Annotated in this window: 59 protein-coding genes and 4 tRNA genes (1 of these 63 only partly in view); 52 read left to right on the plus strand and 11 right to left on the minus strand. The window is 55.5% G+C overall.

What is annotated here, in order from left to right; genetic code table 11:
* The first annotated feature begins 236 nt into the window (after positions 1-236).
* From birA to bfr, 49 genes are all read left to right on the plus strand, one after another.
* Entirely contained in the window at positions 237-1184 is a 948-nt protein-coding gene (gene birA / locus GHN92_RS11365) for a bifunctional biotin--[acetyl-CoA-carboxylase] ligase/biotin operon repressor BirA (RefSeq protein ID WP_095019088.1), read from the plus strand.
* Positions 1174-1917: a pantothenate kinase gene (locus GHN92_RS11370; RefSeq protein ID WP_095019087.1), complete on the plus strand. Its 744-nt coding sequence runs from the start codon at positions 1174-1176 to the stop codon at positions 1915-1917. The genes birA and GHN92_RS11370 overlap by 11 nt, the downstream gene beginning before the upstream one ends.
* A gap of 7 nt (positions 1918-1924) precedes the next feature.
* Positions 1925-2401, plus strand: a complete 477-nt coding sequence (locus tag GHN92_RS11375) for a hypothetical protein (RefSeq protein ID WP_153380183.1) — start codon at positions 1925-1927, stop codon at positions 2399-2401.
* A gap of 110 nt (positions 2402-2511) precedes the next feature.
* A tRNA-Tyr gene (locus tag GHN92_RS11380) sits at positions 2512-2596 on the plus strand.
* 25 nt (positions 2597-2621) lie between these two features.
* A tRNA-Gly gene (locus tag GHN92_RS11385) sits at positions 2622-2695 on the plus strand.
* A gap of 26 nt (positions 2696-2721) precedes the next feature.
* Positions 2722-2797, plus strand: a tRNA-Thr gene (locus GHN92_RS11390).
* Between the two features lie 245 nt (positions 2798-3042).
* Positions 3043-3118 (plus strand) — tRNA-Trp (locus GHN92_RS11395).
* A 45-nt stretch (positions 3119-3163) separates the two neighbouring features.
* Positions 3164-3532 (plus strand): preprotein translocase subunit SecE, encoded by a 369-nt coding sequence (gene secE, locus GHN92_RS11400; protein WP_016779165.1) that lies wholly within the window; start codon positions 3164-3166, stop codon positions 3530-3532.
* A 9-nt stretch (positions 3533-3541) separates the two neighbouring features.
* Positions 3542-4075 (plus strand): transcription termination/antitermination protein NusG, encoded by a 534-nt coding sequence (gene nusG, locus GHN92_RS11405; protein ID WP_026014126.1) that lies wholly within the window; start codon positions 3542-3544, stop codon positions 4073-4075.
* A 116-nt stretch (positions 4076-4191) separates the two neighbouring features.
* Positions 4192-4623, plus strand: coding sequence for a 50S ribosomal protein L11 (gene rplK, locus GHN92_RS11410; RefSeq protein ID WP_008008888.1), 432 nt, complete (start codon positions 4192-4194; stop codon positions 4621-4623).
* Complete coding sequence (rplA, locus tag GHN92_RS11415) at positions 4623-5318, plus strand: 50S ribosomal protein L1 (RefSeq protein WP_016779167.1); 696 nt, start codon at positions 4623-4625, stop codon at positions 5316-5318. The genes rplK and rplA overlap by 1 nt, the downstream gene beginning before the upstream one ends.
* A 197-nt stretch (positions 5319-5515) precedes the next feature.
* A complete protein-coding gene (gene rplJ, locus GHN92_RS11420; protein ID WP_016779168.1) occupies positions 5516-6016 on the plus strand; it encodes a 50S ribosomal protein L10 in 501 nt (166 codons plus the stop codon).
* 80 nt (positions 6017-6096) lie between these two features.
* The gene (rplL, locus tag GHN92_RS11425) at positions 6097-6462 is read left to right on the plus strand and encodes a 50S ribosomal protein L7/L12 (RefSeq protein WP_016779169.1); all 366 of its coding nucleotides are present in this window, start codon (positions 6097-6099) and stop codon (positions 6460-6462) included.
* 219 nt (positions 6463-6681) lie between these two features.
* Complete coding sequence (gene rpoB, locus GHN92_RS11430) at positions 6682-10755, plus strand: DNA-directed RNA polymerase subunit beta (protein WP_016779170.1); 4074 nt, start codon at positions 6682-6684, stop codon at positions 10753-10755.
* Positions 10756-10819: 64 nt separating this feature from the next.
* Positions 10820-15019 (plus strand): DNA-directed RNA polymerase subunit beta', encoded by a 4200-nt coding sequence (gene rpoC / locus GHN92_RS11435; RefSeq protein ID WP_094999501.1) that lies wholly within the window; start codon positions 10820-10822, stop codon positions 15017-15019.
* Positions 15020-15235: 216 nt separating this feature from the next.
* A complete protein-coding gene (gene rpsL, locus GHN92_RS11440; RefSeq protein WP_002555494.1) occupies positions 15236-15607 on the plus strand; it encodes a 30S ribosomal protein S12 in 372 nt (123 codons plus the stop codon).
* Positions 15608-15730: 123 nt separating this feature from the next.
* On the plus strand, positions 15731-16201 hold the full coding sequence (rpsG, locus tag GHN92_RS11445; RefSeq protein ID WP_016779172.1) for a 30S ribosomal protein S7: 471 nt from the start codon (positions 15731-15733) through the stop codon (positions 16199-16201).
* 30 nt (positions 16202-16231) lie between these two features.
* Positions 16232-18337 carry an elongation factor G gene (gene fusA, locus GHN92_RS11450; RefSeq protein ID WP_094999500.1) on the plus strand — a complete coding sequence of 702 codons (2106 nt, stop codon included), beginning with the start codon at positions 16232-16234 and terminating at the stop codon, positions 18335-18337.
* Positions 18338-18372: 35 nt separating this feature from the next.
* Positions 18373-19566 carry an elongation factor Tu gene (tuf, locus tag GHN92_RS11455; protein ID WP_016779174.1) on the plus strand — a complete coding sequence of 398 codons (1194 nt, stop codon included), beginning with the start codon at positions 18373-18375 and terminating at the stop codon, positions 19564-19566.
* Positions 19567-19710: 144 nt separating this feature from the next.
* Positions 19711-20022, plus strand: a complete 312-nt coding sequence (rpsJ, locus tag GHN92_RS11460; protein WP_003186070.1) for a 30S ribosomal protein S10 — start codon at positions 19711-19713, stop codon at positions 20020-20022.
* A gap of 81 nt (positions 20023-20103) precedes the next feature.
* Complete coding sequence (gene rplC / locus GHN92_RS11465; RefSeq protein ID WP_016779175.1) at positions 20104-20739, plus strand: 50S ribosomal protein L3; 636 nt, start codon at positions 20104-20106, stop codon at positions 20737-20739.
* Positions 20740-20751: 12 nt separating this feature from the next.
* Positions 20752-21354 carry a 50S ribosomal protein L4 gene (rplD, locus tag GHN92_RS11470; RefSeq protein WP_016779176.1) on the plus strand — a complete coding sequence of 201 codons (603 nt, stop codon included), beginning with the start codon at positions 20752-20754 and terminating at the stop codon, positions 21352-21354.
* Positions 21351-21650: a 50S ribosomal protein L23 gene (rplW, locus tag GHN92_RS11475; RefSeq protein ID WP_003444375.1), complete on the plus strand. Its 300-nt coding sequence runs from the start codon at positions 21351-21353 to the stop codon at positions 21648-21650. Before rplD ends, rplW begins: the two co-directional genes overlap by 4 nt.
* Before the next feature lie 14 nt (positions 21651-21664).
* The gene (gene rplB, locus GHN92_RS11480) at positions 21665-22489 is read left to right on the plus strand and encodes a 50S ribosomal protein L2 (protein ID WP_016779177.1); all 825 of its coding nucleotides are present in this window, start codon (positions 21665-21667) and stop codon (positions 22487-22489) included.
* Between the two features lie 16 nt (positions 22490-22505).
* Positions 22506-22781 carry a 30S ribosomal protein S19 gene (gene rpsS, locus GHN92_RS11485; RefSeq protein WP_003232420.1) on the plus strand — a complete coding sequence of 92 codons (276 nt, stop codon included), beginning with the start codon at positions 22506-22508 and terminating at the stop codon, positions 22779-22781.
* A 13-nt stretch (positions 22782-22794) separates the two neighbouring features.
* Positions 22795-23127 (plus strand): 50S ribosomal protein L22, encoded by a 333-nt coding sequence (gene rplV, locus GHN92_RS11490; protein ID WP_003444373.1) that lies wholly within the window; start codon positions 22795-22797, stop codon positions 23125-23127.
* Positions 23128-23140: 13 nt separating this feature from the next.
* Positions 23141-23827 carry a 30S ribosomal protein S3 gene (gene rpsC, locus GHN92_RS11495; RefSeq protein WP_003176422.1) on the plus strand — a complete coding sequence of 229 codons (687 nt, stop codon included), beginning with the start codon at positions 23141-23143 and terminating at the stop codon, positions 23825-23827.
* A 12-nt stretch (positions 23828-23839) separates the two neighbouring features.
* Positions 23840-24253 carry a 50S ribosomal protein L16 gene (gene rplP / locus GHN92_RS11500; protein ID WP_016779178.1) on the plus strand — a complete coding sequence of 138 codons (414 nt, stop codon included), beginning with the start codon at positions 23840-23842 and terminating at the stop codon, positions 24251-24253.
* The gene (gene rpmC / locus GHN92_RS11505) at positions 24253-24444 is read left to right on the plus strand and encodes a 50S ribosomal protein L29 (RefSeq protein ID WP_003444371.1); all 192 of its coding nucleotides are present in this window, start codon (positions 24253-24255) and stop codon (positions 24442-24444) included. Before rplP ends, rpmC begins: the two co-directional genes overlap by 1 nt.
* A gap of 2 nt (positions 24445-24446) precedes the next feature.
* Positions 24447-24713 (plus strand): 30S ribosomal protein S17, encoded by a 267-nt coding sequence (gene rpsQ, locus GHN92_RS11510; protein ID WP_003194644.1) that lies wholly within the window; start codon positions 24447-24449, stop codon positions 24711-24713.
* A gap of 23 nt (positions 24714-24736) precedes the next feature.
* A complete protein-coding gene (gene rplN / locus GHN92_RS11515; protein ID WP_002555479.1) occupies positions 24737-25105 on the plus strand; it encodes a 50S ribosomal protein L14 in 369 nt (122 codons plus the stop codon).
* Between the two features lie 11 nt (positions 25106-25116).
* Positions 25117-25431: a 50S ribosomal protein L24 gene (gene rplX / locus GHN92_RS11520; protein WP_016779179.1), complete on the plus strand. Its 315-nt coding sequence runs from the start codon at positions 25117-25119 to the stop codon at positions 25429-25431.
* 22 nt (positions 25432-25453) lie between these two features.
* Entirely contained in the window at positions 25454-25993 is a 540-nt protein-coding gene (rplE, locus tag GHN92_RS11525; RefSeq protein ID WP_003444368.1) for a 50S ribosomal protein L5, read from the plus strand.
* Between the two features lie 13 nt (positions 25994-26006).
* Complete coding sequence (gene rpsN / locus GHN92_RS11530) at positions 26007-26312, plus strand: 30S ribosomal protein S14 (RefSeq protein WP_003444367.1); 306 nt, start codon at positions 26007-26009, stop codon at positions 26310-26312.
* A 211-nt stretch (positions 26313-26523) separates the two neighbouring features.
* The gene (gene rpsH, locus GHN92_RS11535; RefSeq protein ID WP_003444366.1) at positions 26524-26916 is read left to right on the plus strand and encodes a 30S ribosomal protein S8; all 393 of its coding nucleotides are present in this window, start codon (positions 26524-26526) and stop codon (positions 26914-26916) included.
* Between the two features lie 12 nt (positions 26917-26928).
* Positions 26929-27462: a 50S ribosomal protein L6 gene (rplF, locus tag GHN92_RS11540; protein WP_016779180.1), complete on the plus strand. Its 534-nt coding sequence runs from the start codon at positions 26929-26931 to the stop codon at positions 27460-27462.
* A gap of 10 nt (positions 27463-27472) precedes the next feature.
* The gene (rplR, locus tag GHN92_RS11545) at positions 27473-27823 is read left to right on the plus strand and encodes a 50S ribosomal protein L18 (RefSeq protein WP_016779181.1); all 351 of its coding nucleotides are present in this window, start codon (positions 27473-27475) and stop codon (positions 27821-27823) included.
* Between the two features lie 3 nt (positions 27824-27826).
* The gene (gene rpsE / locus GHN92_RS11550) at positions 27827-28327 is read left to right on the plus strand and encodes a 30S ribosomal protein S5 (RefSeq protein ID WP_003186035.1); all 501 of its coding nucleotides are present in this window, start codon (positions 27827-27829) and stop codon (positions 28325-28327) included.
* A gap of 2 nt (positions 28328-28329) precedes the next feature.
* Positions 28330-28506, plus strand: a complete 177-nt coding sequence (rpmD, locus tag GHN92_RS11555) for a 50S ribosomal protein L30 (protein WP_003186033.1) — start codon at positions 28330-28332, stop codon at positions 28504-28506.
* A gap of 3 nt (positions 28507-28509) precedes the next feature.
* A complete protein-coding gene (gene rplO / locus GHN92_RS11560; RefSeq protein WP_016779182.1) occupies positions 28510-28947 on the plus strand; it encodes a 50S ribosomal protein L15 in 438 nt (145 codons plus the stop codon).
* The gene (secY, locus tag GHN92_RS11565; protein WP_003444361.1) at positions 28948-30276 is read left to right on the plus strand and encodes a preprotein translocase subunit SecY; all 1329 of its coding nucleotides are present in this window, start codon (positions 28948-28950) and stop codon (positions 30274-30276) included.
* A 32-nt stretch (positions 30277-30308) separates the two neighbouring features.
* The gene (gene rpmJ, locus GHN92_RS11570; RefSeq protein ID WP_002555468.1) at positions 30309-30425 is read left to right on the plus strand and encodes a 50S ribosomal protein L36; all 117 of its coding nucleotides are present in this window, start codon (positions 30309-30311) and stop codon (positions 30423-30425) included.
* Positions 30426-30554: 129 nt separating this feature from the next.
* A complete protein-coding gene (gene rpsM / locus GHN92_RS11575) occupies positions 30555-30911 on the plus strand; it encodes a 30S ribosomal protein S13 (protein ID WP_016779184.1) in 357 nt (118 codons plus the stop codon).
* Between the two features lie 30 nt (positions 30912-30941).
* The gene (rpsK, locus tag GHN92_RS11580; protein ID WP_007924177.1) at positions 30942-31331 is read left to right on the plus strand and encodes a 30S ribosomal protein S11; all 390 of its coding nucleotides are present in this window, start codon (positions 30942-30944) and stop codon (positions 31329-31331) included.
* Between the two features lie 17 nt (positions 31332-31348).
* Positions 31349-31969, plus strand: a complete 621-nt coding sequence (gene rpsD / locus GHN92_RS11585) for a 30S ribosomal protein S4 (protein WP_003444359.1) — start codon at positions 31349-31351, stop codon at positions 31967-31969.
* A 22-nt stretch (positions 31970-31991) separates the two neighbouring features.
* Complete coding sequence (gene rpoA / locus GHN92_RS11590) at positions 31992-32993, plus strand: DNA-directed RNA polymerase subunit alpha (protein WP_003176403.1); 1002 nt, start codon at positions 31992-31994, stop codon at positions 32991-32993.
* A gap of 42 nt (positions 32994-33035) precedes the next feature.
* Positions 33036-33422 (plus strand): 50S ribosomal protein L17, encoded by a 387-nt coding sequence (gene rplQ / locus GHN92_RS11595; protein ID WP_016779185.1) that lies wholly within the window; start codon positions 33036-33038, stop codon positions 33420-33422.
* Between the two features lie 173 nt (positions 33423-33595).
* On the plus strand, positions 33596-35044 hold the full coding sequence (locus GHN92_RS11600; RefSeq protein ID WP_153380185.1) for a catalase: 1449 nt from the start codon (positions 33596-33598) through the stop codon (positions 35042-35044).
* Between the two features lie 155 nt (positions 35045-35199).
* Positions 35200-35664, plus strand: a complete 465-nt coding sequence (bfr, locus tag GHN92_RS11605) for a bacterioferritin (protein WP_016779187.1) — start codon at positions 35200-35202, stop codon at positions 35662-35664.
* A 181-nt stretch (positions 35665-35845) separates the two neighbouring features.
* Here bfr and uvrA read toward each other — a convergent pair whose 3' ends face one another.
* Positions 35846-38680: an excinuclease ABC subunit UvrA gene (gene uvrA / locus GHN92_RS11610; protein ID WP_094999498.1), complete on the minus strand. Its 2835-nt coding sequence runs from the start codon at positions 38678-38680 to the stop codon at positions 35846-35848.
* 198 nt (positions 38681-38878) lie between these two features.
* Here uvrA and GHN92_RS11615 point away from each other — a divergent pair, with 198 nt between their 5' ends.
* Together GHN92_RS11615 and GHN92_RS11620 are read left to right on the plus strand one after the other, a co-directional pair.
* Complete coding sequence (locus tag GHN92_RS11615; protein WP_095019084.1) at positions 38879-40270, plus strand: MFS transporter; 1392 nt, start codon at positions 38879-38881, stop codon at positions 40268-40270.
* Positions 40271-40279: 9 nt separating this feature from the next.
* Complete coding sequence (locus GHN92_RS11620) at positions 40280-40804, plus strand: single-stranded DNA-binding protein (protein ID WP_016779190.1); 525 nt, start codon at positions 40280-40282, stop codon at positions 40802-40804.
* Between the two features lie 132 nt (positions 40805-40936).
* Here GHN92_RS11620 and GHN92_RS11625 read toward each other — a convergent pair whose 3' ends face one another.
* Complete coding sequence (locus GHN92_RS11625; RefSeq protein ID WP_153380236.1) at positions 40937-43375, minus strand: membrane-bound PQQ-dependent dehydrogenase, glucose/quinate/shikimate family; 2439 nt, start codon at positions 43373-43375, stop codon at positions 40937-40939.
* 684 nt (positions 43376-44059) lie between these two features.
* Here GHN92_RS11625 and GHN92_RS11630 point away from each other — a divergent pair.
* Positions 44060-45352, plus strand: a complete 1293-nt coding sequence (locus GHN92_RS11630) for a carbohydrate porin (RefSeq protein WP_094999496.1) — start codon at positions 44060-44062, stop codon at positions 45350-45352.
* 65 nt (positions 45353-45417) lie between these two features.
* Here the strand turns inward: GHN92_RS11630 and GHN92_RS11635 are convergent, their stop codons facing one another.
* The 9 genes from GHN92_RS11635 to GHN92_RS11680 all read right to left on the minus strand — a co-directional run.
* Positions 45418-46995 carry an aldehyde dehydrogenase (NADP(+)) gene (locus GHN92_RS11635; RefSeq protein ID WP_153380238.1) on the minus strand — a complete coding sequence of 526 codons (1578 nt, stop codon included), beginning with the start codon at positions 46993-46995 and terminating at the stop codon, positions 45418-45420.
* A 70-nt stretch (positions 46996-47065) separates the two neighbouring features.
* A complete protein-coding gene (locus GHN92_RS11640; RefSeq protein ID WP_153380187.1) occupies positions 47066-48505 on the minus strand; it encodes an FAD-binding oxidoreductase in 1440 nt (479 codons plus the stop codon).
* Complete coding sequence (locus GHN92_RS11645; protein WP_153380190.1) at positions 48502-49044, minus strand: permease; 543 nt, start codon at positions 49042-49044, stop codon at positions 48502-48504. The genes GHN92_RS11640 and GHN92_RS11645 overlap by 4 nt, the downstream gene beginning before the upstream one ends.
* Positions 49045-49091: 47 nt before the next feature.
* The gene (locus GHN92_RS11650; RefSeq protein ID WP_153380192.1) at positions 49092-50183 is read right to left on the minus strand and encodes an ABC transporter permease; all 1092 of its coding nucleotides are present in this window, start codon (positions 50181-50183) and stop codon (positions 49092-49094) included.
* Entirely contained in the window at positions 50176-51180 is a 1005-nt protein-coding gene (locus GHN92_RS11655) for an ATP-binding cassette domain-containing protein (protein ID WP_153380194.1), read from the minus strand. Before GHN92_RS11655 ends, GHN92_RS11650 begins: the two co-directional genes overlap by 8 nt.
* A gap of 2 nt (positions 51181-51182) precedes the next feature.
* Positions 51183-52244, minus strand: a complete 1062-nt coding sequence (locus tag GHN92_RS11660; protein ID WP_153380196.1) for a TauD/TfdA family dioxygenase — start codon at positions 52242-52244, stop codon at positions 51183-51185.
* Between the two features lie 25 nt (positions 52245-52269).
* A complete protein-coding gene (locus GHN92_RS11665) occupies positions 52270-52932 on the minus strand; it encodes a class I SAM-dependent methyltransferase (RefSeq protein WP_094999489.1) in 663 nt (220 codons plus the stop codon).
* Between the two features lie 78 nt (positions 52933-53010).
* Entirely contained in the window at positions 53011-56013 is a 3003-nt protein-coding gene (locus GHN92_RS24025; protein ID WP_218580733.1) for a citrate/2-methylcitrate synthase, read from the minus strand.
* Positions 56014-56049: 36 nt separating this feature from the next.
* Positions 56050-56586: the 3' portion of a hypothetical protein gene (locus GHN92_RS11680; RefSeq protein ID WP_153380198.1), read on the minus strand. It continues 459 nt past the right edge of the window; only the last 537 of its 996 coding nucleotides appear in the window; its start codon lies off the right edge, out of view — the gene reads right to left on this strand; its stop codon occupies positions 56050-56052.

The raw sequence follows: 56586 nt of genomic DNA on the forward strand, positions 1-56586 counted from the left end.
ATGGTAGTGTGGGGTTTCCCCATGTGAGAGTAGGTCATCGTCAAGATTAAATTCCAAACCCCCTGTCTGCTCACGCATACAGGGGGTTTGTTTTTGTGGGCAGAAAAGCGGTCGCAAGCTTCAAGCTGTGTGCTCTCGGCTTGCCCCAAGCTGTTAGCTTGCTGTGTGCGCGGGGTTTCTATGCAATGGCGCCGCTCATGGCTATCATGCGTGCCTCATTGTGAGGCGATACATGCATGCTGACGTTGTTGAAACTCCTCAAAGATGGTCGATTCCACTCAGGGCAAGCGCTTGGTGCTGCACTTGGCGTTAGCCGCAGTGCAGTCTGGAAGCAGCTCCAGCTTTTGGAATCAAACCTGAACCTGTCGATTCATAAAGTTCGTGGTCGTGGCTATCAGTTAGCTGCACCGCTTGAACTCCTTGAGCAGGACCAGTTGACTGCCAGCCCATGGCCTGTCTCGATTCATGATTCATTAGACTCCACTAATGCCGAGGCCTTGCGCGCGATCGACAGTGGCACTGCGGCGCCGTTTGTTGTTACGGCTGAGCGGCAAACTGCTGGTCGTGGACGAAGAGGCCGCAAATGGGTCAGTCCTTTCGCAGAAAATATCTACTACAGCCTTGTTCTTCGCATGGATGGCGGGATGCGCCAGCTTGAAGGGCTTAGCCTTGTGGTTGGTCTGGCAGTACTGAGTGCGCTTCGCGGGGTGGGAATATCTGACGCCGGCCTCAAATGGCCAAATGATGTGCTCGTAGGCAACAAGAAAATTGCCGGCATTTTGCTTGAGTTGGTCGGCGATCCGGCTGATGTGTGTCATGTGGTTCTGGGGATCGGCATTAACGTCAATATGCGGGTGGCCAGCGAGGTAGATCAGGCCTGGACCTCGGTATTTCTCGAGTCAGGTCATTCGGTAAACCGCAATGCGCTGATTTCGAAACTCAACGATAGCCTGCTGGTGTATCTGAATCGCCATGCTACCGAGGGCTTTTCGGCATTGCAGGCGCAGTGGGAGCAAAACCACTTGTGGCAGGGTCGTGAAGTCTCTCTGATAGCTGGAGTGCACCAGGTGGATGGCACTGTCATGGGTATTGATCAGCAGGGCGCGCTGCGCATGAGTGTCAATGGCGAAGAGAAAGTGTACAGCGGCGGTGAGCTTAGCTTGAGGTTGCGCCATGATTCTTGAGATGGACTGTGGCAACAGTTTTATAAAGTGGCGTGCCCTTGACGCGGGGGTGGCGGTGGGTGGGGGCGTAGTTGACTCTGATGCTGCGCTGCTGGCCGCGGTGTTGGCCGTTCCGGGGTTGAACATCACCCACTGCCGGTTGGTCAGTGTGCGCAGTGATGATGAGACATCGAGCCTGGTGGCCTCCATCGTGACGACCTTTGGTGTGGCTGCACAGTGCGCGCAGCCTGCAAGGAGTGCCGCAGGTGTGAGTAACGGTTATGAGGAGTTTGCCCGTTTGGGGCTCGATCGCTGGCTTGCCGTGGTTGGTGCTTTTGAGTTGGCGAAGAGCGCGTGCCTGGTACTGGATTTCGGCACGGCGGTAACGGCGGACTTCGTGGCTGCTGACGGTCAGCACCTGGGCGGGTTTATTTGTCCTGGGATGCCCTTGATGCGCGATCAGTTGCGTACTCATACACGCCGTATCCGGTATGACGACCTCTCTGCGGAGCAGGCCTTGCTCCAGCGTACGCCCGGGCGTACGACGGTTGAGGCTGTTGAGCGTGGGTGTTTGTTGATGCTGCGGGGCTTTGTGATGACCCAGCTGGAATTGGCGCGCGAGTACTGGGGAGAAGACTTTGAAGTTTTTCTTACCGGCGGTGACGCAAGCCTGGTAAAGGATATGGTTCCAGAAGCGCGCTTGGTGCAAGACCTGGTATTTGTCGGTTTGGCGGTAGTTTGTCCCCTTCCTTGAGGTTTCTATGCGTTGGCTGTTTCTGCTGCTGGTTGTACTGAATGTCTTTTATTACATATGGCACCAGCAAGAGGCTCCGTTGAGGGCCAAAGAAGTTGTTTCCTTGTCTTTGTACAAGGGCAGTCATCAGGGCATACGTCTGCTTGGCGAGGTGCCGCCGGCAGGTCGGGGAGGTGCAGTCGCCATTGACCAGGCGCTGAGTGCCGAATGCATGTTTTTAGGCAATTTACCTGCGCAAGAACAGCTGCACGGCCTGCAGCGCAGGTTGTCTGAGATGGGGATAGCATCTACGCAAGTCGAAGGTGAGCAGGCTGAAATGCCTGGCTATGCCCTCAAGATCAGCCCGCAAGGCACTGCTGCGGCCAGTGAAATGGTTTTGCAGAACCTTGTTAATGAATTCAATGGGTTAAAATACAAAAAAATGCGCTGTGAGGGCTTGCAGGTACCCGATAGTTTGCATAGAATGGCGCCCGCTCCACAGTGAACGCCGAACAGGCTACTAGGTGTGAAGCGAGTCAAGTTGCTAACTTCCTGATTTAATTGAAGAAAGTGGTTGACATAAGGTTGGAATGATGTAGAATTCTAACCAGCTCAGGAGGGGTTCCCGAGCGGCCAAAGGGATCAGACTGTAAATCTGACGTCTACGACTTCGAAGGTTCGAATCCTTCCCCCTCCACCATATTTAAGCTAGAGCAGCAAGATTTGCGGGTGTAGTTTAGTGGTAGAACCTTAGCCTTCCAAGCTAATGATGCGGGTTCGATTCCCGCCACCCGCTCCAGTCTAGCTGTTTTCGCGACATGTTTTGCTCTTGTAGCTCAGTTGGTAGAGCACACCCTTGGTAAGGGTGAGGTCAGCGGTTCAAATCCGCTCAAGAGCTCCATATAACAAGGCAGATATGAAAATATCTGCCTTTGTTTTAACAGGTGCATAGCCTGTCTGGGGTGTTTGCTGGTGGCGCTGTTTTTAGGTGTCGCTGCCCTGGTTGGTTGTTACGGTTGTGAGTAGCTCGCATTCTGCTATTCGCTGGCAATTCTCTGCTTGGACAGGGTTGATTGCAAAAGTAATTGCGCTTGTTGTTGAAAAGTCTCTCTCGTGTCGGCATAATCCGCGGCTCGATAATGTTTTAGGTCAGTAGCTCAATTGGCAGAGCGACGGTCTCCAAAACCGTAGGTTGGGGGTTCGATTCCCTCCTGACCTGCCAGATTCGCTCATTGCGTCTGGCTTTCTTTTCACAGGATCCTCTTTGATGACTCCCAAGGCTGAAGTTCAAGGCTCTCGCTTCGATCTCCTCAAGTGGCTTGTAGTGGTAGCTCTTGTGGTGGTTGGCGTTGTTGGGAATCAGTATTATTCTGGTTCGCCGATCCTGTATCGCGTCATTGCACTTCTTGTGATTGCTGCTGTTGCTGCCTATGTGGGCTTGCAGACGGCAAAAGGCAAGTCGTTCGCTGTCCTGGTAAAGGAAGCTCGTACTGAGATTCGTAAAGTCGTATGGCCAACTCGCCAAGAAACTACGCAGACCACGTTGATCGTGGTGGCTGTTGTTCTTGTTATGGCGTTGCTGTTGTGGGGTTTGGATTCCCTGCTCGGCTGGCTCGTTTCCTTGATTGTTGGCTAAGGGTGTCCCGTGGCTAAGCGTTGGTACGTAGTGCATGCTTATTCGGGTTACGAAAAGCATGTTATGCGCTCTCTGATAGAGCGTATTAAGCTGGCAGGCATGGAAGATGGCTTCGGCGAAATTCTGGTTCCCACTGAAGAAGTGGTTGAAATGCGTAATGGCCAGAAGCGCAAAAGCGAACGCAAGTTCTTCCCTGGTTATGTGCTGGTTCAGATGGACATGAGCGAAGGGACTTGGCACTTGGTCAAGGACACTCCGCGTGTCATGGGCTTCATTGGTGGTACTGCTGATAAACCGGCACCTATCACTGATAAAGAAGCAGAAGCAATTCTGCGTCGCGTAGCTGATGGCAGCGACAAGCCCAAGCCGAAAACACTGTTCGAGCCGGGCGAAGTTGTCCGTGTTACCGACGGTCCGTTTGCCGATTTCAATGGCACGGTCGAAGAAGTTAACTACGAAAAGAGCCGCATTCAAGTGGCGGTGCTCATTTTCGGTCGCTCTACTCCGGTAGAGCTAGAGTTTAGCCAGGTCGAAAAGGTCTAGTTAAACACGAATCCCAACCCCATGGCCTAGGCTGTGGGGTTTTGTCGTCACTGGGATAAACGCGCAAGTAACCGGGGAGCCTCTTTAGGCGATTGAACCCGTAATTGGAGTGCCTCATGGCTAAGAAGATTACCGCTTACATCAAGCTGCAAGTGAAGGCCGCTCAGGCTAACCCAAGCCCACCTGTTGGTCCGGCTCTGGGTCAGCACGGCGTGAACATCATGGAATTCTGCAAGGCTTTCAACGCCCGTACTCAGGGTATTGAGCCAGGCCTGCCGACTCCAGTGATCATCACTGTATACAGCGACCGTAGCTTCACGTTCGAAACCAAGTCGACCCCTGCTTCGGTTCTGCTGAAGAAGGCTGCCGGTCTGACTAGCGGTTCCGCTCGTCCAAACACCGTTAAGGTTGGCACTGTAACTCGTGCTCAGCTGGAAGAAATCGCGAAAACCAAAAACGCGGATCTGACTGCAGCTGATATGGAAGCAGCCGTGCGTACTATCGCCGGTTCTGCTCGTAGCATGGGCCTTAACGTGGAGGGTGTGTAATGGCTAAGCTGACCAAGCGTCAAAAGGCAATCGCCGGTAAAATCGAAGCTGGCAAGTCTTACAATTTTGTAGACGCTGCTGCTTTGCTGGCTGAGCTGTCGACTGTAAAATTCAGCGAGTCTTTCGACATCGCCGTTAACCTGGGCGTAGACCCACGTAAATCTGACCAGGTTGTTCGTAGCGCTACTGTGCTGCCACACGGCACTGGCAAGACTGTACGTGTTGCTGTGTTCACTCAGGGTCCAGCTGCTGAAGCTGCTCTGGCTGCCGGCGCTGATCGCGTTGGTATGGACGACCTGGCTGCCGAAATGAAAGGCGGCGACCTGAACTACGACGTAGTTATTGCATCCCCGGACGCAATGCGTGTTGTTGGTCAGTTGGGTCAGATCCTGGGCCCACGTGGTCTGATGCCTAACCCTAAGGTTGGTACTGTAACTCCAGACGTAGCCACCGCTGTTAAGAACGCGAAGGCTGGTCAGGTTCGTTATCGCACCGACAAAAACGGTATCATTCACACTTCCGTTGGCAAGATCGGCTTCGACGCCGTTCAGCTGAAGGAAAACGTTGAAGCCCTGATCGCTGATCTGAAGCGTATCAAACCAGCTTCCTCGAAAGGTATTTATGTTAAGCGCGTAACCCTGAGCACCACTATGGGCCCGGGCCTGGTCATCGACCAGGGTTCCCTGGACGCGTAAGACAAAATTGGCGCAGTCAAATGCGCCAATTGAAAGATTGGGGTCCCTGCCTGGCGGGGGCTATCCAAGACCGTAGGCGGCGAAAGCCTTAAACCTCAAGCCTACGCAGATGGTGCTCCCGGTTCCTTACCGAATCAGACACCAAAACGACATCAGGCCTCGGCCAGATGAAACGGTAACAAGCAGGAGTTAAACCCGTGGCAATTAAACTCGAAGACAAGAAGGCCATCGTCGCTGAAGTCAACGAGGCTGCCAAAGTTGCCCTGTCCGCTGTTGTGGCTGATGCCCGCGGTGTGACAGTAGGCGCTATGACCGGACTCCGTAAAGAGGCTCGTGAAGCTGGCGTTTACGTACGTGTTGTACGTAACACCCTGCTCAAGCGCGCTGTTGCTGACACTGAATACAGTGTTCTCAACGACGTGTTCACTGGCCCGACCTTGATTGCATTCTCGCAAGAACATCCGGGCGCTGCTGCTCGTATCTTCAAAGAGTTCGCAAAAGGTCAGGATAAGTTCGAGATCAAGGCAGCTGCGTTCGAGGGCAAGTTCCTCGCAGCTAATCAGATCGACGTACTGGCAAGTCTGCCGACCCGTGACGAAGCAATTTCTCAGCTGATGAGCGTGATTCAAGGCGCTACCAGCAAATTGGCTCGTACTCTGGCGGCCCTTCGCGACCAGAAAGAAGCTGCTGCAGCCTAAGGCTGAGCGACTCCTTTCAGCGTTTATTGTTTATTTCGATGGCCGCGTAGGCTGTCACCCCAATACAGGAATTTATAGTCATGTCTCTGACTAACGACCAAATCATCGAAGCAATCGGCGAAAAATCCGTTCTGGAAATCGTTGAACTGATCAAAGCAATGGAAGAGAAGTTCGGCGTTTCCGCTGCTGCTGCTTCTGCTGGTCCTGCTGCTGCCGCTGCTGTTGTTGAAGAGCAAACTGAATTCAACGTTATGCTGCTGGAAGCTGGCGAGAAGAAAGTTAACGTGATCAAGGCTGTTCGTGAGCTGACTGGTCTGGGCTTGAAAGAAGCCAAGGCAGTAGTTGACGGCGCTCCAGCTATGGTACTGGAAGCTGTTGCTAAAGAAGCAGCTGACAAAGCCAAGGCTACCTTGGAAGAAGCAGGCGCTAAAGTCGAGCTGAAGTAAGCATCGACCTTGCGTTTCCAGCCCAGGCGTTAAGCTGAGGCTGATGGCTGGTGGCTCTTGCCACCGGCCTTTTTCCGTTATTGGCAGCCGACTAGGTTGGTGCCTTTAACGTGCTGTAACCACCCTGTGCGGTGGAGCAAACCAAGGGGTTTGCACGATTTTCTGGCTGCTCCCGTCGGGAGAGGCCAAACAAGCAGGTGACCAAGCTGGGGAACGCTGATGGCTTACTCATATACTGAGAAAAAACGTATCCGCAAGGACTTTAGCAAGTTGCCGGACGTCATGGATGTGCCGTATCTCTTGGCAATCCAGCTGGATTCGTATCGTGAATTCTTGCAGGCGGGAGCGACTAAAGATCAGTTCCGCGACGTGGGCCTGCATGCGGCCTTCAAATCCGTTTTCCCGATCATCAGCTACTCCGGCAATGCTGCGCTGGAGTACGTCGGTTATCGCTTGGGCGAACCGGCATTTGATGTCAAAGAATGCGTGTTGCGTGGCGTAACGTACGCCGTACCTTTGCGGGTAAAAGTTCGTTTGATCATTTTCGACAAAGAATCGTCGAACAAAGCGATCAAGGACATCAAAGAGCAAGAAGTCTACATGGGTGAAATCCCCCTGATGACTGAAAACGGTACCTTCGTAATCAACGGTACCGAGCGTGTAATTGTTTCCCAGCTGCACCGTTCCCCGGGCGTGTTCTTTGACCACGACCGCGGCAAGACGCACAGCTCCGGTAAGCTGCTTTATTCCGCGCGTATCATTCCTTACCGTGGTTCGTGGCTCGACTTCGAGTTCGACCCGAAAGACTGCGTGTTCGTGCGTATTGACCGTCGTCGCAAGCTGCCTGCATCGGTATTGCTGCGCGCGCTGGGTTATACCACTGAGCAAGTGCTGGACGCGTTCTACACCACCAACGTGTTCCACGTTCAGGGTGAGAGCATCAGCCTGGAGCTGGTTCCACAGCGTCTGCGCGGTGAAATCGCGGCCATCGATATTACCGATGACAAAGGCAAGGTGATTGTTGAGCAGGGTCGTCGTATCACTGCCCGTCATATCAACCAGCTGGAAAAAGCCGGTGTCAAAGAGCTCGTTATGCCTCTGGACTATGTCCTGGGTCGCACAACGGCCAAGGCTATCGTGCATCCGGCTACTGGCGAAATCATTGCTGAGTGCAACACCGAGCTGACCACTGAAATCCTGGCAAAAGTTGCCAAGGGCCAGGTTGTTCGCATCGAAACGTTGTACACCAACGATATCGACTGCGGTCCGTTTGTCTCCGACACGCTGAAGATCGACTCCACCAGCAACCAACTGGAAGCGCTGGTCGAAATCTATCGCATGATGCGTCCAGGCGAGCCGCCAACCAAAGACGCTGCCGAGACTCTGTTCAACAACCTGTTCTTCAGCCCTGAGCGCTATGACCTGTCTGCGGTCGGCCGGATGAAGTTCAACCGTCGTATCGGTCGTACCGAGATCGAAGGTTCGGGCGTGTTGTGCAAAGAAGACATCGTTGCCGTGCTGAAGACCCTGGTCGACATCCGTAACGGTAAAGGCATCGTCGATGACATCGACCACCTGGGTAACCGTCGTGTTCGCTGTGTAGGCGAAATGGCCGAGAACCAGTTCCGCGTTGGCCTGGTACGTGTTGAGCGTGCGGTCAAAGAGCGTCTGTCGATGGCTGAAAGCGAAGGCCTGATGCCGCAAGACCTGATCAACGCCAAGCCTGTGGCTGCGGCGGTGAAAGAGTTCTTCGGTTCCAGCCAGCTGTCCCAGTTCATGGACCAGAACAACCCTCTGTCCGAGATCACCCACAAGCGCCGTGTTTCTGCACTGGGCCCGGGCGGTCTGACGCGTGAGCGTGCGGGCTTTGAAGTTCGTGACGTACACCCGACTCACTACGGCCGTGTTTGCCCTATTGAGACGCCGGAAGGTCCGAACATCGGTTTGATCAACTCCCTGGCTGCCTATGCGCGCACCAACCAGTACGGCTTCCTCGAGAGCCCGTACCGTGTAGTGAAAGACGCACTGGTAACTGACGAGATCGTTTTCCTGTCCGCCATCGAAGAAGCTGATCACGTGATCGCTCAGGCCTCGGCCACGATGAACGACAAGAAAGTGCTGATCGACGAGCTGGTTGCTGTTCGTCACTTGAACGAATTCACCGTCAAGGCGCCGGAAGACGTCACCTTGATGGACGTTTCGCCGAAGCAGGTTGTTTCGGTTGCAGCGTCGCTGATCCCGTTCCTGGAACACGATGACGCCAACCGTGCGTTGATGGGTTCCAACATGCAGCGTCAAGCTGTACCAACCCTGCGCGCTGACAAGCCGCTGGTAGGTACCGGCATGGAGCGTAACGTAGCGCGTGACTCCGGCGTTTGCGTCGTGGCTCGTCGTGGCGGCGTGATCGACTCTGTTGATGCCAGCCGTATCGTGGTTCGTGTTGCTGATGATGAAGTTGAAACTGGCGAAGCCGGTGTCGACATCTACAACCTGACCAAATACACCCGTTCCAACCAGAACACTTGCATCAACCAGCGTCCGCTGGTGCGCAAGGGTGACCGTGTACAGCGTAGCGACATCATGGCTGACGGCCCGTCCACCGATATGGGTGAACTGGCGCTGGGTCAAAACATGCGCATCGCGTTCATGGCCTGGAACGGTTACAACTTCGAAGACTCCATCTGCTTGTCGGAACGAGTTGTTCAAGAAGACCGCTTTACCACGATCCACATTCAGGAACTGACCTGTGTGGCACGTGACACCAAGCTTGGGCCTGAAGAGATCACTGCAGACATCCCTAACGTGGGTGAAGCTGCACTGAACAAACTGGACGAAGCCGGTATCGTTTACGTAGGTGCTGAAGTTGGCGCCGGCGACATTCTGGTAGGTAAGGTCACTCCGAAAGGCGAGACCCAGCTGACTCCGGAAGAGAAGCTGTTGCGTGCCATCTTCGGTGAAAAAGCCAGCGACGTTAAAGACACTTCCCTGCGCGTACCTACCGGTACCAAAGGTACTGTTATCGACGTGCAGGTCTTCACCCGTGACGGCGTTGAGCGTGATGCTCGTGCACTGTCGATCGAGAAGACCCAGCTGGACGAGATCCGCAAGGATCTGAACGAAGAGTTCCGTATCGTTGAAGGCGCTACCTTCGAACGTCTGCGCTCTGCTCTGGTTGGCCGCATTGCCGAAGGTGGTGCCGGTCTGAAGAAAGGTCAGGAAATCACCAATGAAATCCTGGACGGTCTTGAGCATGGTCAGTGGTTCAAACTGCGCATGGCTGAAGATGCTCTGAACGAGCAGCTTGAAAAGGCTCAGGCTTACATCATCGATCGCCGTCGTCTGCTGGACGACAAGTTCGAAGACAAGAAGCGCAAACTGCAGCAGGGCGATGACCTGGCTCCAGGCGTGCTGAAAATCGTCAAGGTTTACCTGGCAATCCGCCGTCGCATCCAGCCGGGTGACAAGATGGCCGGTCGTCACGGTAACAAGGGTGTGGTCTCCGTGATCATGCCGGTTGAAGACATGCCGTACGATGCCAATGGCACCCCGGTTGATGTGGTCCTCAACCCGTTGGGCGTACCTTCGCGTATGAACGTTGGTCAGATTCTCGAAACTCACCTGGGCCTCGCGGCCAAAGGTCTGGGCGAGAAGATCAACCTCATGATTGAAGAACAACGCAAGGTCGCTGACCTGCGTAAGTTCCTGCATGAGATCTACAACGAAATTGGCGGTCGTCAAGAAAGCCTGGATGACTTCTCCGATCAGGAAATCCTGGATCTGGCGAAGAACCTTCGCGGCGGTGTGCCAATGGCTACCCCGGTGTTCGACGGTGCCAAGGAAAGCGAAATCAAGGCAATGCTTCGTTTGGCAGACCTGCCAGACAGCGGCCAGATGGTGCTGACTGATGGTCGTACCGGCAACAAGTTCGAGCGTCCGGTTACCGTTGGCTACATGTACATGCTGAAGCTGAACCACTTGGTAGACGACAAGATGCACGCTCGTTCTACCGGTTCTTACAGCCTGGTTACCCAGCAGCCGCTGGGTGGTAAGGCACAGTTCGGTGGTCAGCGTTTCGGGGAGATGGAGGTCTGGGCGCTGGAAGCCTACGGCGCGGCATACACTCTGCAAGAAATGCTCACAGTGAAGTCGGACGATGTGAACGGCCGTACCAAGATGTACAAAAACATCGTGGACGGCGATCACCGTATGGAGCCGGGCATGCCCGAGTCCTTCAACGTGTTGATCAAAGAAATTCGTTCCCTCGGCATCGATATCGATCTGGAAACCGAATAACACGTGACGCGAATCGAGAGCGGGGCTGTATGGCCCGCTCTCTGCTCCGCCAGGAGGAAAGGCCTTGAAAGACCTACTGAATTTGCTGAAAAACCAGGGTCAAGTCGAAGAGTTCGACGCCATCCGTATTGGATTGGCATCGCCTGAGATGATCCGTTCGTGGTCGTTCGGTGAAGTTAAAAAGCCGGAAACCATCAACTACCGTACGTTCAAGCCTGAGCGTGACGGCCTGTTCTGCGCCAAGATCTTTGGCCCGGTAAAGGATTACGAGTGCCTGTGCGGTAAGTACAAGCGCTTGAAGCACCGCGGTGTGATCTGTGAGAAGTGTGGCGTTGAAGTCGCACTGGCCAAGGTCCGTCGCGAGCGCATGGCTCACATCGAACTGGCTTCGCCAGTGGCTCACATCTGGTTCCTGAAATCGCTGCCGTCCCGTATCGGCTTGCTGATGGACATGACCCTGCGTGATATCGAACGCGTTCTCTACTTCGAGAGCTATGTCGTTATCGATCCGGGCATGACCACTCTGGAAAAAGGTCAGCTGCTGAACGATGAGCAGTACTTCGAAGCGCTGGAAGAGTTCGGCGACGACTTTGATGCCCGCATGGGTGCTGAAGCTGTCCGTGAACTGCTGCACGCTATCGACCTGGAGCACGAGATTGGCCGTCTGCGTGAAGAAATTCCGCAAACCAACTCTGAAACCAAAATCAAGAAGCTGTCCAAGCGCCTGAAGTTGATGGAAGCCTTCCTGGGCTCCGGCAACCTTCCGGAGTGGATGGTTCTGACCGTTCTGCCGGTTCTGCCGCCAGATCTGCGTCCTCTGGTACCGTTGGATGGCGGTCGTTTCGCGACTTCCGACCTCAACGACCTGTACCGTCGAGTGATCAACCGTAACAACCGCTTGAAGCGTCTGCTTGATCTGTCCGCTCCGGACATCATCGTGCGCAACGAAAAGCGTATGTTGCAAGAAGCGGTCGACGCACTGCTCGACAACGGCCGTCGTGGTCGCGCTATCACCGGTTCGAACAAGCGTCCTCTGAAATCCCTGGCTGACATGATCAAGGGTAAGCAAGGTCGTTTCCGTCAGAACTTGCTCGGTAAGCGTGTTGACTACTCGGGTCGTTCGGTAATTACCGTAGGTCCGACCCTGCGTCTGCACCAGTGCGGTCTGCCGAAGAAAATGGCTCTCGAGCTGTTCAAGCCGTTCATTTTCGGCAAGCTGGAAATGCGTGGTCTTGCTACCACCATCAAAGCCGCCAAGAAGATGGTTGAGCGCGAGTTGCCGGAAGTGTGGGACGTTCTCGCTGAAGTTATCCGCGAACACCCGGTTCTTCTCAACCGTGCACCGACCCTTCACCGTCTGGGTATCCAGGCGTTTGAACCGGTACTGATCGAAGGTAAAGCTATCCAGCTGCACCCTCTGGTCTGTGCTGCGTACAACGCCGACTTCGACGGCGACCAAATGGCCGTGCACGTACCGCTGACACTGGAAGCCCAGTTGGAAGCGCGCGCGTTGATGATGTCGACCAACAACATTCTGTCGCCAGCCAACGGTGAGCCAATCATCGTTCCGTCGCAGGACGTTGTATTGGGTCTGTACTACATGACGCGTGAAGCGATCAACGCCAAAGGCGAAGGTCGTGTATTCGCTGACTTGCAGGAAGTTGACCGTGTATTCCGTGCCGGCGAAGCCGCACTGCACGCCAAGGTCAAGGTTCGTATCAACGAAACCGTCAACGACCGTGATGGCGGCAGCGTGACCAACACCCGTATCGTCGACACCACTGTCGGCCGTGCGCTGTTGTTCCAGGTTGTGCCAAAAGGTTTGTCGTACGACGTCGTCAACCTGCCGATGAAGAAAAAAGCGATCTCCAAGCTGATCAACCAGTGCTACCGCGTGGTTGGTTTGAAAGAGACCGTGATCTTCGCTGACCAGTTGATGTACACCGGTTTTGCTTACTCGACCATCTCCGGCGTTTCCATCGGTGTTAACGACTTCGTTATCCCGGATGAAAAAGCTCGCATCATCGCTGCTGCAACCGATGAAGTGAAAGAGATCGAAAGTCAGTACGCCTCCGGCCTGGTAACCCAGGGCGAGAAGTACAACAAGGTAATCGACCTTTGGTCGAAAGCTAACGATGAAGTTTCCAAGGCGATGATGTCCAACCTCTCGAAAGAGAAGGTAATCGACCGCCACGGCAACGAAGTCGAGCAAGAATCGTTCAACTCGATGTACATGATGGCCGACTCCGGCGCACGGGGTTCTGCTGCGCAGATCCGTCAGCTGGCCGGTATGCGTGGTCTGATGGCCAAGCCGGACGGTTCCATCATCGAAACGCCGATTACTGCGAACTTCCGTGAAGGTTTGAGCGTACTTCAGTACTTCATCTCGACTCACGGTGCTCGTAAGGGTCTGGCGGATACCGCCTTGAAAACAGCTAACTCCGGTTACCTGACACGTCGTCTGGTAGACGTTGCACAAGATCTGGTTGTGACTGAAGTTGACTGCGGTACCGAACACGGTCTGCTGATGACTCCGCACATCGAAGGCGGCGACGTTGTTGAGCCATTGGGTGAGCGCGTACTGGGTCGAGTAATCGCCCGTGACGTATTCAAGCCGGGCACCGAGGAAGTTATCGTTCCTGCAGGCACCCTGGTTGACGAGAAGTGGGTTGAATTCATCGAGCTGAACAGCATCGACGAAGTGATCGTGCGCTCGCCAATCAGCTGCGAAACCCGTTTCGGTATCTGCGCCAAGTGCTACGGCCGTGATCTGGCTCGTGGTCACCAGGTGAACATCGGTGAAGCTGTCGGCGTTATCGCTGCCCAGTCGATCGGTGAGCCGGGTACACAGCTGACCATGCGTACGTTCCACATCGGTGGTGCGGCAAGCCGGACCTCCGCTGCTGACAGCGTTCAGGTGAAGAATGGCGGTACTGTCCGTCTGCACAACCTGAAGCACGTTGAGCGTGTAGATGGCTGCCTGGTTGCAGTATCCCGTTCCGGTGAGCTGGCCATTGCTGATGACTTCGGTCGTGAGCGTGAGCGTTACAAGCTGCCGTACGGCGCCGTGATTTCGGTTAAAGAAGGTGACAAGGTTGACGCTGGCTCTATCGTAGCCAAGTGGGATCCTCACACTCACCCAATCGTTACCGAAATGAAAGGTACCGTGACCTACGTGGGCATGGAAGAAGGCATCACGATCAAGCGTCAGACTGACGAATTGACCGGTATGACCAACATTGAAGTACTTGATGCCAAAGACCGTCCAGCTGCCGGCAAGGACATTCGTCCAGCCGTCAAGATGGTGGGTGTTGATGGCAAGGATCTGCTGTTGCCAGGTACCGACGTACCGGCTCAGTACTTCCTGCCAGCTAACGCCTTGGTCGGTGTAGCGGATGGTGCGGAAATCGCGATCGGTGACGTTATCGCTCGTATTCCGCAAGAAACTTCGAAAACTCGAGACATCACCGGTGGTCTGCCACGGGTTGCTGACTTGTTCGAAGCCCGTCGTCCGAAAGAAGCCTCGATTCTGGCTGAAGTCAGCGGCACCATCGCGTTCGGTAAAGAAACCAAAGGCAAGCGCCGTCTGGTTATTACCCCGAACGACGGTACTGATCCGTACGAAGAGCTGATTCCAAAGTGGCGCCACCTGAACGTCTTCGAAGGCGAACAAGTGAACCGCGGCGAAGTTATCTCCGACGGTCCAAGCGATCCACACGACATCCTGCGTCTGCTGGGTGTGAGTGCGCTGGCCAAGTACATCGTTAACGAGATCCAGGACGTTTACCGTCTGCAAGGCGTAAAAATCAACGATAAGCACATCGAGACCATTCTGCGTCAGATGCTGCGTAAAGTTGAGATTGCCGAGTCTGGCGATTCCACCTTCATCAAGGGCGACCAGATGGAGTTGACGCAGGTATTGACCGAGAACGAGCGTCTGGGCAACGAAGACAAGTTCGTGTCCAAGTTCACTCGCGTCCTGCTGGGTATCACCAAGGCGTCGTTGTCGACTGAATCGTTCATCTCGGCGGCCTCTTTCCAGGAGACCACTCGAGTACTGACCGAAGCGGCGGTAACCGGCAAGCGCGATTACCTGCGCGGCCTGAAAGAAAACGTTGTCGTGGGTCGTCTGATCCCGGCAGGTACCGGTTTGGCATACCACAGCGAGCGTAAGCGCCGCCGTGAGGCTGACAAGCCGTTGCGCGTAAGCGCCAGTGAAGTGGAAGCTGCACTGACCGAAGCGCTGAACTCGAGCGGTAACTGAGTTCTGCGGTAAATGATGGGCGGGCCCCGGCAGTTCCGTTCATCGAATCGAGACAATTTGTCTGGGTTTGATGAGTGGAAGTGTCGGGGCCTTGCCTTGACTGGGGGCAAGATCCTCTTTAGACTCTTGTACCCCTAAATTTGGCGGGAATTCGTTCCTGCCATTTTGCTTTTCTTGCAAGACAATAGCGTCGCAAGACAACAGTGGAGCTAGTAGATGGCAACTATCAACCAGCTGGTACGTCAGCCGCGTAAGCGTATCGTCGAGAAATCCGACGTACCTGCGCTGCAAAACTGCCCGCAACGTCGTGGCGTATGCACCCGTGTGTATACAACTACGCCGAAAAAACCTAACTCGGCACTGCGTAAAGTATGCCGTGTGCGCCTGACCAACGGTTTCGAGGTTTCCTCGTACATCGGTGGTGAAGGTCACAACCTGCAAGAACACAGCGTGGTACTGATTCGTGGCGGTCGTGTAAAAGACTTGCCAGGTGTTCGTTACCACACCGTTCGCGGCTCTTTGGATACTTCCGGCGTTAAAGGTCGTAACCAAGGTCGTTCGAAGTACGGTACCAAGAAGCCGAAGTAGTCTTCGGTTTCCGGTAAATAATGCAGATTTCTTTTTTTCTGAGTCGATAAGAGTAAGGTCGGACCTGCATCCCTGGGGTGTAATGGTTCCGAGCTAACCTGAAGACCGTTTGAGGGCTTATCCATGCCAAGAAGACGCGTAGCAGCCAAGCGCGAAGTGCTTGACGATCCAAAATACGGAAGCCAAATTCTGGCCAAGTTCATGAACCACGTGATGGAAAGCGGCAAAAAAGCCGTTGCCGAGCGTATCGTTTATGGCGCGCTGGAAAAGGTTAAAGAACGCAAGAACAGCGATCCCCTGGAACTCTTCGAGAAAGCTCTCGACGCCATCGCTCCGCTGGTCGAAGTGAAGTCGCGCCGTGTAGGCGGTGCTACTTACCAGGTTCCGGTCGAAGTTCGCCCGTCCCGTCGTAACGCCCTGGCAATGCGCTGGTTGGTAGACTTCGCCCGCAAGCGCGGCGAGAAGTCTATGGCTCTGCGTTTGGCTGGCGAACTGTTGGACGCTGCCGAAGGTAAAGGTGCTGCTGTTAAGAAGCGTGAAGACGTGCACCGTATGGCCGAAGCTAACAAAGCTTTCTCGCACTACCGCTTCTAATTTCAGCTTCACTAATTTTGCGAGGGCTTTATGGCTCGTACTACTCCGATTAGTCGCTACCGTAACATCGGTATCGTCGCTCACGTGGATGCTGGTAAAACCACCACCACCGAGCGCGTACTGTTTTACACTGGCAAAAGTCACAAAATGGGCGAGGTGCATGATGGCGCCGCGACCACAGACTGGATGGTTCAGGAGCAGGAGCGTGGTATTACCATTACTTCTGCTGCCATTACCGCCTTCTGGAAAGGTTCTGCCAAGCAGTACAAGGACGAGCACCGCTTCAACGTAATCGATACCCCGGGCCACGTTGACTTCACTATTGAAGTTGAGCGTTCCCTGCGTGTACTCGACGGCGCTGTCGTTGTGTTCTGTGGTACCTCGGGCGTTGAGCCTCAGTCGGAAACCGTATGGCGTCAAGCCAACAAATACGGCGTTCCACGTCTTGTTTACGTAAACAAGATGGACCGTGCTGGTGCCAACTTCCTGCGCGTTATCGAGCAGATCAAGAAGCGTCTGGGCCACACTCCAGTTCCAATCCAGTTGGCTATCGGTTCCGAAGACAACTTCCAGGGTCAGATCGATCTGATCAACATGGAAGCTGTGTACTGGAACGATGCTGACAAAGGTATGGTTCCTGTTCGCAAAGAAATTCCAGCTGAGCTGAAAGATCTTGCTGACGAGTGGCGCGACAACATGGTTCAGGCTGCGGCCGAAGCCAATGAAGAGCTGATGAACAAGTACCTCGAAGGTGAAGAATTCACCATCGCGGAAATCAAGGCGGCTCTGCGTCAGCGTACTATCGCTGGTGAGATCGTCCTGGCTGTTTGCGGTTCTTCCTTCAAGAACAAGGGTGTTCCCCTGGTTCTCGACGCCGTTATCGACTTCCTGCCTGCTCCGACTGATATTCCTGCCATCAAGGGTACTGACCCGGATGACGAGACTATCGAGCTGGAGCGTCATGCAGACGACAACGAGCCGTTCTCGGCTCTGGCGTTCAAGATCGCTACCGACCCATTCGTGGGTACCTTGACCTTCGTCCGTGTTTACTCGGGCGTGTTGAACTCCGGCGACGGCGTAATCAACTCGGTTAAGGGCAAGAAAGAGCGCGTGGGTCGTATGGTGCAAATGCACGCAAACGCCCGTGAAGAAATCAAGGAAGTACGCGCTGGTGACATCGCGGCCTTGATCGGCATGAAGGACGTCACCACTGGTGAGACTTTGTGCAACGCTGACAAGCCAATCATTCTGGTTCGTATGGACTTCCCGGAGCCGGTTATTTCGGTTGCCGTAGAGCCTAAGACCAAGGATGACCAGGAAAAAATGGGTGTTGCACTGGGCAAGCTTGCTCAGGAAGATCCATCTTTCCGCGTTAAAACTGATGAAGAGACTGGTCAAACGATCATCTCTGGCATGGGCGAGCTGCACCTGGACATCCTGGTTGACCGGATGCGCCGTGAGTTCAACGTCGAAGCCAACATCGGTAAGCCTCAGGTTTCGTATCGTGAGCGCATCACGAAGAACTGTGAGATCGAAGGCAAGTTCGTTCGTCAGTCCGGCGGTCGTGGCCAGTTTGGTCACTGCTGGATTCGTTTTGCACCTGCTGACGAAGGTCAGGAAGGTCTGCAGTTCGTGAACGAAGTGGTAGGTGGTGTGGTTCCTAAGGAATACATCCCGGCTATCCAGAAGGGTATCGAAGAGCAGATGAAGAACGGTGTTGTTGCCGGCTATCCGCTGATCGGCCTGAAGGCTACCGTGTTTGATGGTTCTTACCACGACGTCGACTCCAACGAGATGGCGTTTAAGGTGGCTGCTTCCATGGCGACCAAGCAACTGGCTACCAAAGGTGGCGGTGAGCTGCTTGAGCCGATCATGGCGGTAGAGGTTGTTACACCTGAAGACTATATGGGTGACGTGATGGGCGACTTGAACCGTCGTCGCGGCATGATCCAGGGTATGGAAGATACGGTCTCCGGCAAAGTAATTCGTGCTGAAGTACCGTTGGGTGAAATGTTCGGTTATGCGACCGACGTTCGTTCCATGTCCCAGGGTCGCGCAAGCTACTCTATGGAATTCAAAAAATACGATACAGCTCCGGCGCACATCGTCGAAACTGTTACTAAAAAACAAGGCTGATTTAGTTCAGTCCTTTAGGCAAGGAGTTAATTGTCGTGGCTAAAGAAAAATTTGATCGTTCCCTACCGCACGTCAACGTTGGCACTATCGGTCACGTTGACCATGGTAAAACCACGCTGACTGCAGCTCTGACCCGTGTTTGCTCCGAAGTTTTCGGTTCGGCAATCGTTGACTTCGATAAAATCGACAGCGCGCCAGAAGAAAAAGCTCGTGGTATCACGATCAACACTGCGCACGTTGAATACAACTCGCACATTCGTCACTACGCTCACGTTGACTGCCCAGGTCACGCTGACTATGTGAAGAACATGATCACCGGTGCTGCTCAGATGGACGGCGCTATCCTGGTTTGTTCGGCCGCTGATGGTCCGATGCCACAAACCCGTGAGCACATCCTGCTGTCCCGTCAGGTTGGCGTTCCGTACATCGTGGTTTTCCTGAACAAGGCTGACCTGGTAGACGACGCTGAGCTGCTGGAACTGGTTGAGATGGAAGTTCGTGACCTGCTGTCGACTTACGACTTCCCAGGCGACGACACTCCGATCATCATCGGTTCGGCTCGTATGGCGCTGGAAGGCAAAGACGACAACGAAATGGGCACCACTGCCGTTCGTAAACTGGTTGAAACTCTGGATACCTACATTCCAGATCCAGTACGTGTTATCGACAAGCCGTTCCTGATGCCAATCGAAGACGTATTCTCGATCTCCGGTCGCGGTACTGTTGTAACTGGTCGTATCGAGCGCGGTATCGTTCGCGTTCAAGATCCGCTGGAAATCGTTGGTCTGCGTGACACTACTGTTACCACCTGCACCGGCGTTGAAATGTTCCGTAAGCTGCTCGACGAAGGTCGTGCGGGCGAGAACTGCGGCGTGCTGCTGCGCGGCACCAAGCGTGACGACGTTGAGCGTGGCCAGGTTCTGGTTAAGCCAGGCTCGGTTAAGCCACACACTACCTTCGAAGCTGAAGTGTACGTGTTGAGCAAAGAAGAAGGCGGCCGTCACACTCCGTTCTTCAAAGGCTACCGTCCTCAGTTCTACTTCCGTACAACTGACGTAACTGGTAACTGCGAACTGCCGGAAGGCGTTGAGATGGTAATGCCGGGCGACAACATCAAAATGGTTGTTACCCTGATCAAAACCATCGCAATGGAAGACGGTCTGCGTTTCGCAATCCGTGAAGGCGGTCGTACCGTTGGCGCTGGCGTTGTAGCCAAAATCATCGCGTAAGTGATGATTGCCTGAAAAAAGCCCCCGCTCAGCGGGGGCTTTTTTTATTGAGTTGACACCTACTGGGGTCGTCTATAGAATTGCGCCTCCTTTTAACGGGCGTATTGCGCTCGGTGGGAACAGCAATCTGGAGTCTGAAATCCAATGCAAAATCAGCAAATCCGTATCAGGTTGAAGGCTTTTGACCATCGCCTGATCGACCAATCAACCCAGGAAATCGTGGAAACCGCGAAACGTACTGGTGCTCAAGTGCGTGGTCCAATTCCACTGCCTACCCGTAAAGAGCGGTTCACCGTTCTGGTCTCCCCGCACGTCAACAAAGACGCGCGTGACCAGTACGAGATCCGTACTCATAAGCGCGTACTGGACATCGTCCAGCCAACGGATAAAACCGTTGATGCACTTATGAAGCTTGATCTTGCGGCCGGTGTGGAAGTGCAGATCAGCCTCGGCTAAGACTTGGGTCTTAGTCGTGTAACGCTCTGAAATGGGCGGCCATAGCGGGTGAAAGCCCCGTACACTCATGAGGTTTACAACATGACTATTGGTGTAGTCGGTCGTAAATGCGGTATGACCCGTATTTTCACCGAAGAAGGTGTCTCCATTCCGGTCACGGTCATTGAGATCGAGCCGAATCGCGTCACCCAGTTCAAAACTGAAGAAACCGATGGCTATCGTGCAGTGCAAGTCACTGTCGGCGAGCGTCGCGCTTCGCGTGTAACAGCTGCTCAAGCGGGTCACTTCGCTAAAGCAAACGTTGCCGCCGGTCGTACCGTAATGGAATTCCGTCTTGAAGAAGGCGAGTACCAGGCTGGCGATCTGATCAACACTGAAATCTTCACCGCTGGCCAACTGGTTGATGTAACCGGTCAGTCCAAGGGTAAAGGCTTCCAGGGTACGATCAAGCGTTGGAATTTCCGTGGCCAAGACAACACTCACGGTAACTCCGTTTCCCACCGCGTCCCGGGCTCTATTGGCCAGTGCCAGACTCCTGGTCGTGTATTCAAGGGCAAAAAAATGTCCGGTCATATGGGCGCTGAGCGCGTGACCGTGCAGTCCCTGGAAGTAGTGCGCGTCGACGCTGAACGCAATCTGTTGTTGGTCAAGGGTGCTGTTCCTGGCGCTACTGGCGGCAACCTGGTTGTACGTCCAGCGGCCAAGGCTCGCGGTTAAGGGGAAGCTGACATGCAATTAAATGTAAATGACGCTCAAGCGATCGAAGTTTCCGAACTGACTTTCGGCGGCGAATTCAACGAGACGCTGGTTCACCAAGCAGTCGTGGCCTACATGGCCGGCGGCCGTCAAGGTAGCAAGCAGCAAAAGACCCGTTCCGACGTTCGTGGTGGCGGTAAGCGCCCTTGGCGTCAGAAAGGTACTGGCCGTGCTCGTGCCGGTACTATCCGTAGCCCAATCTGGCGTGGCGGCGGTACCACTTTCGCAGCTCGTCCACAGGATCACTCCCAGAAGCTGAACAAGAAGATGTATCGCGCAGCAATGCGTTCCATCCTTGCTGAGCTGGTGCGTACTGATCGTCTGGTCGTGGTTCAGGACTTCGCTGTTGAAGCGCCGAAAACCAAAGATCTGCTCAACAAGCTGAATGGCATGGGTCTGACTGATGTCCTGATCGTGTCTGAAGGTGTTGATCAGAACCTGTACCTGGCTGCTCGTAACCTGCCACACGTTGATGTACGTGACGTGCAAGGTTCCGATCCAGTTAGTCTGATCGCATACGACAAGGTGTTGATCACCGTGTCGGCCGTGAAGAAATTCGAGGAGCTGCTGGGATGAACCAGGAACGCGTATTTAAAGTTCTGCTTGGCCCGCACGTTTCCGAGAAGGCTACGGTTCTGGCAGACAAGAAAGGCCAGTTCGTTTTCAAGGTTGCTACCGATGCAACCAAGCTGGAAATCAAGAAGGCCGTCGAAAGCCTGTTCAGCGTGAAAGTTGAGCGTGTTACTACCCTGAACGTTCTGGGTAAGAGCAAGCGCACCGCTCGCGGCGTGGGCAAGCGTAATGACTGGAAGAAGGCAGTAATCTCCCTTCAGCCAGGCCAAGATCTCGATTTCAGCAGCAGTGCTGAGTAAGGAAGGGGTGCATCATGGCAATCGTTAAATGCAAACCGACTTCCCCTGGCCGCCGTCATGTGGTCAAGGTGGTCAACCAGGAGCTGCATAAAGGCGCTCCTCACGCACCGCTGCTCGAGAAGAAATCGAAGTCTGGTGGTCGTAACAACAATGGCCGTATTACCACTCGTCACATCGGTGGTGGTCATAAGCAGCATTACCGTATGGTCGACTTCCGTCGCAACGACAAAGATGGCATTCCAGCCACTGTTGAGCGTATCGAATACGATCCAAACCGTACTGCTCACATCGCTCTGATGCTGTACGCAGACGGCGAGCGCCGCTACATCATCGCCCCTAAAGGCGTGAGTGCTGGCGACCAGCTGATTTCGGGTGCTTTGGCCCCAATCAAGCCGGGTAACTCGTTGCAACTGCGCAGCATTCCAGTTGGTAGCACCGTACACGGCATCGAATTGAAGCCGGGTAAAGGCGCGCAAATCGCACGTTCCGCTGGTGCTTCGGCTCAGCTGGTCGCTCGTGATGGTGTCTATGTGACCCTGCGTCTGCGCTCTGGTGAAATGCGTAAAGTACTGGCTGAATGCCGTGCGACCCTGGGTGAAGTCTCGAACTCCGAGCACAGCCTGCGTTCGCTGGGTAAAGCTGGTGCCAAACGCTGGCGTGGCGTTCGCCCAACCGTTCGTGGTGTTGCCATGAACCCGGTTGACCACCCACATGGTGGTGGTGAAGGTCGTACCTCTGGTGGTCGTCATCCGGTATCGCCATGGGGCTTCCCGACTAAGGGCGCGAAGACTCGTGGTAATAAGCGTACCGACAAAATGATCGTCCGTCGTCGCAAGTAAATAGAGGGATACGACAGTGCCACGTTCTCTGAAAAAAGGTCCTTTTATTGATCTTCACCTACTGAAGAAGATCGAAGTGGCGGCGGAAAAGAACGATCGCAAACCGGTGAAAACCTGGTCGCGTCGTTCGATGATCCTGCCACAAATGGTCGGTCTGACCATCGCTGTGCATAACGGTCGTCTTCATGTCCCAGTTCTCGTGAACGAAGACATGGTTGGCCATAAACTAGGCGAGTTTGCCGGTACCCGCACTTATCGTGGGCACGTGGCAGACAAGAAAGCCAAGCGTTAAGGGGTAAGGAACGATGGAAGTAGCCGCTAAGTTGTCGGGCGCTCGAATCTCCGCCCAGAAAGCCCGCTTGGTCGCCGACCAGATCCGCGGGAAGAAGGTGGGCGAAGCGCTCAACCTGTTGGCTTTCAGCAACAAGAAAGCCGCCGAGATCATCAAGAAAGTGCTGGAGTCGGCCGTAGCCAACGCCGAGCATAACGAAGGCGCAGACGTTGACGACTTGAAAGTCGCCACCGTTTTCGTCAACGAAGGGCGTTCGCTGAAGCGCATCATGCCGCGTGCCAAAGGCCGCGCTGATCGCATCGTCAAGCGGTCTTGCCATATCACTGTCAAGGTTGCTGACAAGTAACGGAGTCGAAGAGATGGGTCAGAAAGTACATCCCATTGGCATTCGCCTGGGAATCGTCAAGGAGCACACCTCCGTCTGGTACGCAGACGGCCGGACTTATGCGGACTACTTGTTCGCTGATCTGAAGGTGCGTGAATACCTCCAAGACAAACTAAAAAGCGCGTCCGTAAGCCGTATCGATATCCATCGTCCGGCCCAAACTGCACGTATCACCATCCACACCGCTCGTCCAGGTATCGTTATCGGGAAGAAAGGTGAAGATGTTGAGAAACTGCGTCAGGACCTGACCAAGCAAATGGGTGTGCCTGTGCACATCAATATCGAAGAGATCCGCAAGCCGGAACTCGACGGTATGCTGGTTGCGCAGAGCGTAGCTCAGCAGCTGGAGCGTCGTGTAATGTTCCGTCGCGCGATGAAACGCGCTGTACAGAACGCTATGCGCATTGGTGCCAAAGGCATCAAAATCCAAGTGAGCGGTCGTCTCGGCGGTGCTGAAATCGCACGTACTGAATGGTATCGCGAAGGTCGTGTGCCATTGCACACCCTGCGTGCCGACATCGACTATGCCAACTACGAAGCTCACACCACTTACGGTGTGATCGGTGTAAAGGTTTGGATCTTCAAAGGCGAAGTAATTGGTGGTCGCCAAGAAGAACTGAAGCCACAAGCACCAGCGCCTCGTAAAAAAGCTGCTAAGTAAGGGGTACGCCAAATGTTACAACCTAAGCGTACGAAGTTCCGCAAGCAAATGACTGGCCACAACCGTGGCTTGGCATTGCGCGGTAGCAAAGTCAGCTTCGGCGAATACGCGCTGAAGTCTGTTGCTCGTGGTCGTCTCACCGCTCGTCAGATCGAATCAGCGCGTCGTGCACTGACCCGTCACGTTAAGCGTGGCGGCAAGATCTGGATCCGTGTATTCCCGGACAAGCCTATTTCCAAAAAGCCCCTAGAAGTTCGTATGGGTAAAGGTAAGGGTAACGTGGAATATTGGGTTGCCCAGATTCAGCCAGGCAAAGTCCTGTATGAAATCGAGGGTGTTACTGAAGAGCTGGCGCGTGAGGCTTTCGCCCTGGCTGCTGCAAAGCTGCCGCTCGCCACCTCCTTTGTTAAACGGACGGTGATGTGATGAAAGCGAATGAACTTCGTGAAAAATCCGCACAGCAGCTGAACGAGCAACTGCTCGGCTTGCTGCGCGACCAGTTCAATCTGCGTATGCAGAAAGCAACTGGCCAGTTGGGGCAGTCGCATCTGCTCTCGCAAGTTAAGCGTGACATCGCTCGCGTGAAGACTGTGCTCAAACAGCAGGCAGGTAAGTAATCATGGCTGAAGCCGAAAAGACTGTCCGTACGCTGACTGGCCGTGTTGTCAGCGACAAGATGGACAAAACCATCACCGTTCTGATCGAGCGTCGCGTTAAGCACCCGATCTACGGTAAATACGTTAAGCGTTCGACTAAGCTGCACGCGCACGACGAAACCAATCAGTGCCACATCGGCGACAAAGTCACTATTCGTGAAACTCGTCCGATGGCCAAGACCAAGTCTTGGGCACTGGTTGATGTTCTCGAACGCGCTGTGGAAGTCTAAGGACTAGGGGTCGGAGAAATTATATGATTCAGACTCAATCCATGCTCGATGTGGCCGATAACAGCGGCGCACGCCGCGTTATGTGCATCAAGGTGCTGGGTGGCTCCCATCGTCGTTACGCTGGTATCGGTGACATCATCAAAGTTACCGTGAAGGAAGCAATTCCTCGCGGTAAAGTGAAAAAAGGCCAAGTGATGACTGCTGTTGTAGTCCGCACTCGTCACGGCGTACGTCGTGCTGATGGCTCCATTATCCGCTTTGATGGCAACGCTGCTGTTCTTCTGAACAACAAGCAAGAGCCGATCGGCACCCGTATCTTTGGGCCAGTGACCCGTGAACTTCGTACTGAGAAGTTCATGAAGATCGTCTCGCTCGCCCCAGAAGTGCTGTAAGGAGATCCGACATGCAAAAGATTCGTCGTGACGACGAGATCATCGTGATCGCCGGCAAAGACAAAGGTAAGCGCGGTAAGGTGCTTAAGGTTCTCGCTAACAACCGTTTGGTTATTGGCGGTCTGAACCTGGTTAAGCGTCATACCAAGCCTAACCCGATGTCGGGCGTACAAGGCGGTATCGTCGAGAAAGAAGCTCCACTGGACGCTTCTAACGTGGCCATCTTCAACAGCGAAACCAGCAAAGCAGATCGCGTTGGTTTCAAAGTAGAAGAAGGCAAAAAAATTCGTGTCTTCAAGTCGACCCAAAAAGCGGTTGATGCTTGAACACTGCTAGGTAGATGAGACCATGGCACGACTAAAAGAGATTTACCGGAAGGAAATCGCTCCGAAACTTAAGGAAGAACTTAAGCTTTCGAACGTGATGGAAGTTCCGCGCGTTACCAAAATCACCCTGAACATGGGTTTGGGCGAAGCGATCGGTGATAAGAAAATCATCGAGCACGCTGTAGCTGATTTGGAAAAAATCACGGGTCAAAAATGTGTAGTGACCTACGCTCGCAAGTCCATCGCAGGCTTCAAAGTTCGCGAAGGCTGGCCGATCGGCGTTAAGGTTACTCTGCGCCGTGAGCGTATGTACGAATTCCTGGATCGTCTGCTGTCGATCTCCCTGCCTCGGGTACGCGACTTCCGCGGCCTGAATGCCAAGTCCTTCGATGGTCGTGGTAACTACAGCATGGGCGTAAAAGAGCAGATCATCTTCCCGGAAATCGACTACGACAAAATCGATGCTCTCCGCGGTCTGGACATTACCCTGACCACCACTGCTCGGACAGATGATGAAGGTCGCGCCTTGCTGCGTGCTTTCAAATTCCCGTTCCGCAACTGATTGGAGTAGGACCATGGCTAAGATGAGCATGAAAAACCGCGAGCTGAAACGTCAGCTCACGGTTGCCAAGTTCGCCAAGAAGCGTGCAGCACTGAAAGCTATCATCGTGGATCTGAACGCAAGTCCAGAAGCACGTTGGGAAGCTCAAGTTGCTCTGCAGAAGCAGCCACGTGACGCAAGCGCTGCGCGCATGCGTAACCGCTGCCGCCTGACTGGCCGTCCGCATGGTGTTTACCGCAAGTTCGGCCTTGGCCGTAACAAATTGCGTGAAGCAGCAATGCGTGGCGACGTACCAGGTCTGGTTAAAGCCAGCTGGTAAGGCGCACAGGCAAAGTTACCCCTGTCAGGGTTGCAAGATCCTGACAGCCGGTGACCTTGAATATGAATCAAGCCCCTATTGGGGCTTGATTCATTTCTGGCGTGTGTCTAGAATGACCGGCTCGCCTGAGCCCGTGCTTTTTAAGCATTGAGTACTCGGCGACAGTTGTAGCCGCAAGGCTAATTCTTTTTGTATCAGGAGCGTCTAGCCCATGAGTATGCAGGACCCGTTAGCGGACATGCTAACTCGAATCCGTAATGCCCAGATGGCTGAAAAGTCCGTCGTAAGCATGCCATCTTCCACGTTGAAGGTAGCTGTAGCCAAAGTTCTCAAAGACGAAGGTTACATCGCGGATTATCAGATCAGCAGCGAAATCAAGCCACTGCTGTCTATCGAGCTGAAGTACTTCGAAGGCCGTTCGGTTATCGAAGAAGTTAAGCGCGTTAGCCGTCCAGGCCTGCGTCAGTACAAGTCCTCCGAAGATCTGCCGAAAGTTCGTGGCGGTCTGGGTGTGTCTATCGTCTCCACCAGCAAAGGTGTGATGACGGATCGTGCTGCGCGCGCTGCCGGTGTCGGCGGCGAAGTTCTTTGCACTGTGTTCTAAGGGGGGATAAGCATGTCACGCGTCGCTAAGAACCCCGTTAAGCTGCCAGCTGGTGTCGAAGTAAAATTCGCCGGCCAACAGCTTTCGGTGAAGGGTGCCAAGGGTACTCTAGAACTGAACATCCATTCGTCCGTTGAGATTGTTGAAGAAGCTGGTGAGCTGCGTTTCGCTGCTCGCAATGGCGATCAACAAACTCGCGCAATGGCTGGTACCACTCGTGCGTTGGTAAACAACATGGTCCAAGGCGTAAGCCAAGGCTTCGAGCGCAAGCTCCAGCTGGTCGGTGTTGGTTACAAAGCGCAAGCAAAAGGCACAGTGCTGAACCTGGCTCTTGGCTTCTCGCACCCAGTGGATTACGAGTTGCCGGAAGGCATCACCGCTGAGACTCCTAGCCAAACCGATATCCTGATCAAGGGTATTGATAAGCAGCTGGTAGGTCAGGTGGCCGCTGAGATCCGCGGTTTCCGTCCGCCAGAGCCTTATAAAGGCAAGGGTGTACGTTACGCGGACGAAGTCGTCCGTCGTAAAGAAGCCAAGAAGAAGTAGGGCATAGCAAATGACCGACAAAAAAGTTACTCGCCTGCGCCGCGCTCGCAAAGCACGTCTGAAAATGCACGAACTAGAAGTCGTGCGTCTCTGCGTGTTCCGCTCGGCACAGCACATATACGCCCAGGTCATCTCGGCCGACGGCAGCAAAGTCCTGGCAAGCGCCTCGACTTTGGACAAAGAACTGCGTGATGGTGCCACTGGCAACATCGACGCGGCCACAAAGGTTGGCCAGCTGGTCGCTACGCGTGCAAAAGCCGCTGGCGTCTCGCAGGTGGCTTTCGACCGCTCTGGCTTCAAGTACCACGGCCGCGTGAAAGCGCTGGCTGAGGCTGCTCGTGAAGCTGGGCTGGAGTTCTAAGTTATGTCAAATAACGACCAAAAGCGCGACGAAGGCTACATTGAGAAGCTGGTTCAAGTTAACCGCGTAGCCAAAACCGTTAAAGGCGGCCGTATCTTCACTTTCACCGCGTTGACCGTGGTTGGTGATGGTAAAGGGCGCGTTGGCTTCGGCCGTGGCAAGTCACGTGAAGTGCCTGCTGCGATCCAGAAGGCAATGGAAGCTGCTCGCCGCAACATGATTCAAGTGGACCTTAACGGCACCACTCTGCAGTACGCCATGAAATCCGCCCACGGCGCTTCCAAGGTTTACATGCAGCCTGCTTCTGAAGGTACCGGTATCATCGCTGGCGGCGCTATGCGTGCTGTCCTCGAAGTTGCTGGCGTTCAGAACGTACTGGCCAAGTGCTACGGCTCGACTAACCCGGTAAACGTGGTTCACGCCACTTTCAAAGGTTTGAAAGCTATGCAATCTCCTGAATCTATTGCCGCCAAGCGTGGCAAAAGCGTCAAGGAGATCTTCTGATCATGGCTACCGTTAAAGTAACGCTGATCAAAAGCATGACCGGCCGTATCCCTAACCACAAACTGTGCGTTAAGGGTCTGGGTCTGCGTCGCATCGGTCACACTGTAGAAGTACTTGATACTCCCGAGAATCGCGGGATGATCAACAAGGCTTACTACATGCTGCGTGTAGAGGGTTAATCGATGAAACTCAATGATCTGAGTCCAGCGCCGGGTTCCCGTCGCGAAAAGCATCGTCCGGGCCGTGGTATCGGTAGTGGTTTGGGTAAGACTGGTGGCCGTGGTCACAAAGGTCAGACCTCCCGCTCCGGTGGCACCATTGCTCCAGGCTTTGAAGGCGGTCAACAGCCGCTGCATCGCCGTCTGCCTAAGTTCGGTTTCGTATCCCTGAAAGCCATGGATCGCGCAGAAGTGCGTTTGTCCGAGCTGGCTAAAGTGGAAGGCGACATCGTAACTGTGCAGACCCTGAAAGATGCCAACGTGATCAACGTCAACGTACTGCGTGTGAAAATCATGCTGTCCGGTGAAGTGACTCGCGCTGTCACAATCGGCAAGGGAATCGGCGCCACCAAAGGTGCGCGTTCGGCTATCGAAGCAGCTGGCGGCAAGTTCGAGGAATAAATGGCTAAGCAAGGTGCTCTCTCAGCGCTCAGCAAAGGCGGGTTATCCGAGCTCTGGGCTCGACTGCGTTTTCTATTCCTGGCGATTATCGTCTACCGGATAGGCGCACACATCCCAGTTCCAGGTATCAACCCGGACCGGCTGGCGGACCTGTTTCGACAGAATGAGGGGACCATACTTAGCTTGTTCAACATGTTTTCCGGCGGCGCGCTGGAGCGGATGAGTATTTTTGCGCTGGGGATCATGCCGTACATTTCGGCATCGATCATCATGCAGCTTATGTCCGCTGTCAGCCCGCAACTGGAGCAGTTGAAGAAGGAAGGTGAAGCTGGCCGTCGCAAGATTAGCCAGTACACCCGCTACCTCACTGTCGCTCTTGCTCTTGTCCAGGCTATTGGCATGTCCATTGGTCTGGCAGGGCAAGGCGTAGCGTTCACTGGTGACCTGGGCTTCCATTTCGTTGCAGTAACCACGTTTGTGGCGGGTGCAATGTTCATGATGTGGCTGGGTGAGCAGATTACTGAGCGTGGTGTTGGCAACGGTATCTCGATGTTGATTTTTTCGGGTATCGTCGCCGGTCTTCCGAGAGCAATCGGGCAGTCTTTCGAGTCTGCACGTCAGGGCGATATCAATATCTTCGCTCTGGTTGCTATCGGTTTGCTGGCAGTAGCGATTATCGGTTTTGTGGTGTTCATTGAGCGTGGCCAGCGTCGTATTGCTGTTCACTACGCCAAGCGTCAGCAGGGCCGCAAGGTGTTTGCTGCGCAGACTAGCCACCTACCGCTGAAAGTGAATATGGCCGGTGTTATCCCGGCTATTTTTGCGAGCAGCATTTTGCTGTTCCCGGCTTCGCTGGGTGCCTGGTTCGGTCAGTCTGAAGGTATGGGCTGGTTGCAGGACATCTCGCAGTCGATCGCTCCTGGTCAGCCGTTGAATATTCTGCTGTTTAGTGCAGGGATTATTTTCTTCTGCTTCTTCTATACGGCGTTGATGTTCAATCCGAAAGACGTAGCGGAAAACCTGAAGAAGTCCGGTGCCTTTATTCCGGGTATCCGTCCAGGTGAGCAGTCGGCACGCTATATTGATGGCGTTTTGACTCGTTTGACTCTGTTCGGTGCTCTTTATATGACGGCCGTGTGCCTGTTGCCCCAGTTCCTGGTGGTTGCGGCAAACGTTCCGTTCTACCTTGGCGGGACCTCGTTGCTGATCGTTGTTGTGGTTGTTATGGACTTCATGTCCCAAGTACAATCGCACCTCGTTTCGCACCAGTACGAATCCCTGATGAAGAAAGCCAACCTGAAGGGCTACGGCAGCGGCATGCTCCGCTGAAGTACTACCCCGTAAGGTGAGAGGAGTTGGTGATGAAAGTTCGTGCATCGGTGAAAAAGCTGTGCCGTAACTGCAAGATTATTCGCCGCGAAGGTGTTGTTCGGGTAATTTGCAGCGCGGAACCACGTCACAAACAGCGCCAAGGCTGAGTGTGATCTGTTTGAAGCCCAGCAGCTAGTGCGCTGCTGGGTTGATTATTTGTTATTACAGCGATATTATCTCGCGCCCTATTTCTTGGCTTCCGGGGCGTAGGTAGCTGTCAATTGGAGTCCCACTGAATGGCCCGTATTGCAGGCGTTAACATTCCAGATAACAAGCACACTGTTATCTCGCTGACCTACATCTATGGTGTTGGTCGCACTACCTCACAGAAAATCTGTGCGGATGCTGGTGTAAACCCAGCCGCTAAGATCAAGGATCTGAGCGACGAGCAGATTGAGTTGCTGCGTGGCGAAGTGGCGAAGTTCACCACTGAAGGTGACCTGCGTCGTGAAGTCAACATGAAAATCAAACGCTTGATGGACCTGGGCTGCTACCGCGGTCTGCGCCATCGTCGTGGTCTTCCAGTGCGCGGTCAGCGTACCAAGACCAACGCGCGTACTCGCAAAGGTCCGCGTAAGCCGATCCGCAAGTAATCGCACCAGCGAATCGACAGGAATTTAGTCATGGCAAAACCTGCTGCTCGTCCTCGTAAAAAAATTAAAAAGACAGTGGTTGATGGCATCGCCCACATCCACGCGTCTTTCAACAACACCATCGTGACCATCACGGATCGTCAGGGTAACGCGCTTTCTTGGGCTACCTCTGGTGGTTCGGGTTTCCGCGGTTCACGCAAGTCCACCCCGTTCGCTGCTCAAGTAGCTGCTGAACGTGCTGGTCAAGCTGCGCTGGAATATGGCCTGAAAAACCTTGACGTTAACGTCAAGGGCCCAGGTCCAGGTCGTGAGTCCGCTGTCCGTGCTTTGAACGGCTGTGGCTATAAGATCGCCAGCATCACCGACGTGACGCCAATCCCGCACAACGGGTGCCGTCCGCCGAAGAAGCGCCGCGTGTAATCAGGAGACTGTAAAGAATGGCTCGTTACATTGGTCCAAAATGCAAACTGGCACGTCGTGAAGGCACTGATCTCTTCCTGAAGAGTGGTGTGCGCGCTATCGAATCGAAGTGCAATATTGAAGCTGCTCCAGGCATCCACGGCCAACGCCGCGGTCGCCAATCCGACTACGGTACCCAACTGCGTGAAAAGCAGAAGGTCCGTCGTATCTACGGCGTTCTCGAGCGTCAGTTCAGCGGCTACTACAAACAAGCTGCTGGCAAAAAAGGTGCAACCGGTGAAAACCTGCTGCAACTGCTCGAATGCCGCCTGGATAACGTCGTATACCGTATGGGTTTCGGTTCTACTCGTGCCGAATCTCGTCAGTTGGTATCGCACAAGTCGATCAGCGTTAACGGTCAGACCGTAAACGTTCCGTCCTACCAGGTTCGTGCTGGTGACGTGGTCGCTATCCGCGAGAAAGCAAAGAACCAGCTTCGCATTGTCCAAGCTCTCGATCTGTGTGCCCAACGTGGCCGCGTAGAATGGGTAGAAGTAGACACTGAGAAGAAGTCGGGCGTTTTCAAGAACGTTCCTGCTCGCAGTGATCTGTCCGCCGACATCAACGAAAGCCTGATTGTCGAGCTCTACTCCAAGTAAGGGCTAGAAAATAGGTGCATCCATGCAGATTTCGGTAAATGAGTTCCTGACACCTCGCCATATTGATGTGCAAGTTGTCAGTCCAACCCGCGCTAAAATCACTCTCGAGCCTCTCGAGCGTGGTTTTGGCCACACCCTGGGCAACGCGCTGCGCCGCATCCTGTTGTCCTCAATGCCAGGCTGTGCAGTAGTCGAGGCCGAGATTGACGGTGTGCTCCACGAGTACAGCGCCATCGAAGGTGTACAGGAAGACGTAATTGAAATCCTGTTGAACCTTAAAGGTCTGGCTATCAAGCTGCACGGCCGTGACGAAGTTACGCTGACCTTGTCGAAGAAGGGTTCGGGGGTGGTTACCGCTGCCGATATTCAGCTGGATCATGATGTCGAGATCGTTAATCCCGATCACGTAATCGCCAACCTGGCGTCTAACGGCGCCTTGAACATGAAGCTCACCGTAGCTCGTGGTCGTGGTTATGAACCAGCAGACTCGCGTCAGAGCGATGAAGACGAAAGCCGCAGCATTGGTCGCTTGCAGCTGGATTCTTCGTTCAGCCCGGTTCGCCGTATCGCATACGTGGTGGAAAACGCCCGTGTCGAGCAGCGCACCAACCTGGACAAGCTGGTTATTGATCTGGAAACCAACGGTACACTGGATCCTGAAGAGGCCATTCGTCGTGCTGCAACCATCCTGCAACAGCAGTTGGCTGCATTCGTCGACCTCAAAGGTGACAGCGAGCCAGTGGTAATCGAGCAGGAAGACGAGATCGATCCGATCCTGCTTCGTCCTGTTGACGATCTGGAACTGACCGTGCGTTCGGCCAACTGCCTTAAGGCGGAGAACATTTACTACATCGGTGACCTGATTCAGCGCACCGAAGTAGAACTGTTGAAGACTCCGAACCTGGGCAAGAAATCCTTGACTGAAATCAAGGACGTTCTGGCCTCCCGTGGTCTGTCCCTCGGCATGCGCCTCGACAACTGGCCGCCTGCAAGTCTTAAGAAGGACGACAAGGCGACTGCCTGATCGTCGTAATCACCGAACGTTGTGTTTGGTAAGGAATGAACCATGCGTCATCGTAAAAGTGGTCGTCACCTGAGCCGCACTAGCTCGCACCGCAAGGCTATGTTTCAAAACATGGCAGTGTCGTTGTTCGAGCACGAGCTGATCAAAACGACTCTGCCGAAAGCCAAAGAATTGCGTCGCGTTGCTGAGCCGCTGATTACTCTGGCCAAGATTGATTCTGTTGCTAACCGCCGTCTGGCCTTCGACCGTACTCGTTCGAAAGCCATGGTTGGTAAGCTGTTCAACGATCTGGGCAAGCGTTATGCAACTCGTGAGGGTGGCTACCTGCGCATCCTCAAGTGCGGTTTCCGCGCTGGCGACAACGCGCCTATGGCGTACGTCGAGTTGGTTGATCGTCCAGTTGGCGGTGAAGCTGTATCCGCTGAGTAAGACGTCAGTCTCTACAAAGAACCGGGCCTAGTGCCCGGTTTTTTGTGCGCGTTCGATTATGATTATCTATTGATTCTCATCATTTAATGCATTTGCCCATGTGTAATTCATGGTCAATACTCCTCGTCAGCCGATTAGCCGGCAGTACAAAGACTGACTGAGGAAGCAAACATATGAGCCAGACCAAAACGCTTACAACCGCCAGCGGCGCTCCAGTTGCGGATAACCAGAATTCTCGTTCTGCCGGTCCTCGTGGCCCATTGCTGCTTGACGATTTTCATCTGATCGAAAAGCTCGCGCACTTCAACCGTGAAAACATTCCTGAGCGTCGCGTACACGCCAAGGGTTCAGGCGCCCATGGCACTTTCACCCTGACCCGTGACATGACTCAGTACAGCAGTGCCAAGCTGTTTGATACCATCGGCAAGCAAACCCCCACTTTTCTGCGCTTCTCAACGGTAGGTGGCGAGCGCGGCTCGGCAGATACCGAGCGTGATCCACGTGGCTTTGCCCTCAAGTTCTACACCGAGGAAGGTAACTGGGACATCGTCGGTAATAACACCCCGGTGTTTTTCATCCGTGACCCGCTTAAATTTCCCGACTTTATCCACACCCAAAAACGCCTCCCGCAAAGCAACCTGAAAAGCGCACAGATGATGTGGGACTTCTGGTCGCACTCCCCTGAGTCGCTGCACCAGGTCACCATCCTGTTTTCCGATCGCGGCATTCCAGATGGTTACCGCCATATGCATGGCTTTGGCAGCCACACGTACAGCCTGATCAATGCTGCGGGTGAGCGTCACTGGGTCAAATGGCATTACAAAACCAAGCAGGGCATCAAGAACCTGCCGCCTGCAGAGGCTGCGCGCCTTGCCGGTACCGACCCGGATTACGCACAGCGTGACTTGTTTGGCGCCATCGAACGCGGTGACTTTCCGAAATGGCGCGTATGCATGCAGGTCATGACTGAAGCTCAGGCTGCAGCCCACTATGAGAACCCGTTTGACGTGACCAAGACCTGGTCGCAGAAAGAGTTCCCGCTGATTGAAATCGGTGAGCTGGAGCTGAACCGCAACCCGCTGAACTACTTTGCCGAAGTGGAGCAGGCTGCGTTCGGGCCAAGCAATATGATCCCGGGTGTGGGCCTGTCGCCTGACCGCATGCTGCAAGGCCGTGTGTTCGCGTATGCCGATGCCCATCGCTACCGTGTAGGCACTAACCACCAGCACCTGCCGATCAACTCACCACGGGTACCTGTGCATAACTATCAGCGTGATGGCTCTATGGCCTTCGGCAACAATGGTGGTGCTGCACCGAACTATGAGCCGAACAGCTATGGCGACGCGCCAAAACAAGCACCGCAATATGCTGAGCCGCCATTGGCCCTCAGTGGTGCAGCTGATCGTTACGATCATCGTGTAGACAGCGATTACTACAGCCACGCCGGTGCCCTGTTCCGACTGATGAACGACGAGCAGAAAGCCCTGCTGATCAACAATATTGCAGGGGCTATGGAGGGTGTGACGGGGGATGTCGTCGAGCGTCAGCTGCAGCATTTCTACAATGCTGATCAGGCTTATGGTGATGGTGTTGCCAAGGCGTTGGGTGTACAGCGTAACTAACTCTAAGTGAGAAGCAGAACCGCCCTCAATTGGGCGGTTTTTGCGTTATTTAACCCTGTTTTCTCTGAAAAACAGGGTTTTTATTGCGATTTAGCCGTGACCTCTCAGTCGGCTTGGTTCAAACTACAGCCTTTCAAGCAGGGAGATGTAAGGCAATGCAAGGCCACCCGGATGTAATCGATTATCTCAATACGTTGCTGACCGGCGAGTTGGCTGCGCGTGACCAATATTTCGTCCATTCCCGTATGTACGAGGATTGGGGTTTCACCAAGCTTTACGAGCGTATCAACCACGAGATGGAGGAAGAGGCACAACACGCTGATGCGTTGATGCGCCGGATTCTGATGCTCGAGGGTACGCCGCGCATGCGCCCTGACGACCTGGATGTGGGCACTACGGTGCCTGAGATGTTCGCTGCCGACCTGCGCCTGGAATATAAAGTCCGTGCCGCGCTGTGCAAAGGCATCGCCCTGTGCGAACTGCACAAGGACTACGTGAGCCGTGACATGTTGCGTGTTCAGCTGGCAGACACCGAAGAAGACCACACCTACTGGCTGGAAAAACAGCTGGGCCTGATCAAGTCGATCGGCTTGCAGAACTACCTGCAATCGCAGTTCTGATCCAGGGAAGCTGAGATGCTTTTGGTGGGAGCGTGGCTTGCCCGCGATGCAGGCAAAACGGTCTGGCTTGTGTGTCGCGGCGTTACCATCGCGAGCAAGCCCGCTCCCACAAGAATTTGATTTGCGCTCAGTAAAAAGCCCCTGCCATCTCACGATGGCAGGGGCTTTTTCGTACCGCGATTTAAGCCTTGTCGCGAATCAACAGTGGCTTCAGGTAGAAGCCCGTGTGTGATTGCTTCATCTCGGCTACTTCTTCCGGTGTACCGGTAGCAATGATCTGCCCGCCCTTGGAACCCCCCTCAGGGCCGAGATCCACCAGCCAGTCAGCGGTCTTGATCACGTCCAGGTTGTGCTCGATCACTACCACGGTATTACCGTGATCGCGAAGACGATGCAGCACATCCAGCAACTGCTGGATGTCAGCAAAGTGCAAACCGGTAGTAGGCTCATCGAGGATATACAAGGTCTTGCCTGTATCGCGCTTGGACAGCTCGCGGGACAACTTGACCCGTTGCGCCTCACCGCCTGACAGCGTGGTGGCGGATTGTCCTAGCTTGATATAGGACAAGCCTACATCCATCAGCGTTTGCAGCTTACGCGCCAGTGCAGGCACGGCATCGAAGAACACTCGCGCTTCTTCGATGGTCATTTCCAGCACTTCGTGGATGCTCTTGCCCTTGTATTTGATCTCAAGGGTTTCACGGTTGTAACGCTTGCTTTTGCACACATCGCAAGGCACATAGATGTCCGGCAGAAAGTGCATTTCTACCTTGATCAGGCCATCACCCTGACAGGCCTCGCAGCGTCCGCCCTTTACGTTGAAAGAGAAACGCCCCGGGCCGTAACCGCGCGAGCGCGACTCGGGCACACCCGAGAACAACTCGCGGATTGGCGTAAACAACCCGGTGTAGGTCGCAGGGTTGGAGCGCGGCGTACGGCCAATCGGGCTTTGGTCGATATCGACGACCTTGTCCAGATGCTCAAGCCCCTTGATGCTGTCGTGCGCCGCCGCTTCCAGCGTGGTCGCGCCATTCAGTGCCGTGGCGCTGAGCGGGTAGAGTGTGTTGTTGATCAGGGTGGATTTGCCTGACCCCGAGACCCCAGTGACACAGGTCAGCAGGCCAATCGGAATTTCCAGATCAACATTGCGCAAGTTATTGCCGCGAGCACCCTTGAGCGACAGTGTCAGCTTCTTGTTGCGCGGTGTGCGCTTGGCGGGTACGGCAATCTTCACACGCCCCGACAGGTATTTGCCTGTCAGTGAGTCAGGGTGAGCCATCACCTCGGCCGGTGTACCTTCAGCAACAATATGACCGCCATGCACGCCAGCACCAGGGCCGATATCCACCACATAGTCCGCCAGGCGGATGGCGTCTTCGTCGTGCTCCACCACAATCACGGTGTTACCGATATCACGCAGATGCTTGAGGGTGCCCAGCAGGCGATCGTTATCGCGCTGATGCAGGCCGATGGAGGGCTCGTCGAGGATATACAGCACGCCAACCAGGCCTGCACCAATCTGACTGGCCAGACGAATACGCTGGGCTTCACCGCCTGACAGGGTATCGGCACTACGGTCCAGCGACAGATAGTCCAGCCCCACATTCACCAGGAACTGCAGGCGCTCGCGAATTTCCTTAAGGATTTTGTCAGCGATTTCGCCACGGCGTCCGCTCAGGCTCAGCGTGCTGAAGTATTCGGTCGCATCACCGATAGGCATGCTGGTGACCGCGGGCAGGGTTTTTTCGCCGACCCATACATGACGGGCTTCGCGACGCAGTCGGGTACCCCGGCAATCCGGGCAGGACTGGGTGCTGAGGAATTTGGCCAGTTCTTCGCGCACGGTGGCCGACTCGGTTTCGCGATAACGGCGTTCCAGGTTTGGCACGATGCCTTCGAACGGGTGAGCACGCTTGACGATATCGCCACGATCATTCAGATAGCGGAAATCCACGTTTTGCGTGCCGCTGCCATACAGGATCACCTTTTGCTTGTCGGCCGGCAGCTCGCTGAACGGCACTTCAAGGCTGAAGTCGTAATGCTTGGCCAACGCCCCGAGCATCTGGAAGTAATAAACGTTGCGCCTGTCCCAACCGCGGATCGCGCCTTCGGCCAGCGTCAGCTCACCATTGACCAGGCGCTTGATATCGAAGAACTGCTTGACCCCCAGACCATCGCAGGTCGGGCATGCACCTGCCGGGTTGTTGAAGGAAAACAGCTTGGGTTCCAGCTCGCTGATCGCATGGCCGCAAATCGGGCAGGCGAAGCGCGCGGAAAAGATTATTTCTTCGCCCGGCTCATCGTCCATCGGCGCAACCAGGGCAATGCCATCAGCCAGTTTCAGCGCTGTCTCGAAAGACTCGGCCAGGCGCTGCTGCAGATCGGCACGCACTTTAAAGCGGTCAACCACCACATCAATGCTGTGCTTTTTCTGTTTGTCGAGCTTGGGCAGTTCGTCCAGCTCGCAAAGCTTGCCGTTGACCCGGGCGCGAACAAAACCCTGGGCGCGCAGTTCTTCAAATACTGAAAGGTGTTCGCCCTTACGCTCGCGGATCACCGGCGCCAGCAGCATCAGCTTGCTGCCTTCGGGCTGGGCCAGTACCAGGTCGACCATTTGGCTGACGGTCTGGGCTTCCAGAGGAATGTCGTGATCCGGGCAGCGCGGGATACCTACGCGGGCATACAGCAGGCGCAGGTAGTCGTAGATTTCGGTGATGGTGCCGACCGTGGAGCGCGGGTTGTGCGAGGTCGATTTTTGCTCGATGGAAATCGCCGGCGACAGACCCTCGATGGTATCGACGTCAGGCTTTTCCATCATCGACAGGAACTGCCGCGCATAGGCTGACAACGACTCGACATAACGGCGCTGGCCTTCGGCATACAGCGTGTCAAACGCGAGGGATGATTTGCCGGAGCCAGACAGTCCGGTGATAACGATCAGTTTGTCCCTTGGCAGGGTCAGGTCGATGTTCTTCAGGTTGTGGGTTCGTGCCCCACGTATCAGGATCTTGTCCACTGCGGCCTCGCTTGGCGGGCATAACGTAAACGAATGAGTATACGGATCTGTGCGAAAGCTGTGCAGGCCCTTGATGGCACACTGTCATTCAAGCAGCCTTTATAACTTTTGCGTGACAAAGCGTCGCGTCTCTCTCGTGTATGTGCTGTTAGACGATGGGACTGATAGAATCGCCGCCGGTTCACATGAGGTTTTTCCATGCACGATCCCCACAGCGAACGCATGAGTAGCGGCGAGACCCGGGCAGCAAGCGGTCTGGCCCTTGTGTTCGCCTTCCGTATGCTGGGCATGTTTATGGTGTTGCCGGTTCTGGCAACCTATGGAATGGACCTTGCCGGTGCAACGCCCGCCCTGATTGGTCTGGCGATTGGCGCTTATGGCCTGACCCAGGCCATTTTCCAGATCCCCTTTGGTGTTATTTCCGATCGTATTGGACGGCGCCCGGTCATTTACCTGGGCTTGATTGTCTTCGCGCTGGGCAGTGTGCTGGCGGCCAATTCCGATTCGATCTGGGGCGTCATTGCGGGACGCATCCTGCAAGGTGCGGGGGCGATTTCTGCAGCGGTCATGGCGCTGTTGTCAGACCTTACCCGTGAACAGCATCGCACCAAGGCCATGGCCATGATCGGCATGACCATCGGCTTGTCATTTGCCGTGGCCATGGTGGTGGGCCCGCTCCTGACTCGCGCTTTCGGGTTGTCCGGGCTGTTTCTGGCGACGGGGGCAATGGCGCTGTGCGGGATCGTGATTGTGATGTTTATGGTGCCGCGTTCCACCGGTACCTTGCAGCATCGTGAGTCCGGAGTGGCGAAGCAGGCCTTGCTGCCGACCTTGCGCCATCCCGACCTGTTGCGCCTGGACCTTGGCATTTTTGTGCTGCACGCCATGTTGATGTCGAGCTTTATCGCACTGCCGCTGGCGCTGGTCGAGAAGGCCGGCCTGCCCAAGGAACAACATTGGTGGGTGTATCTGACGGCCTTACTGATTTCATTCTTCGCCATGATCCCGTTCATCATCTACGGCGAAAAGAAACGCAAAATGAAACGAGTTTTGCTCGGCGCCGTCGTGACGTTGATGCTCACTGAGCTATTCTTCTGGAAGTTCGGCGACAGTTTACGAACGCTGGTGATTGGCACTGTGGTGTTTTTCACTGCGTTTAACCTGTTGGAGGCTTCATTGCCTTCGCTGATCAGCAAAGTTTCACCCGCAGGCGGCAAGGGCACGGCGATGGGGGTTTACTCCACCAGCCAGTTCCTCGGATCGGCACTGGGCGGCATACTCGGCGGCTGGCTGTTTCAGCATGGCGGTCTGTCGGTTGTGTTCCTGGGAGGCGCAGGTCTGGCTGCACTCTGGTTGGCCTTTGCTGTTACCATGCGTGAACCACCGTATGTAACAAGCCTGCGCCTGCCGTTATCGCCCGAGGCGTTGCGCGAAGCAGGTCTGGCTGAGCGTCTAAAGGCAGTCAATGGCGTTACAGATGCAGTGATCGTGGCTGAAGAGGCTGCGATTTATATCAAATTGGACACCGAACTATTGGATCGCGCGACACTCGAGCAGTTGGTTAACCCAGCGCCGACGTGCGAAGCCTAGGAGAACGTTATGGCCCGTGGGGTTAACAAAGTTATATTGGTCGGCACATGCGGCCAGGATCCCGAAGTTCGCTACTTGCCTAACGGTAATGCCGTGACCAACCTGAGTCTGGCAACCAGCGAACAATGGACTGACAAGCAAACCGGTCAGAAAGTCGAGAAGACTGAATGGCACCGTGTATCGATGTTCGGCAAAGTGGCCGAAATCGCCGGCGAATACCTGCGCAAGGGTTCGCAGGTGTACATCGAAGGCAAGCTGCAAACCCGTGAGTGGGAAAAAGACGGTATCAAGCGTTACACCACCGAAATCGTGGTCGACATGCAAGGCACCATGCAACTGCTGGGTGGCCGTCCACAGGGCGACCAGCAAAACCAGGGTGGTGGCAACAACTACCAGCAACAACAGTCGGCTCCGCGTCAGCAGGCTCAACGCCCTGCACCGCAGCAACAGCAACAGTCGCGCCCTGCGCCGCAACAGCAGGCCCCGCAGCCAGCTCCGGATTTCGACAGCTTTGATGACGATATTCCGTTCTAGGTCTTGCCTTGGGCTTAACAGCTTCAGCATTACCTAAAAAGCCCCGAGAGTTCTGCTCTCGGGGCTTTTTGTTTGCCTCAAAAATAATCCCCGTAAACGGGGATTATTTTTTACATAAACGCAACCAGCCGTTTATTTTTCAGCGCTGTCCGGTAATGCATACGCAATGATGTAATCACCTACGTCAGGGGAGTGGCTCATGCCCCCTGCGGAGATCACCACGTATTGTTTCCCGGTAACCGGTGATTTGTAGATCAGCGGTGCGGCCACTGCGCCGACAGGCAAGCGTGCTTTCCACACTTCTTTACCGGTTGCCGAGTCGAGCGCACGCAGGTAGTAGTCTTGAGTCCCGGCAAAGAACACCAGGCCCGAGGCTGTTGAGGTTGGACCACCCAGTGTTGGCATGCCCAGCGGTATCGGCATGTGGGTTTTAATTCCCATAGGGCCGGTATCCTGGACGGTGCCCATAGGCACTTGCCACACCAGTTTCTGAGTATTGAGATCAATCGCACTCATGCTGCCGAACGGGGGTGTATTGCACGGCACGCCCAGTGGCGATTGCAGAATGTCGATTCTCACGCCGCCATAGATACCGGCGACTTGTGGGCGAATGGTTCCCATGAAACCGGGCACTTCGTCAGTCGATACTTTGAACTTGCTGGTGTCTTCCTTCGTCACCAGCGACATCCGCAGGGGCACACGCATGTCGTTAACAAACATCATGCCTGTATTTTCGTCGATGGAGATGCCCCCCCAGTTCATACCGCCCAACAAGCCTGGCCATTCGATGTACGGTTTCTCGGACGGAGGTGTAAACGGGCCCACGTAAACGGAGTCCTTGAACATGATCCGGCAGTACAGTTGATCGAAAGTCGTCACGCCCCACATGGACTTCTCAGTCAGTGGCTCAACACCAATAGTTGGCATTCCGACCGAAAACGGTTGAGTCGGTGACAGGTGCTCGCCTTCAGCAGCAGGTGAGGTTGGAACCGGACGTTCTTCAACTTCGGTAACAGGTTTGCCTGTACGACGGTCCAGAACAAAAATATTGCCTGTTTTGCTGGTCTGGATCAAAACCGGCGTTTTCTCGCCGTCAGCGCTCTTCCAGTCATACATGACTGGCTGAGAAGGCAGGTCGTAATCCCACACATCGTGGTGAACGATCTGGTAAACCCACTTGGCTTTACCGGTCGATGCATCCACAGCTACAACCGCCGAGCCATATTTTTCCTTGGCCGCGTTGCGATCACCGCCCCAGTAGTCCGGTGGGCCATTGCCTGTTGGCAGATAGACCAGGTTCAACTCTTTATCGTAAGTAGGAATAGTCCATACGTTAGGCGTTTCCAGCGTGAACTGGTGATCGTCGGCAGTAGCGTCCTTACCCTCAGGTGCGCCTATGTCCCATGCCCAGACCAAATCACCGGTCAGCACGTCAAATGCACGCACGGCCCCTGATGGCTCGCCGGCTACAATGTCACGCACCCAGCCACCGACTACGGTCAGATGACCCATCACAACCGGCAGAGAGGTTGGGTGATAGCGTTTGCTCTTCTCGGTCGGGCCCATGCCTTTCTTGAGATCGACGTAACCGTTCTCACCAAAGCTCGAGCACAGGGCGCCGGTGTGCGCATCAAGCGCAAACAGACGGGCATCTACCGACGACACCAGAATGCGCTGACGGCATTGTTGGTCGTTGTCGTGCGAAGCCTTGACCTCAGCACTCAGGCTGTCGTCTTTATCGATGTCGTAATAACCCACGCCGCGGCAGGTGACGTGTTCTTCAGTTTTGGCTTTAGGGTCGAACTTCCAGAGAGGAGTCCCAGTATCACCATCCAGTGCGGTGATCAGATTCTCTGGTGTGCATGAATACAGCACGTTGCCAATCTGCAACGGCGTGTTTTCGTCTACGCCTGCACCAGCCCCGGTCGTTCTGCGCCCTGTTCTGTATGTCCAGGCGACCTGTAGGTCCTTGACGTTTTCTGGGGTGATCTGCGTGTAAGGCGCAAACCGGGTACCCGATGCGCTGCGACCATAGTATTCCCAATTTTCAGGCGTATCGGCAGTAGGTTCCTTCGGCTCGGATGCCTTCGACGCGACCACAGGATTTGAGATCGCACCGTGAGGGTAAAACGCAGCAATAAAGGTGGCGATCAACGCGGCAAACACCGCAAAGCCCAACCGGTTAGCCACGCGCCGAGTCGTCAGGGATGTACCCGGGAACGTCGCGCCCACCCACAAACTAAGTGTCAGGATAATGGCTGGAACGACAAGGCGTGGCAGCAGTTCCCAATAACTGAACTGACCTACCTCATAAAATGCCCAGACGCATGTAGCAAGGAAAATAAGTGCCGAAAATATAATGCTGAAACGTTTACGCCATAACAATAACGGGGCGAGTAGCAAATAAGCCAACCCGGCTATTAGATAATAACTTGATCCGTCCAGGGCCAATAACATGACCCCGCCGTATATCAATGTCACTGCAACAGCAAAAACGAAGAGGGAAAATATTATTCTCGCGAGCGAGCTGATTGCCCGTCTTTTAGGGGGTGATTGATGGTCATCCGTCATTTTCATGAATGCTCTATGGGTGAATACAAAACTGTTCGTCGTCGGTGCGAACAGCCCGGCCGAATGATCGATTCGGACGTAATTGGTTGGGCGTAAATCCTCTGGCACCTCGTCAATCAAGCGTTAAAGCGCTGAAAAACCAGGTCGTTACCCGGTGAGTCGGATGCTGAACGCGCAGTTGCACACAAAGGACTGAAGGTTCTACGAAACCTGGAGCGGAGCATCAGTGCTCTACAGGGTTGGATTTTGTGACTTTGTTTGCGCTAGCAGGCTAATTTTAATCGGATGATGTCTCGGATAAATCCAGCGCATTGGAAAACAATATTGATGAAACAGTAACAATCAAGTAGTCGTGAGCGACTCAATAGGTGCAGAACGTCATCGGTGCTGGGTGGCCAACGAGCAATGAGTCATAGGCACGATGAGCAGATCTGTTGAGTCATCGCTTCAGGTTCGTGCCTGTTAGTTCAAGAGCTGGCATTCAGGCGAATTGTTACGAACGCACCAACAATGTTTCTTGCAGAGTTGGATGTATTCCAAAAAAGCTAATGCTTACACTTAAGCGTTGCTACTAACGTCAAGCGGCGTTATCCAATCCAGTCCTTACACCCTGACGCAAGCAGCATAAGGCTACTTGCTAAACAGCCTTGATCATCTGCGTTTTTTCAACGGAGCACCTTTCGAATGTTTTTTTCTTTCCGCGCGCTGCTGAGTACCAGCCTGTGCAGCGGTTTGTCGTTCTGTATGTTGGCCCCTGCTTCAGCGTTGGCGGATTCTACGGACTTGATGAGTCGCTCAACACTCACCGGCGATTGGGGAGGGGAGCGACAGAAGCTGGTCGACAAGGGGATTAAGCTGACGGGTGAATACAGCTCCGAGACGATTTCGAACCTGCACGGCGGGATAAAACGCGGCACTCGCTATGCGCAACAAATACGCATTGGCGCGCAGTTTGATCTGAGCAAGTTACTCGACACTCCGGATGCTGGCGTGGTGCAGATCATTATCAATGACCGTCGTGGCCACAGCGCCACGGAAGATTTGCTCGGTAACCGCTTATCAGCTCAGGAAAACTATGGGGGTGAATACACCCGGCTGACCGAGTTCAGCTATCAACGCAATCTGTTTTCCAAAGACCTGTCGGCCAAGGTTGGATATATGGTCATGGGCACCGAATTTGGGGGGATGCCCATCCTGACCAACTTTGTGAGCGCCGGTTTTTGTGCACACCCGTTAACCATGTCCAGCGGCAGTGGATGGGGTAACTATCCGACGGCACACTGGGGGGGAGAACTGCGTTACGACGTTAACCCGTCTCTAACGCTGCAAACCGCTGTGTTCCAAGTCAACCCGGAGCACAACGCACGCCCTTCTGAAGCGTTTTCCATGCCCAGCAACGGCACCACCGGGGCTATTTTGCCACTGGAGGCGATTTTCAATAATCATGCCTTTCTGGATGGTCAGTACAAAGTCGGTTGGTATTACGACACGTCCAATTACCAGAAAATTGGCAGCACAGAAAAGAGCAGTAACCGTACCGGGGCTTACGTGTTGTTTGATCAGGCCATCTGGAAGGACGAGCAAGACCCTGAAAGCGTATTGCGCCTTTTCGGGCAAGCGGCCACCAGTAACGCTGCGACTTCACCGATGCGTCGTTGGTATTCGGTGGGTCTGGTCAAGCAGAAGCCCTTTGCAAACCGCCCCAAAGATACTATCGCCTTTGGTTATGGCCGCGCCGTGATCAATTCGCGCACGCGCGATGAGCAAGAAGCGGCTGCAATCAATTTTGGGGAGTCAGACATGATCGCCAGCCTCGACAACGGCGAGCAGATGCTTGAACTCAACTATGGCGCGCAAGTCACGCCCTGGCTGCTGGTGCGACCGGACATGCAGTACTACATCGAACCGGGCGCGTTCTTCGGTAAAAAAAGAGGAAACGCATTGGCTGTAGGACTACAGATCAAAGCGACTTTTTAACAGACGGGCTGGCGCTTTGTGCGTTACGAACCTGAAAGCGCAGGCTATTAAGCGATCTCCGCGACTCAGGCAAGCACACATTGCCCATTGACCATGCGCCACAGTTCGAGCGGATTGCCCTCCTGTAGCGCTTCAGGCATCAAGGCCGCAGGCAGGTCCTGATAACACACCGGCCGCAAGAACCTGTCGATGGCGCTGGCGCCGACGGCGCTACTTCGACTGTCCGAACTGGCCGGGAACGGGCCGCCATGCACCATCGCGTGAGAGACCTCGACGTTGTTCGGATAACCGTTCACCAGGATGCGGCCCGCCTTGCGCTCAAGGATGGGCAGCAGCTTTCGGGCCAGCCCATGATCAGCGTCATCCAATTGCATTGTCGCCGTCAGCTGTCCTGACAGGTGCTCGGCCACCGCCAGCATTTCATCTTCGTTCTTGCAGGCGACGATCAGCGAGCTGGGGCCGAATGTTTCGTCGCCAAGCCGTTCTGTTGTGAGAAAGGTGGCTGCATCGGTTACGAACACTGTGGCCTGCGCGGCACTTGGCTTTTCTGCAGGGCACCCTTGGCCCAGCGTTGTAATACCGCTGATGTTGCCTGTCTCCTCGATCCCTGCGAGGTAGGCATGATGAATCCCCGGCGTCAGCATGGTTGCTGCCGCCTTTTTGTGCAGGGCGTCCAGGGCCGTGCTGCAAAACTGGGTCAGTGGCTGACCTTCCAGGGCAATCACCAAGCCTGGATTTGTACACAATTGGCCGGCACTCATCGTCAGAGCCTCAACGAATCCACGGCCGATTTCGCTGGCGCGCATCGACAGCGCATGCGGCAACAGGAACACGGGATTGATGCAGCTCATTTCGGCGTACACCGGAATCGGTTCGCTGCGTTGCGCCGCGGTACGCATCAGCGCCAGACCGCCTTGTCGCGAACCCGTGAAGGCGACTGCCTTGATCGCGGGATGGCTGACCAGGGACTGGCCGAACGGATGACTGTCGCCAATGAGCAGGGAAAACACGCCCTCTGGCAAGTTGTGGGCAGCGGCTGCCTGTTGAATCACCTGGCCTACCAGTTCAGACGTACCCAGGTGAGCCTCGTGTGCCTTGACCACTATCGGGCAGCCAGCGGCCAGGGCAGCGGCGCTGTCGCCGCCGGCAACCGAAAACGCCAGGGGAAAATTGCTTGCACCAAATACAGCCACTGGGCCGAGCGCGATTTTGTGCAGCCTCAGGTCGGGGCGAGCAGGGATGCGTGTCGGCAATGCGCAGTCGAGGGTGGCGCCGAGGTAGTGGCCGTCGCGCACCACCTGGGCAAAGAGTCGCAACTGGCTCACGGTGCGACCCCGTTCGATGATCAGGCGCGCTGCAGGCAATCCGGTTTCGAGGGAGGCGCGCCCGATCAGCGTGACCCCCAACGCCAGGATGCCGGTGGCGATCGCTTCCAGAAACTGAGCACGCTGTTCTGCCGTGGTCGCGCGATAGCGATCGCAAGCCTGCTGCGCCAGCGTGCAAGCCTGGTCAATGTCAGCGATACCGCCGACGCCGAAGTCAGGGCCCAGCGTTTCATGGGTGGCAGGGTTGATTGCAGACAGCAATCCTTTGTCGCCAAGTACTGCCGACTGGCCGATGAGCATTTTGCCGGTAATCATCATGTGTCCTATAGCTTGCTGTGCCATCGTCAGGCTCGATTTTCTTGGATTTGGACTGCGCAGGAGGTTGGTTCTATGTATAGCGGTAGCGGCCCAGCACAGCCTGCGGGTCCATTAAAAGCTGCATAGCCCTGCTGATTTCCTGCACCTCTGGGGGCGTGTACTTGCCGTAATAAGCTGCATTCACAGGCCCGACGCCATGCTCTGCACTGAAGCAGCCGCCGTTTTCGGTCACCAGCTTATAGATGCCGCTACGCACAGCGACGACCTTGGCGATGCCGTACTGGCTGATGTGGGCGTGCGGCACCAGCACAATCAAATGGCAGCCGCCGTCGGCAAAATGGCCGAAATCGTAAAGCTGTAGCAGCGGATGTTCGCGCTGTAACCACTGTGCAGCCTGATCACGGAAAGCGACCAAGCGTGAGCGCGAAAACGCTACGTCGAACGACAGTGGGATACCTTCCTTGGCGATGGCCAGCGGCAGGTTGTCTCGCAGTGGCCAAAAGCTGCTGGTATTTCCAAAGGCGGCGTCGAGAATTCGGCCGCTTTCATACAGCGCTTCCAGCACCTGTTCGGTTCGTTGCGCAAAAAGGCTGTGCAAGCCAGGCATGCTGCTGGCGATCTCAATCAGGGCGTAGCAGCTTGCCGACGATTGGCCGAACGGGTGGCGCAGCGTGGGGAAGTTGCGCAACGTAATGGCGAGCGCCGCCTCGGAGATCACTTCGAACGCGCACAGCAGATCGCCAAATTGAAGTTCGAAAGCCTGCAACACCTCAAGCGCTGTCCCATGGTCAGGCAAGGCCACAAACACGCTTTGCGTCGACTGGTCGATGCGTTTGAGCTCAAGCGTCGCCGCCGTAATGATGCCGAAGGCGCCACCGGTGCCGACAAACAACTGCTTAAGGTCAAGCCCGGTATTGTTCTTGCGCAGCGGTGCGAGGAGTTGCACCACGGTGCCGTCGCCATCGGCCAGCACCACTTCGATACCGAGCAGGTTATGGCGCACGTCGCCATGCTTGAGCAAGCGGCTGCCGCCGGCATTGGCGCCAATTAATCCGCCTATGGCCGGGTCGCTGCCGATATCAATAGGGAAATACAGCGAATGGGTTTCCAGTGTGCGATTCAGTGCTGACAAGAGCGTGCCGGCTTCGACAATCACCGTGCGGTTCAAGGGATCAATCTCGCGCACTTGGCGCATGCGCGAAAGTGAGACGATCACTTGCTTGCCGGAGTTGTCGGTGACGGCACCGCCCACCAATCCGCTGCGGTTGCCTTGGGCGACCAGCCGTATGCGATGGCGCACCGCCATGCGCATAAGCGCGCTGACAGCGTGGGTATCGCACGGGATGACGACCGCCGCCGCTTTGCCGCGGCAATGAGCAACGTCGATTTCATAGGGGGCACAGTCCGCCCCGGTCAGCAGCGACGCCTGCCCCAGAACTTCGGCGACTTCGGCCAGAAACGCGTCGAGTCCCGAGGCTTGTCGGTCCACGGTATGTTCCAGGTCGCTCATTGCGCCGCCACCATGCGTTTGAGCAACTGGCTGCGTACCAGCACCAGTGCGACGACCGGCAATACGCCTCCCAGCAGCGTGTTATGGCGAAAAGCCAGTGACACCGCGACGGCGATGGCAGCGCCAATCAGCAACATCACAGAGAGTTTTCGGACCAAAGCCTGGTCGTTGCTGGTTTCGCCGATAAAGCCGAGTGGAGAAAACCGGGTGGCACCCATGCCAATCACCAATACGCACGCCAGCACGGGAGCAGCACCCAGCTCCTGCCCCCACACTTGCAACGCAGCGGTAGAGACCGAAGCCAACAGGGCGCCAATCATCAGGTACAGGTCGACGCCCATTGCGATCCAATGGCCAGGGCGGTAATTGAACAGCCAGAACAGGTGCGCAATGCTGAGAATACCGCTGAGCACATACGCGGTATCCCAGCGTACGCCTGCCTCACCCGGGCCGAAACGGCCATACAGCAGGAACACGATGACCGGAATGAATGCGCTGGCATTCGACAAATAGGCACGGCCTAGCTTGCTGATAGACATGCGGGTTTCCTTGGATAGAGATGCAATGAAATGCCTGAGTCCCGGGCTTAACTCTTGTGCCAGCGGAACATTAAGGTGGCTGCGGTGAGAAACAACGTGGTCCAGCCTGCCATGGCCAACAAGGGCAGCCACAGCGAAGGCAAGGGCGCTCCTTCGAGCAGCACTTGGCGCAGTACCGAGACAAACTGGTTGATCGGAATCACCGAGAGAATGCTTTTGATCCAGGCTGGCGCATCGTTCAACGGGATGGTCAGGTTGCCGAAGAACAGGGCCGGGTAATGGATCAGATGGCACAGCAATTCGGTTTCCTTGACCGAGGAGGTGCGACTGGCCAGCAGGGTGCCGAGGCTCAGCAACATGGCGCCGCCCAGCAGAATGACCGGCAACGCACGCATGGACTGCACGCTCCACAGCGAGATATCAATGCCGTACCCGTACCGCGCCACCAGCAGCAAGGTGCCGACAGAAATCAGCATCATGAGCACCCGCGACACGAGAATAGAGGCCAGAAAGACCAGCTTCGGCACTGGAAAGCAGGCGTAGATCTTGAGTGCATTATGTTCACGCAAGCTTGCAATCGATAAGGCGGTGGACATGATGCCGAGTGACATCAAACAGATGACCAGAATGCCGGTTGTAAAGAACTGGCCGTAGTCGAAGGGCTTGGCACCGGAGGCCGTATCCTCGAAACGCACCAGGTCTGTTGAGACGATGCCGCGTCTGGCCGCTGAACACCTGACCGCGGCGATCTCGATCACGCGCGCTGCGGCGCGTACCGCCAGCTGACCCTTGAAGTCATAGTGCACCTGCAACGGTTCGTCGCCGGCCGCAAAGACGATGCGTACCGTGTCTGCTGCGATGGGGGCAGTGCTGCTGACGGTTGAAAAATTGGCCTTTACCGGATCTCCGCCAGCAAATGCCTGCTGGATTGCTAGCTGGCAACTGGTGTCCGAACTGGCCTGGGCGTCAGCCTCCAGAAACTGGATATTTACCGTACCGAGTGAGCCAGGATGACCGAACGCCATCAGCATCACGGTCAGCAGCAGTATGGGAAAGGCCAGCGCCCAGAACAGCGCCGACTTGCTGCGAAAAAACCCCAGCAGCTCGTTGCGCGTCAATATCGCCAGTATGCTAAACATCCTGTTCTCCCTGGGCGCAGAGGTGCAACATGTCGCGGTAATGGGTGGGGCCGAACTCAAAGTGCTGGAACGCAACATTGCCGATCAGGCGGCGTATCGACTGATCCAGTTCCTGCGTGCCATAGACGCTGATTTCAGTGTTTGATGGCCTCGACAACCGCAACGTGGCGCTTTCGCGTTCCAGTTGGTGATAGATGGCGTTGATATGATCACTGTCGTCCAGCTGCAGATAGGCATGGAAGGCGCCGACCAGGCGGTTCTTCAATGCTTCTTTATCGCCTCGATACTCAACCCCGCCGTTGCACACCCACACCACATCGCTTGCGGCATCCAGCTCTTCCTCCGAGTGGCAAATCATGATGATGGTCAGGTCGGCCAGGTCGTAGCGCAGCAGGTGTGCGACGCGCTCGATATACGCTCGGTCGAGCCCGGTAAACGGTTCGTCAAGGATTGCGATTTCCGGGTGGTGTGCCAGCGCCACGAACAAATCGAGCCGCTGTTTCTGGCCGCGTGACAGTGCCCGATAGGGCAGTTTGCGCAGCGCTTCGATATCCAGTGCCTGCGCCACCTGCGGGTCTTGCTTGCCGTACAGGGCCTGATGCAAATCGAGGATTTCCCTGACATTCGACGAGTCTTCATATTCGACCCGCTGCAATTGCACCCCCAACCGCTTGCGGTGCCGGGTGCTTTGCAGAAAACGCGACGCCGTAACCCCCAGAATCTGCGCCTCTTCCAGATGCGCCTGACGGAAGCCGAGCAAGGCTTCGATCAGGGTGGTTTTGCCAGCACCATTGGGGCCAATGATGGCGGTATGTCGACCGCGCCGGAACTGCAGATCGCGGACCTCGAAGTGGAAACTGCCAGCGCTGACCCGGATCAGTTTGGCCGCCGCCGCATAGGGTTCATCAGTGCGCGTAGGTGCCAACTGCACCTCACGGTGCAGGGCAGGTTCGGACAGCCCGTGTGTTTCGTCCGTCAGCAGAATTTGACTGTTCATGTTCAATCGAACAACGCGACTTGGACATCGCGTTTGCCTTTGTAGGGATTGCGGCCATGGGCGACGGCAATGTTATCGATCAACAACATGTCACCGCTGTGCCAGGGAAACGCAATCTCCTGCGCCTCCAAGGCGTCGTATATCGGCGCGATTTCATCCTCAGAGATCGGCGAGCCGTCGCCCAGCCGCACATCGTAAGGGCGTGCCGGTTTGTCCTGATAGGCGTGCTGGATGTAGGCGTAACCCGGCTTGCCGAGGGAGCGGGCGTTGTTGTGTTGGGTCGACAGTTGATTGAACCAGATCGCTTCGCCGGTCAGCGGATGTTTCAACATGGCATCACCGGTATGCGACACCGTGATGCTGCCATCGTCGAGCCACTGGAAATCGAGGTGGGTATCGCGGCACAGCTGTTCCACCTGCTGCGGATCATCAGTCAGGAATGCTTCATCCCAGGGGCGGTGGTATTCGCGCATATGGGTGTTGCGCGGTTCATTCTCGGGCGTGCTGGGGGCGCGGAAATTGCGCAAGTACTGAATGCGCGCGGCGCTGAAGCGTTCGATCAAGTTCGGCGGCAGGCGACGGGTGACGGCTCGCATGTCGCACAGTATGGTTTCGCCGCCTTCTGCGGCGGCCTGTTTGCAGAAGAAAGCCAGTTTCTGTGGGTAGTGGGCCATATAGGCCTTTTCCTGATGCAGACCGATTTTCAGGGTGGCCGGGATGCGTGTCGATTCGTAGACTCTGCCCTCGATGTTCTTGCGTGGCGTGGCGCCGCCGATATAACCGAACGCATGCTCAGGATAGTTTTGCGCAATCGCCTGGAAGTCCGCGTTTTCGCGCAATGGAAAACCCCGGAACAACAGGCAACCGAATGCCAGCAGCATGCTGTCAAAGATTGCCTGGTGCTGGCGATACCACGTCGTAAAAGCCTCGCGGTCATCGCTTAGCGTACTGTCGACAGGCGTTATGACGAGCGGCATGTGCTCCGGCGACAGAAAGCCACACTGTACCCGTGAGCCGCCCAGCATTTCGTTAAAGTGCTCAACCCTATCTAAACGATGATCCATAGCTTTTTCCCCGACGAGTTGCGTATCAAGCCAGCAAAGGCTTTTTGATGAGGATTTCGAAACCCAGTGCGCCCATGCCGGAACTTGGGCTGGTCACTACCGTGCAATGGTCCAGACCCGCTTCGATGACCAGCGCGCGCGCTTCTTCCAGGGTGACTTTTTCTTCAACATGGGTCGGTGGATAACCCACTGAAGCGCGCATTTGAGTGAACTTCTCCAGCAAGTCGGGGGCGACGTCGCGGCGCATGTCGTGCACCAGGCCAACCCCGCCCGGCTGCAATACGCGATACATCTCCGTCAGGCTTTTCAGCTTGTCCGGCAAGTGATGCAAGGTGGCACGGCTGACCGCCATGGTCAGGCTGTTGTCGGCGAAGGGCAGGTCCAGGGCGTCGCCGACCTTGAGTTCGATGGTATCGCTCAGGCCTAGCGCTTCGATGCGCGGTCGGCCACCTTCGAGCATGGTTTCATCCAGATCCAGGCCGATGAAATGCCAGCCCTTCAGGACGGGGTCGGCGGCCAACCGCACCGGGACCACGACGGTGGCGGTGCCGATATCGACCAGGGCGCCCGGCGGCAAGTCGCGGGCAATCTGGCGGATGCGGGTGACGAACAACACATCCCAGGGTTCCAGTGCTTGCGAGGCAAAGCGGTCGTACTCGTCAGCAGGGCGTAGATTTTTCAATAACATGGATACGTTCTCGTCTTGGTTAGCGTTAGAAGAAGATTCAACGTTGAACTAGCCAGTGCGTGTGGCTCATTTCTTGTCTCACAGCCACCCCACTGGAACGGTGGCCAACAACTTGCGCGCGGCTTTGCTGTTGACACCGAAAGCAGGGCGATCGCGTCGCTCGATGGCATGCGCGACCATGGCCGCGACCCGGCCACAGAGCCCCAGGCCGACACCCCAACGGGCTTGGGTCACGCCGAGATCGAGCAGGGCTGCGGCGGTAATGAAATCAATATTCGGACGTAGGCCTTTGCGCTCAAGAACGTGGGCACAGACAACGTCGTAAATCTCCAGATAGCGCCCCCCGAAACCCCATTGGGAAAACAGGGCCCTGATGTGCGGCGGTCGTGGGTCCTGCACAAACAGCGGATGGCCAAAGCCAAACAACAGGTTGCCCGGCTGATCCAGCACGAGGTCGACCGCTTGCCGTATGTCAGCAGGGCTGGCTTGCGCACTGATGGTCTTGAGCCAGGTCATCGCTTCTTCTGCTGCGCCGACATGGTTCGGTCCGCTGGCCATGAAACCGGCCGCCACGGCCTGGGCAAGGGTGACACCGGTGCCGATGGCGGTACGGGGTACCAGCACCGTCGGCGTGATGTAGCCGAAACCGGCGTGCCAGGCCACCAGCAGGGCATCAACGACACGAATGGCTAATGGGTCGATATCGGTCGCGCCCATTGACGTCAACACGACCTCGGCGTGATGCGTCGATGCTGCGCCGGGGGCGCTATAACCGAGCGCCGTTTGCAGAAAGTGCGGCGTTGAAGCAACGCTGACCAGGCCCTCGATAAAATCCTGATGCGTAGGCAAGTCGCGAACGGTGGCTTCGATCAGGACAATATGTTCCAGCGCTGCCAGATCACCGAGAAGGCCGCAGGCGGCGGCCTGAACGATGCCGGCACCGCTGTCGGCCACGGCTTCGATGCCACGTCGATAGGCAGGCTCCGCCGACAGGTGGCTGGCAATGCGCACCAGAAGGGCGTCAACGGCCTGGCTCTCAGCAGGGGTCGGCAGGCTGCCAAACCACGCCAGCCATAGCGCTGTGGGGAAGTCGACAATGCCGATCAGGTCATTGAGGTTGCGACCCCTGACCCACAGCCCTTCATTAGGCTCAATCGTGGCGCCGTCGATATTGGTACCGCGATACAGGGTGCGTGGTCCGCCAAACAGGCTCTGCGGCGGTGTGGGTATCAGCGTGTCGGCCTGTGCCAACTCATCAAGCGCAATGCCGCAGTGGGCGACCAGCAGGTTTTCTATTGTGTGTGCGTGTTGCGTGACCGTCGGCAGGATATTGGCGAAAAAATAATGGGCGGTTTTGACCTTGCCACGGTAAAAAGCGGCTTCTTCGGCACTCAGTGGCTCGCGCAACTGACGCTCGGCCAGGCAGGCCGATTCAAGCAAGACCCAGGCGCTGGCGGTGAGACCGAGCATTTCCAGGAAGCGGGTATAGAACTGGCTGGTTTCGTGTGTGCGGCCTTCACGCACGTGCTCATTGATACGGGTTAGCGCCTGCTCCACGGCAACCATGGCGTTTTCCAGCGCCGGGAATTGGTCGTGCAGCTCAGAACCGACACCCGTTGTGTTGTTCAAGAAAGCATCCAGCTCTTCGCGCAGAAACTTGATCAGGCGTGAGTTCCTGCCAAAACCGAGCTTGTCGCGCACCAGGTCCTGGGACTGGATGTAGTTGGTCCCTTCCCAGATCGACAGGATTTTCACGTCGCGCGCATTTTGCTCGACAGGGTAAGCATCGGTGTAGCCGATACCGCCATGCACTTGTATCGCCAGTTCGCAGATTTTCCAGGCCTGGTCCGAGACGAACGCCTTGCACACCGGCGTGAACAGCAGCACCAGCTTGCGGTATTTTTCGACCTGGGCTTCGTCCAGTACCGGCTCGGCTTCCAGGGCAAATGCCTGGGTCGATGCGCCGGTCAACTTACCGAGCAGGCCACGGCAACCTTCTACCCGGGCCTTCATTTCCAGCAGCATGCGCTGCACGTCGGCGTGTTCGATGATAGCCACAGGCGGGGCGCTGGCATCGGAGGTGCGACTGATTGCACGGCCCTGGAACCGTTTGCCGGCGAAATCGACTGAATGCAGATAAGCGCTGGAAGCCAGGCCCAAGCCGATAATTGCCGTGCTCATACGGGCCTGGTTCATCAAGGGCACCAGTTGCAGCAATCCGGCATTCTTGCGGTCGCCCAGCAGTACGGCGCGGGTGGTGCCGGTTCGACCAAACACCAGTTGGGTATTGGCGCAGCCCTTCAATCCCATCTTGCGCAGCAATGAAGTGCACTCGACATGGTTGTCTTCCAGCTCGCCCGTTTCGGGATTAGGCCAGAAGCGCGGCACCAGCAGGCAGGACAGCGAGTAGGAGGTCGAGGTGGTGGTATTGATGCGGCCCAGGACAAAGTAAACGGTGTTTTCGGTCAGCGTATGCATGCCCGCCGAGATGTAGACCTTTTCGCCGCTGACGGCGTATTCGCCGTTTTCAAGGGGTTTTGCGACAGTGGTGACCGCTGTCAGGTCGCTGCCGGCCTGCTGCTCGGTGGCGCAGAAACAAGCGTCCCAGTCGTAGCGCTGAAGCTTGCGCAGGTACGTTGCCTTTTGCGCTGCGGTAGCGTGCAGCTTCAACAGCTTGATGGCCGGAAAATTGAAGCCGCCGTAGGTCATGAACGCCGGATTGGCGCCCATGAACATTTCCTGGATGGTTTGCCGGATCAGGGGTGGCAAGGCCGGTTGCTGGGATTCGCTGTCGATGCCCAGCACCTGAATCCACTCTTCCTTATAGCGCTGCCAAAGTCCGTGGAACTCTTTGGGGATTTCGACCTTGCCGTTTTCCAGCAAGTGGCATTCCTGTCGGTCGGAGGCTTGATAGGCCTTGCCTAACTCATAAGCGAACGCCCTGGCGCGCTCCAGCAAGGCATCGTAGTAGGTACGATTTTTGTCGTTGAACGGCGCCCGTGTGAGAAAATTCTGGTCGGTTTTATGCAGTTCCCACAAAAAAAAGCGAAGCTCACGCAGGCTGACTTTATAAGCAGACATAGGTTTTCCTGATTAATAAGCGGTGTGTATCTGGGTTCAGGCGCCAGCCTGGATCTCGGCCACAATGGCGCCAGCGGTGCCACACAGCGCCGCATCCCAAAACAGGGCGGTGGCTGTTTTACCCTGAGGCAGGGTGGCGCGCAGGCGCATAAGCGACAGCAAGGGGGCCGCGCTCGAGTGGTGCGCGCGGGCACCGAGTTCGAAATGTCGCTCTTGTGCAATGCCCAGTTCGCGACTGACGCCCAAGGTGAAGCTGTCGCTGAATCCGGCCGGTAATACCCAATCGATATCACTGGCTTTCAGGCCGGAACGTTCGATTGCCGTTTGCGCTGCGTTCACCGCCATCGGATGCAGGCGCTCAGCCAGAGCGGCAGGGGTCAGCCCCCAGGGGTTGTCAATGGCCGCGCCATAGTGCACCGCCGAGGCGCGTATCGCCCCCCAGCCAGGCGTCGTCTGAGCGTCGCCATCGAGCAAGATGGCGGCTGCGCCGTCGCCGTACACAACCAGATCCCCCCAGGCGCGAAAGAAGGGGTAGAGCCACTTATCGGACGCCACCAGCAGCACCTTGCCGCC

This window comes from Pseudomonas sp. FSL R10-2964 (assembly GCF_009600035.1).
GTDB classification, from domain to species: Bacteria; Pseudomonadota; Gammaproteobacteria; order Pseudomonadales; family Pseudomonadaceae; genus Aquipseudomonas; species Aquipseudomonas bubulae.

Bases quoted from the DNA above. Each gene is read 5' to 3' on its own strand.
- birA (WP_095019088.1), top strand. From the start codon at position 237: ATGCTGACGTTGTTGAAACTCCTCAAAGATGGTCGATTCCACTCAGGG.
- GHN92_RS11370 (WP_095019087.1), top strand. From the start codon at position 1,174: ATGATTCTTGAGATGGACTGTGGCAACAGTTTTATAAAGTGGCGTGCC.
- GHN92_RS11375 (WP_153380183.1), top strand. From the start codon at position 1,925: ATGCGTTGGCTGTTTCTGCTGCTGGTTGTACTGAATGTCTTTTATTAC.
- secE (WP_016779165.1), top strand. From the start codon at position 3,164: ATGACTCCCAAGGCTGAAGTTCAAGGCTCTCGCTTCGATCTCCTCAAG.
- rplK (WP_008008888.1), top strand. From the start codon at position 4,192: ATGGCTAAGAAGATTACCGCTTACATCAAGCTGCAAGTGAAGGCCGCT.
- rplA (WP_016779167.1), top strand. From the start codon at position 4,623: ATGGCTAAGCTGACCAAGCGTCAAAAGGCAATCGCCGGTAAAATCGAA.
- rplL (WP_016779169.1), top strand. From the start codon at position 6,097: ATGTCTCTGACTAACGACCAAATCATCGAAGCAATCGGCGAAAAATCC.
- rpoB (WP_016779170.1), top strand. From the start codon at position 6,682: ATGGCTTACTCATATACTGAGAAAAAACGTATCCGCAAGGACTTTAGC.
- rpsL (WP_002555494.1), top strand. From the start codon at position 15,236: ATGGCAACTATCAACCAGCTGGTACGTCAGCCGCGTAAGCGTATCGTC.
- rpsG (WP_016779172.1), top strand. From the start codon at position 15,731: ATGCCAAGAAGACGCGTAGCAGCCAAGCGCGAAGTGCTTGACGATCCA.
- fusA (WP_094999500.1), top strand. From the start codon at position 16,232: ATGGCTCGTACTACTCCGATTAGTCGCTACCGTAACATCGGTATCGTC.
- rpsJ (WP_003186070.1), top strand. From the start codon at position 19,711: ATGCAAAATCAGCAAATCCGTATCAGGTTGAAGGCTTTTGACCATCGC.
- rplC (WP_016779175.1), top strand. From the start codon at position 20,104: ATGACTATTGGTGTAGTCGGTCGTAAATGCGGTATGACCCGTATTTTC.
- rplD (WP_016779176.1), top strand. From the start codon at position 20,752: ATGCAATTAAATGTAAATGACGCTCAAGCGATCGAAGTTTCCGAACTG.
- rplW (WP_003444375.1), top strand. From the start codon at position 21,351: ATGAACCAGGAACGCGTATTTAAAGTTCTGCTTGGCCCGCACGTTTCC.
- rplB (WP_016779177.1), top strand. From the start codon at position 21,665: ATGGCAATCGTTAAATGCAAACCGACTTCCCCTGGCCGCCGTCATGTG.
- rplV (WP_003444373.1), top strand. From the start codon at position 22,795: ATGGAAGTAGCCGCTAAGTTGTCGGGCGCTCGAATCTCCGCCCAGAAA.
- rpsC (WP_003176422.1), top strand. From the start codon at position 23,141: ATGGGTCAGAAAGTACATCCCATTGGCATTCGCCTGGGAATCGTCAAG.
- rplP (WP_016779178.1), top strand. From the start codon at position 23,840: ATGTTACAACCTAAGCGTACGAAGTTCCGCAAGCAAATGACTGGCCAC.
- rpmC (WP_003444371.1), top strand. From the start codon at position 24,253: ATGAAAGCGAATGAACTTCGTGAAAAATCCGCACAGCAGCTGAACGAG.
- rpsQ (WP_003194644.1), top strand. From the start codon at position 24,447: ATGGCTGAAGCCGAAAAGACTGTCCGTACGCTGACTGGCCGTGTTGTC.
- rplN (WP_002555479.1), top strand. From the start codon at position 24,737: ATGATTCAGACTCAATCCATGCTCGATGTGGCCGATAACAGCGGCGCA.
- rplX (WP_016779179.1), top strand. From the start codon at position 25,117: ATGCAAAAGATTCGTCGTGACGACGAGATCATCGTGATCGCCGGCAAA.
- rplE (WP_003444368.1), top strand. From the start codon at position 25,454: ATGGCACGACTAAAAGAGATTTACCGGAAGGAAATCGCTCCGAAACTT.
- rpsN (WP_003444367.1), top strand. From the start codon at position 26,007: ATGGCTAAGATGAGCATGAAAAACCGCGAGCTGAAACGTCAGCTCACG.
- rpsH (WP_003444366.1), top strand. From the start codon at position 26,524: ATGAGTATGCAGGACCCGTTAGCGGACATGCTAACTCGAATCCGTAAT.
- rplF (WP_016779180.1), top strand. From the start codon at position 26,929: ATGTCACGCGTCGCTAAGAACCCCGTTAAGCTGCCAGCTGGTGTCGAA.
- rplR (WP_016779181.1), top strand. From the start codon at position 27,473: ATGACCGACAAAAAAGTTACTCGCCTGCGCCGCGCTCGCAAAGCACGT.
- rpsE (WP_003186035.1), top strand. From the start codon at position 27,827: ATGTCAAATAACGACCAAAAGCGCGACGAAGGCTACATTGAGAAGCTG.
- rpmD (WP_003186033.1), top strand. From the start codon at position 28,330: ATGGCTACCGTTAAAGTAACGCTGATCAAAAGCATGACCGGCCGTATC.
- rplO (WP_016779182.1), top strand. From the start codon at position 28,510: ATGAAACTCAATGATCTGAGTCCAGCGCCGGGTTCCCGTCGCGAAAAG.
- secY (WP_003444361.1), top strand. From the start codon at position 28,948: ATGGCTAAGCAAGGTGCTCTCTCAGCGCTCAGCAAAGGCGGGTTATCC.
- rpmJ (WP_002555468.1), top strand. From the start codon at position 30,309: ATGAAAGTTCGTGCATCGGTGAAAAAGCTGTGCCGTAACTGCAAGATT.
- rpsM (WP_016779184.1), top strand. From the start codon at position 30,555: ATGGCCCGTATTGCAGGCGTTAACATTCCAGATAACAAGCACACTGTT.
- rpsK (WP_007924177.1), top strand. From the start codon at position 30,942: ATGGCAAAACCTGCTGCTCGTCCTCGTAAAAAAATTAAAAAGACAGTG.
- rpsD (WP_003444359.1), top strand. From the start codon at position 31,349: ATGGCTCGTTACATTGGTCCAAAATGCAAACTGGCACGTCGTGAAGGC.
- rpoA (WP_003176403.1), top strand. From the start codon at position 31,992: ATGCAGATTTCGGTAAATGAGTTCCTGACACCTCGCCATATTGATGTG.
- rplQ (WP_016779185.1), top strand. From the start codon at position 33,036: ATGCGTCATCGTAAAAGTGGTCGTCACCTGAGCCGCACTAGCTCGCAC.
- GHN92_RS11600 (WP_153380185.1), top strand. From the start codon at position 33,596: ATGAGCCAGACCAAAACGCTTACAACCGCCAGCGGCGCTCCAGTTGCG.
- bfr (WP_016779187.1), top strand. From the start codon at position 35,200: ATGCAAGGCCACCCGGATGTAATCGATTATCTCAATACGTTGCTGACC.
- GHN92_RS11615 (WP_095019084.1), top strand. From the start codon at position 38,879: ATGCACGATCCCCACAGCGAACGCATGAGTAGCGGCGAGACCCGGGCA.
- GHN92_RS11620 (WP_016779190.1), top strand. From the start codon at position 40,280: ATGGCCCGTGGGGTTAACAAAGTTATATTGGTCGGCACATGCGGCCAG.
- GHN92_RS11625 (WP_153380236.1), bottom strand. From the start codon at position 43,375: ATGACGGATGACCATCAATCACCCCCTAAAAGACGGGCAATCAGCTCG.
- GHN92_RS11630 (WP_094999496.1), top strand. From the start codon at position 44,060: ATGTTTTTTTCTTTCCGCGCGCTGCTGAGTACCAGCCTGTGCAGCGGT.
- GHN92_RS11635 (WP_153380238.1), bottom strand. From the start codon at position 46,995: ATGATGATTACCGGCAAAATGCTCATCGGCCAGTCGGCAGTACTTGGC.
- GHN92_RS11640 (WP_153380187.1), bottom strand. From the start codon at position 48,505: ATGAGCGACCTGGAACATACCGTGGACCGACAAGCCTCGGGACTCGAC.
- GHN92_RS11645 (WP_153380190.1), bottom strand. From the start codon at position 49,044: ATGTCTATCAGCAAGCTAGGCCGTGCCTATTTGTCGAATGCCAGCGCA.
- GHN92_RS11650 (WP_153380192.1), bottom strand. From the start codon at position 50,183: ATGTTTAGCATACTGGCGATATTGACGCGCAACGAGCTGCTGGGGTTT.
- GHN92_RS11655 (WP_153380194.1), bottom strand. From the start codon at position 51,180: ATGAACAGTCAAATTCTGCTGACGGACGAAACACACGGGCTGTCCGAA.
- GHN92_RS11660 (WP_153380196.1), bottom strand. From the start codon at position 52,244: ATGGATCATCGTTTAGATAGGGTTGAGCACTTTAACGAAATGCTGGGC.
- GHN92_RS11665 (WP_094999489.1), bottom strand. From the start codon at position 52,932: ATGTTATTGAAAAATCTACGCCCTGCTGACGAGTACGACCGCTTTGCC.
- GHN92_RS24025 (WP_218580733.1), bottom strand. From the start codon at position 56,013: ATGTCTGCTTATAAAGTCAGCCTGCGTGAGCTTCGCTTTTTTTTGTGG.